Consider the following 44956-nt stretch of genomic DNA (forward strand, 5'->3'; position numbering starts at 1 on the left):
GCCAAAACCTTGGTAATCGCCGCAGTCAACGTCGTCTTGCCGTGGTCAACATGGCCAATCGTGCCAATGTTAACGTGCGGCTTGCTGCGATCAAACTTTTCCTTGCCCATTTTCTTTCTCCGTAATCCTTGTCAGCCACTAACCGGGCCAGCAGAATGTGCTCCCGCGTCTGGGGCATGGGACCGTCGGCCGCCGACACAACCAGTATCGCTCCATCCATCTGAGCCGCACCGGTGATCATGTTCTTCACATAATCGGCGTGACCGGGGCAGTCCACATGAGCGTAGTGACGGTTCGCCGTCTCGTACTCCACGTGAGCCGTCGCGATGGTGATGCCGCGCTCCCGCTCCTCTGGTGCCTTGTCAATCTCGTCAAAGGGAACAAACTCCGCCAGCTGACTGTTGGCCAGACACTTCGTTATCGCTGCCGTCAACGTCGTCTTGCCGTGGTCAACGTGGCCTATGGTTCCTACGTTAATGTGCGGCTTCGTCCTCTCATACTTCGCCTTAGCCATCTTCTCCTCCTTGAGCTAACCGTACCGGATGGAGCGGCACCTGCCTGCCTCTTCCTTATTAAAGGCCCCCCTCGCAAAGAGCCCTCCCAAAAATCCCGTGGAGCCCACGGCCGGGATTGAACCGGCGGCCTCTTCCTTACCAAGGAAGTGCTCCACCACTGAGCTACGTGGGCAAAATGTTCTGGAGCGGGAAACGGGACTCGAACCCGCGACCCTCAGCTTGGAAGGCTGACGCTCTAGCCAACTGAGCTATTCCCGCTTACCTCAAAAACTCCAATTTCCAACCTGTTACGTCCAGAGAGCGAAACACACCGCCTCTTGAAAACCTCCACCTGCAGGCCATCAAAGCTTTCAAGAACTGTTTTATCAAACCAGCGGTCAATCAATGATAGTGTCGTAAAAAGTCCATCAATGACTTTTTGCGAAGTCATCAATCAATCGTGCCGGTGAATATTCCAAATGGTGGGGAGGAGTGGATTCGAACCACTGTAGGCAGCGCCAACGGGTTTACAGCCCGTCCCCTTTAGCCACTCGGGCACCTCCCCTGAAATCCTCCTGAGCCCCCATATAAATCGGCCGGATATTGCCCGGTCCACTATCCTAGTTGGAGCTGGCGATGGGACTCGAACCCGCAACCTGCGCATTACAAATGCGCTGCTCTACCATTGAGCTACGCCAGCGAAACCACGAGTTGCGCGAGTTCCGTTTCTGCCTCGTTCGGGTCGACTCTTTTGCCTCTTCCAGGTAGATACCACCCAATAAAAGAATAACACGCTTATTTAGAAGGTCGGCCCCTGTTTGTCAAGTTTTTTTTCCGTGGATTCTATCAGGGTCCCCCTTCTCCCGCTGCAGCCTGCCTCCTTCCGGCCGTCACATGATAGAGAACAATGCCCGCGGCCACGGACACATTGAGTGACCCTACGGTTCCGGATCCTGGAATCGAGACCACCAGATCGCATCGCTTCTGGACCCCCTTGCCCAAACCGCGATCCTCTCCTCCCAGAACCAGGACGATTTTGCCGGTTACGTTCTTCCATTCACCGAGGGCGACACCCCCGGTTTCTACGCCGACCACCTGGTATCCTGATGATTTCAGGCGTCCGCACGCCCATGCCGCACCGGAAATCACAGCGATCGGCAGACTTTCCATGGCCCCCGCCGATGTTCGGGACGCAGACGCGCTGAGGGGCGACGAGCCTTTTCCCGGAATCATAAGGGCCCTGCCGCCGAGGAAGGACATGCACCGGGCGATAGCGCCCAGGTTTCGCGGATCCTCAATACCGACGCACAGAACAAGCAGATCCTGGCCCCCGGGGGGGTCGAACCTCAATATCTCTTCCAGTGCGAACACAGGGAGAGGACCGCACTCCAGTACAACGCCCTGATGTTTAGCGCTCCCCGCGACCTTGGAGAGCTCGGCGGGTTCTCCCCTGCGGACAGGGATATTCAGACCGCGGGCTATGCGTTCGAACTCCCGGGTCTCTGCCTTTCGCGATATCAAAAGGCGGTACAGGGCCCTGCGGCGATGGCGCAACGCTTCCAAAACGGCCTGACGACCGGTCAGGATCTGGGTCTCTTCGCTATCCATCATCACTTCAGTTCCAGAGTCCAGAGTCCAGAGTCCAGAGTCCAGAGTCCAGAGTCCAGAGAAACAGACCAATGTCCAACGTCCAACGAGCAATGCGCAGCGAGGTCATTCTTACTCCCTTACTTCGAAACTTCGAGACTGTTGTCTTCCGCACCCGCGTCTGCTCTTCCCCTCTGGACTCTGGACTATTTTCCCCCGTCAGGCTTTCCGCCCAATGGGCACCAGAACCGGCCCCTGGGGGGTATCCTGGACGGTGAAACCCAGATCGGCGATCCGGCCCCTCAGTCGGTCGGCTTGGGCCCAGTCCTTCTCTTTTCTCGCCGCATCCCTCCGGACTGCCAGGGCCATAGCCTCTTGAAAATTGCCGTCCCCGGTCCTCCGGCCCGCACCCAGATAGGCCGCCCCCTCATCAAGGCCGGCCTCAAAGAGCCCCAGCGGACCGCCAAGCCGGGTGAAAAACCGGTCCATTTCTCCTTTCCACGCCCCCGATACCGAGTGCCCCTCCGAGTCGGCCCTGTCCAGCACACTGTTGATGACCGGAAGAACCGAAAAGAGGTGTCCCAGCGCTGCCGCGGAGTTGAAGTCGTCGTCCATAGCCCGGATGAAAGCCGGTTCGGCCTCCTCCTCAAGAACCCTGAGAGACTCCGCCTCCGCCCTGTCCGGCTCACGATCATCCGGCACATAGCGACCCGCCCTGGCGAAAAGATTCATGAACCTCTCGTACCTGACCCGGGCCTCGTCCAGGTTCCGGTCTGAAAAATCCAGGGGACTCCGGTAATGGGTCGACAGGAGGAACAGGCGGATGACCGGCGCGGAAAACTTTTCCAGTACCTCCCGGATGGTGAAGAAGTTGCCGAGCGATTTGGACATCTTCTCGCTGTCGACATTGACGAAGCCGTTGTGCATCCAATACCTGACGAACTCCTTGCCGGCTGCGGCCTCGGACTGGGCGATCTCGTTTTCGTGGTGAGGAAAGATGAGGTCTTTCCCGCCCCCGTGGATGTCGAAGGGCTGACCCAGCAGAGCGGATGACATGGCCGAACACTCAATATGCCAGCCGGGACGCCCCCGCCCCCAGGGGCTGTTCCACCAGGGCTCGCCCGGCTTCGATGATTTCCAGAGGGCGAAATCCAGGGGATCTTTCTTTCGCTCATCAACCTCTATCCTGGCCCCTGCCCTCATATCGTCCGGATCTCTCCCGGAAAGCCTGCCGTACGGCTTGAACCTCGCGACCTCGAAGTAGACATCCCCCTCAATCTCGTACCCGTAGCCCTTATCCACGAGGCGTCGGACCAGTTTTATGATATCCCCAATGTGCCCCGTAGCTCTGGGTACGTGGTCCGCCCGCCTTACCCCAAGCGCCTCCATGTCCTCATCGTGGGCACTAATGTAGGTCTCGGCGATCCTCTTCCAGTTCCGACCTTCCTCACTGCTCTTTTTAATGATCTTGTCGTCAATGTCGGTGTAGTTCCTGACGAAGGTCACATCGTAGCCTTTGAACTCCATGTACCTTCGGACCGTGTCAAACGCCACTGCGGCCCTGGCGTGCCCGATGTGACAGTAGTCGTAGACCGTCACACCGCAGGTGTAGATGCCCACCTTGGGAGGATTTATGGGAGCGAACTCCTCTTTCCGTCCTGTCAGGGTGTTGTAAATGCGAAGGGTCATAGAAACTCCTGGGATAAGTGACTATTTCACAGTCCAGAGTCCACAGTCCAGAGTCCAGAGTCCAGAGTCCACAGTCCAGAGGGGAGCCTGGAAACAGGATCCGGGATTTAGGGTCTGGGGTCTAGGATATTTCTATACTTCCATATTCCCACATAGCCCATTGCCTATAGCCCATTGCCTATTGCCCATTGCCTATTGCCTGTTTTTCTTCCTGATCAGGGCGACGGCAATGGCCGCAAGACCCTCCCCCCGCCCCACAAACCCCATCCCCTCACCAGTTGTAGCCTTAATATTAACCGTGCCCGGTCCCAATCCGGCGTCTTCCAGTTTCTCGATCATCCGGGGAATGAACGGGGCCATCTTCGGACTCTCGGCAAGGAGGGTGGCATCCGCGTTGACGGCCTCCCAACCATCCTCCCTCAGCAGGTCCAGGACTTCCTTAAGCAACTCAAGGCTGTCAGCCCCTCTGTACATGTCATCGGTGTCGGGGAAATGCCCCCCCAAATCGCCCATGCCCGCCGCACCCAGGAGGGCATCCATGAGCGCATGGGTAAGAACGTCCGCGTCCGAATGTCCTTCCAGGCCCATCTCATAAGGGATACGCACACCTCCAAGGATAAGATCCCTGCCCTCGACCAGTCTATGAGAGTCAAAGCCGATACCCATGCGGGTCCGGTCACCCATTACCCGGCCCTCCCCCCTGAAGAATCCGCCTTGCCGGCTCCAGGTCGTCCAAAGTCGTAATCTTGATGTTTCTTGGATCTCCCTCCACGAGCCTGACCTCATGACCCGTCTCCTCAATCAGGGACGCGTCGTCGGTGGCGGAAAAACTCCCCTTCATCGCCCTCTTGTGGGCCGCCAGGATTAAATCCCGATGGAAGGCCTGGGGTGTCTGGGCCAGATACACCCTCTCCCTTCTTATGGTGGCGGTTACCGTCTCACCCCCATCATCGGAAATTTTTACGGTATCCGTAGCCGGAATCGCAGCGAGAGCGGCCCCCCACTTGACCGCCCCGGCCAGTACATCGCCGATCAAGCGCTCCGATACAAAAGGCCTGCCTCCATCATGTATCAGAACAATGTCCCGATCCGCCGGGATCCTCAAAAGCAGCTCCCCCACGGTGTGCTGCCTCTTTCCACCCCCGCCGATAACAGAGACCTCATCCTGGAGTGAATATTTCCGGACGATCTCCCTCACGCACAGGTCAACCTCATTCGGACGAACGGCAACGGTAATGGAATCGATGTGGTGGCTTTTGAGGAGTGATCTCAAGGTACGGACGAGGAGGGGCACACCCGAAATGTCCAGGTATGCCTTGCTGTAGCCCAACCCCATTCGGACCGCAGAGCCGGCGGCAGGTACGATGGTGTAAACGCGTCCTCGCATAAAGTCGATTCCAATCTAAAAAAGCTTCCCCTGATCGTCGGCTGCCGGTTTCGCGGCGGGATTCTCCAGGACACCCGGTTTTTCATCCCCGGGGAACAGGAAGAATCTGCCTAGCCCCCTGACATACTCCCCTGGAGAATCTCCCGGTCCATCCCGGGATGACAACCGCGACGCCCTGAGCATGTCCAGTTTCGCGTCCAGGTCATCAGCATAATGGACCACCAGCGCTTCAGGGGTTGAAGGGGCTTTGGGCGAGCCCAGTTCCAGTTTACCGTGATGGCTGAGGATGATGTGGTATAGTTCTATGGCGAGGTCTTCAGGAAAGCCCGGAACCTTTTCAATATAGCCCTTCAGCATGGGGATCCCCAAAGATATATGACCCATGAGTCGACCCTCTGTGGAAACCTGGAAAGTGCGGGCAGCCTCGTACTCCCGAATCTTCCCGATGTCATGCAGAAGCCCTCCTGCAATGAGGATATCCGGTCTCAGCCACGTGTATTTCTCTCCCACCGCACAGGCCATCCCGCATACCCCAAGGCTGTGTTCCGCGAGTCCCCCGATACGGGCGTGATGCATTGTAACTGCCGCCGGGGAACGAAGAAAGGCTTTCATAAAAGCGCCATCTCTTCCAACCGCTGTGAAAAGAGCCTTGAGGCTTTCATTATCAATTCTTTTTACCCATTTTCTCCACATCATCCCCAGTTCTTCCTCCGAAAATGTCGACGACGGATAGAGAGAACGCGGATCAACGCCGGATGTCTCCTTTAAAATCTTCTCCACCTTGAGCTGGATTCGGTCCTGGTAGAGAACGGCGGTGCCCGAGGCGTTTACCGGATCGCCGGGAAGAAGAGACGGAAGAGTTTCCATGTCGGTATCCCAGAGACGTCCCTCAAAATCCTGCTGGGGAGTTCCGAGGGTCAAGGAGACGAAGGGATTCCCGCCCCTCGTTTTCCCGGAAGAGATCGCCTTGAGAAGAAAGGTCCGATTAAACCTTTCGTTTTCCTTAAACAGTGTTGTCATATCGCCTCGTCCTTAACAAAGAAGGTTCATTCCGGAAATGAGTACCTGAAAGTCCATTTACCACAGCGTGACCGTTCAAAGGTCACACCACAGGGTTATTACACAGGGTAAAACCAGTAATTTTTTATTCAGGTTATACTCTTTAAAACCCTCCTTTAAAACCCCGTGGTGCAATCTGCAAGCGGCTGCACTGTGGTGAAACAATGCGCACTGTTACGGTGTAAATACATACAGGGAACGCATTAATCAGATGAGCCCAAAAAGATTCACACAGCGGCCATTATAAAGTGATTAGGGAGGGGTGGCCAGCACCCTACTCCCTGATCATCTGGATGGAAAGGACCATGGCCACGTGGCGCGCGAAAAACTCCAACAGGTTGATGGTCTCGGGCGGGATAGGCCTGTGGGTATACTTCCTGTCCGCGCCGATGACGCCAACTACCTTTTCCTCATGGCTTTTGAGCGGAACGATGACAAAGATTCGGGATCGTACAGCGGGAATTCTGCTGTACGGATCGGCCAGTCGATATTCTGGTGGAACGGGCTTATTGCCGTCAAAATAGATAGTTTTTCCGTCTCGAAAAGCTTTGGATATGGCACCGCCTCTCTCATCCATGGGAACCTTGATCCTGTCCTGGGGATAGTTTTTTATACCGACGGAAGTCTTGCACTCGAGCATTCCCGTCCTCCAATTCGGCATGAAGAGATTGAGGCGATCCAGCTCGAAAAGCTCCTTGGCCATGATCTCCTGGATCCCCTGGATAACCGGTCCTATCTCCCTGTGGGACAGAAAAGCCCGACTAAGTTCGAACTGGAACTCCTGAAGACGCATCAGATTACGATTGCTCTCTGAAAGCCTTTCGTTGGATGTTACAAGCCTTTTCCTCAAGCGGTGAAGCTCCAGTTCACTCTCCACGCTGTGCATGAGGGCGGAAAGAACTCCCGTTTTATCTTTTTCCGGCTTAACCTGTCCTTCCGGAAAGATGAGAATAAGGGTTACGGACGAACGGTTCTCATGGCAATGGGCAAACCCGAGGAGTACGGCCTTCCCGGCAGCCGGCAAATCAACCTGCCTCTCCAGGCCCTCACAGCCGAATTCCGGACAAAGCCCCTTATCCCTTATCAACCTTATGACGGGGGAGGGAGGGTTTCCCCATGACCGGACGACCACCTGGCCTCTTTCGGGATTTCTCCTGTTCAGTAGGAAGATCCAGGGGGCATCACTGATTCGGCGGACATATTTGAATACAATATTATATAACTTCTCATAATCGTCGACTCCACGGACATCGAGAACGAACTCGTGCAGGATGGTGATCTCTGCCAGTCGCTTTTCCCCAACGGCGTTGGCCTTCTCAAGGGCCGCCGTGTAGCGTCGAACCTCGTCGTGGGTCGCGGCGAGTTCCTGGGCCAGTCGCTCCGCCCGTTCTCTTTCCTCAATGGACCTTTGGGCGATGATCCTGAGGAGGAGCGCCAAAAACAGGAACAGGCAGCCCCTCATTACAAGATCAAACCAATAGGCCTGATCCCAGGTTGAGAGAATGGATGTGAGGTAAACCACCGTGCTGACGGCTGAAATGATCAGGATCTGCGACCATTTGACGAAAGGCGCCCTTAAGGCCAGGATGAAATACAGGAACAGGTAGAACTCGCTGTCGGCCCCCCCCGTCAGATAGATCAGGAACCCGACAAAAAGGATATCGAGGTAAACCAGAAATTCCCTCTCCCCGGAGTCGGCCCGGCGTCCAAACTGGTTCCACAGATAGACGCCGGCCGAGAAGACGAGGTACCCCAGCACGATTATCCTTACGCCTGCCACACCCATGGGATGTCTGGTGAAAAGTGTCCACAGGAAAACACCAACCGCAAAAACGGATCGTACCAGGAACCGCTGTGCCCACGGCGGAACCCGATGTTCCATCTTAATCCATCTCCAGGAAGATCCGCCTCAGTGACTCGGTAACCAGTGACATGGTCGGATAATCAACGTTAAAGGCGTTGTCGATAATGGAATGGCGGATGTAATTGGGATAATCGGACAACCAGAGGGATGGAACACCGCGATGGGCGAACGGGGTATGGTTGCTTTTTCCGGTTTTGGAACGTACACGCTCGGCAGTGTAACCGAGGTCCTGCAGCACATCACAGGCCAGGCGGGAAAGCCCATTATCCATCACGGCGTCTCTGTCGCGCGTGATGACGCAGAGGTTGGGCCATCCCACGGCGTCAAGGTTCACCACGCAGGATGTCGCCTTGAGGAGGTTGGCCCTGTATCGCTGGGCCGCAAACTGTTCCGCACCGACACATCCCTCCTCCTCGCAGTCGGCGAAAAGATAACGGACCTTGACCGGAAGATCCCGCCCGTATCCGGCCCGGATAAAAGCGAGCATGACGGCAACGCCGGAGGCATCATCGCTGGCTCCGGGGGTGTGGGGTCTGGTATCGTAATGGGCGGTGAGAAGGGCATGACGCCCGTTGTCCCCCCCGTACCCGGCCTCCAGATTCCGGCACCGGATTCTTCGCCTCTTCGATCTGTTATGGAGCCTGACCCTGCCGCCGCCCGCATCAATCACCCGGCGGGCCACCGACTTGTGTATGGCGAAACCGGGGATGGGGGCAAGGCTGTAGTCGCATGCTCCCGAATACAGTTCATCAAAATAGTCATTGTACCAGATCAGGGCCGGAGCGCCCCTCATGGCCGCCTCCCGGATCTTGGTTGTCTCATGACTTTTCCAGAGCATGGTAAGATGGACCTTGCCCTCGGTATCGTCCAGAGACTCGTAATCCTCCTCACGCGCGTGCCCAACCGGAAGGATCTCGGACTCCATCCTTCGGATTGAAGGGGCTCCAATCCCCGGAAGTGTCTCGACCTTTTCGTACCCCTGTCCGGTATCGATCTCAAGGGACCACTTGTGTGGGATATGGATGTCAACCGTAAACGGTTGAACGTTCACCCACAGCCCCCATGAACGCAGTGTCCGCTGAAGATAGTCAAAAGCCTTACCGTGTCCCTTGCCGCCGATAAACCGATCGGGAAAATCCAGACTGAGCCTGTGTATGTAGGATTTCAGTTGTTCTTCCACGGATTTACCTGCCGTCCTCTCCGCCATTCAACTCACCAAGGAGCTTCTCCAGCGCCTGTCGCATCCGCTTATCGGAAGCTGGTGTGAGGCGCAGAGCCATGGCGGCCCCTTTCCGCGCTTCCTCAACATTCCCCATGGCCTTAAGGATCCGGGCACGCGTATCCAGATAAGGGTAAAGGGGGAAAGGAGCCATTTCAATAGCTTTTTCAATATGATAAAGAGCTGCTCCATTGTAGCCCAGGCCGGATTCCACCCATGCCAGGTTGTTCCAGACGGCCGGGTCATCCTCGCCCTTTTCAATAGATCGGCGGTATTCCTCCGCCGCCATCTCCAGATCACCGCTTGAATGAAACATGTCCCCCAGCATCGCATAGGCCTCAGGACGTTCAGGCCGGTCGGCCACCGCCCCCGAAAGAACCTCTTTGGCACGCTGGTTCTCGGCGGACCGGATGTACCCTGCGGCGAGCGTCAACCGGTTTTCGTAGCTCGTCTCCGCGGCGACCGGGTGCCTGACACCGGCGCATCCATAGAACGCCGCAAGTAAAAGGGACATGAAGATGAGAATGCTCCAGGTCAACAGACGCCGGCCTGATGGATGATGGATGGGGCGGTAATCCGGACCACGGTTGTCCGGAAGCGTGAAAAAGGTCGGACAAGGTTGCAAAGGAGCACCCCGACTATCTAATCAACAGGCGGTAAGACCTCATCCATGCTTCCCGAACGGAAACCCTGCAGATCAAAGGTAATATAGCGAAATCCGATCTCTTTAAAGGCGGAAACTATTCCCTCCCTGGTCTCCTCTCGAACAAGATCCCCGATTCGGTCGACGGGCACCTCCACCCTTGCCACGTCACCATGGACCCTGATCCTTGCAACGTCAAAACCCAACGATTTCAGGTACTTTTCACCCCCGTCCACCTTACCGACAGCCTCCAGGCTGATGGGATTTCCATAGGGGAAGCGGGTCGCAAGGCAAGGCGATGACGGCCGATCCCAGGTTGACATCCCCAACCTCCTGCTTTCCGACCTGATCTGATCCTTGGTCAGTCCGGCTTCGCGAAGGGGGCTCCGGATTCCCAGTTCCTCGAGGGCTCTGATACCCGGTCTGTACTCTCCGCCGTCATCGGCGTTGGTACCGTCCAGGATCCAGGAGATGCGCTTGCGCTTTGCCATCTCGGACAGGTGGGTAAATATGATTTTCTTGCACAGATAGCATCTGTCCGGCATATTGCGGGCGACACCCTGGTCCTCCAGAGGATCCAGTTGGACGGAACTGACCTGGACCCCCCATGAATGGGCAAGTTCCAGCGCCTCTTCCGCTTCCCCCCGTGGGAGCAGAGGACTGTGGACCGTCACCGCGAGTACCGAATCCCTGCCGAGAACATCCACAGCGTAACGAAGCAGGAAGGAGCTGTCTACACCGCCGGAGAAGGCCACCAGCGCCCGACGGACATCCCGGAGGATGGAACAAAGCCGTATCATCCCGGGGCTGGGACGGCCATAAGGATTACCATGAGGGTGTCTATCGTTCATTGTTCCGGTCCTCGAAAGGGGAACATGGAAAGCCACGGACGGGATTATCTGCGGACCGCGTTGTGGTCCCGTCAGATGTTATACGTGTACGGATGGTCGTACTCCCTCTCTACACCCAGATCTTTTGCCTCATTGCAGAGGTTGGCAATGGTAATGGTGTCGAAGAACTTCTCGATCTGCCCGCTGATCTTGGCCCACATGACCGTCGCGACGCAGTCATCTTTACGTGGACACTTCCTGCGAGAGCTATCGCCGACGCAAAAGACCAACTCAAACGGGCCTTCCGTAGCACGGATGATGTCGCCCATGGTAATCTGGGACGGTTCTTTCAGCAGAAAATAGCCGCCGCTCGGCCCCCTCTTGCTCCCCAGGATGCCGGCCTTTTTGAGCTTCTGAAAAATCTGTTCCAGATACCTCGGGCTGATCTGCTGCCTTCTTGAAATATCCTTGATCTGTGACGGAAGCCCGACGGAGTGATATGCAATGTCGAACAGGGCTCTGACGCCATAACGGCTCTTGGTAGAAAGTCTCATGGACAAAATAATCCCCCCTTTTCAGTTATTATCCAACCACGAAGGGTATTTTCTTCCATTTAATTCGTCAAGCACATTTTCAGGCTCCCGAAACCAGGGTCTTGTATCCGGGGGTCCAGGACACTTCGATACATCCATATCTTGATACCTCCACACTCCCATACCACCTTTTCGTCCCCCGCGTCCGCTTCTCCTCTCTGGACACTGGACTCTGGACTACTGGACCCTGGACTCTGGACTAACTATATTCCGCTTCTACTCCCGGGTAAGTTTGTGGGCGAGTCTGGTCGGCTCCGGCAATCGATAGCCTTCCAGACACATCATGGTACCCTTCAGCGCATCCTCCGGATCGAGGAGGTGGCCCGGAGAAATATAAATGGGCCTGCACCCCTTTTTTGATCTCACCACATATCCCACAAGCCTCTCCCTTATTGTCAAAGGTTCATATCCACCAACCCTGTACCCTGGATCACGGTGTTCTCCCACGAGACGGCTCTTGGCACATCCGATGGTGGGAATACCGGTAAGGATTCCGATGTGGGAAGCCAACCCCAGGCCTCTGGGGTGTGCTATTCCCTGTCCATCTACGATGATCGCATCCGGTGGCGGCATCCGGCGCAGAACAGGCAGGAGAGGTGGAACCTCCCTGAAGGATAAAAGGCCCGGGATATAGGGAAACATGGTCTTTCCCTCGTGTCTCAATGATAGGATTTTTTTGAATTCCGGGATTGTCAGGAGGATGCCCGCCGCGATAAACCGGCCGGTGGATCGCTGGTAGGAAACATCGATTCCCAGTACGGTTTTCAACTGTGGAAGTGGTCCACCGGTGACCATTTCCGCCATTTCCAGCTGGATATGACGCGCCTCCCCCGGAGTCAGGTCCCATCTGTGAAGGGATTGAATATCCATAGGGGTCGTTCCCGTTACGGATCGAGAAGGATCGGATGGAAAGGACAAGATGTCCTGTTCCCGGACTGTGAAATCGCTAAAACCTGTAAACGACTTTTACCCCTATGGCATGAGACGCGCCTGCAACAAACATCGGGGCAAAACTCACCGATCCATTATCGTCAGGTGAGGACAGATAGGCGACTGTTCTTCCGATAGCGGTACCCAATATTGCCCCAAGGAACACGTCTGAAGGCCATGCGTCCTCGAAGTAGACCTGGGCGAGCCCCACGCCCGTTGCCACTGCGTAGTACATTATCGAAGAAAAGGTCCCCTGGCCATAAGCAAGCACGCTGACGGTGGAAAAGGTCAGCGCAGTATCCATATTCGGCATGGATCCGAAGCCGGAAAAGGGTTTGAAATTCTGGGGGTCGTCAGCCGATCCGGGGCCGTTTCTCCCAAGTACAAACTCGGCAGCCCCTCCAAAAAGGGCTGTCAAGGCAGCGGCCTCCAGGCTCATGAGGGCGCCCGACTTGATATTCATATCCTCCATAAGGTACCCGACCAAATAAGCGCCTGCGGTAATCTGAACGATATAATTCCCGAGGTCATTAAAGGCATCGTAATAATCACTCTGGAAATTATCCCCCCTGCCGGAGATGTCGCCCAGCACCTCCCCGTCGTTGTCCAGAAGAAAAAAGGAGGTTAGAAGGGTCATCCCAAGGGCGGCAGTCCCTTTGGGGGTAAGGCGAAATGGTGAGGAAGCAACGTAATGAAGGTCATTATCCAGTTTCTCCATTATGAGTTCGAAAGCCGGATTGAGACGGTTCGGTCCCACGGCCGGTTTGATGATCCTCAAGGTACGCCCGGAAGGTTCGCCTCCATCCGCCCGCGACACCAACGGGGATACCAACATGGCGGCCAGGAAAAGAACAATAAAGGATCTCATTGAAGCGGCTCTTCAGCTGAACGGACGGGGCCGGGGCATTGATTCGCCTCGGTGGGTAGAATAACGCCGGCTGAAACCACCATTCGAAAGGCATCCTCAACGCTCCAGCTCAGAGGGATTGTTTCCGTCTCCGGAACAATGTACAGAAACCCTGACGTCGGGTTTGGAGTGGTGGGGATGAAAACGGTCAAGGAGGGGCCGGGGACTTTCCGATCCACCTCTCCTTTCGATTCACCCGTCACAAAGCCGACGCTGTACAGGCCTTTTCTCGGATATTCAATGAGGACAACGCGCCGGAAGCTGTCTCCTTCCTTCGCGAAAACGGCCTCGAGGATCTGTTTGGATGAAAAGTAGAACCACCGGACAATGGGGATCTTTTCCAGAAGCTTCTCCCCTGTGGCGAGAAACTTCCTCCCGATCACATTGGCGACAAACGCCCCAAGGACAAACACGAGCAGAAATGATATCAACATTCCCAAACCGGGAATGTTGAATCCGATCAGGGTCTCAGGGCGATAGGCGCGGGGAATCAAAGCCAGCGCCTTATCGGTAATTCTGAAAAGGGTAATGAGGACCCATCCGGTCAAAAACACCGGGATGAGAACCAGGAACCCGGTCAGAATATATTTCCGGATCAGAGTCTTTAGCAGGGCAATCAAGGAACTCCCCCTTATTATTGAGAATTATTCAGCCATTCTATCGGAATAACCGAAATTTAATCAAGGCCTGATAATTCAGGATTTTTAATCCACCCCCTTGATTTTTAAAAACAGCTGGTTATATTCCCACCGAGCCGGCACTCAAAGGAGAGTGCAAATCCAACGGATGAGAACCGGTGAGCGGGACATCCTGTCTCGGCTAACAGCGCGAAGGAGAAGGAAGGATTCACAGCGACCTTTATTTTGAATTGTAAGGAGGAGAACGCAAGATGAAAATCAGACCATTGCAGGACCGAATTCTTGTCAAAAGACTCGAGGAGACACTCAAGACCAAGGGTGGCATCATCATCCCTGACACGGCCAAGGAAAAACCCATGGAGGGAAAGGTCGTCGCCATCGGTAAGGGGAAAGTCCTGGAGGACGGCAGTCAGCGTACCCTGGACGTGAAGGTAGGAGAGAAGATCCTCTTCGGAAAGTACGCCGGAACCGATGTCAAGATCGACGAGGAGGATTACCTCATTATGCGTGAGGATGACATCCTTGGAGTGATTGAGAAATAACAACACCAATATTCAGTTTAAAGGGAGGTTCAGTCTGATGGCGAAATTAATTTCATTTGATGAGGACACCAGGAAACAGCTCCTCAATGGTGTCAATGCCTTGGCCGACACGGTCAGGGTGACGCTAGGCCCCAAGGGGAGAAATGTTATTATCGAGAAGTCCTTCGGTTCCCCGACGGTAACCAAGGACGGCGTGACCGTGGCCAAGGAGATTGAGGTTGAGGACAAGTTTGAGAATCTGGGCGTTCAGATGGTCAAGGAGGTGGCAAGCAAAACGTCGGACATCGCCGGTGACGGAACTACGACAGCTACCATTCTGGCACAGGCCATGTTCCGTGATGGCGTAAAGAACGTCACGGCCGGCGCCAACCCCATGGACGTCAAAAGGGGTATGGACGCAGCCGTAATATCCATAGTAGGTGAACTCCAAAAGATGAGCAAGCCCACCAAGGAGCAGAAGGAAGTCTCCCAGGTGGGCACCATCTCCGCCAATAATGACCCATCTATCGGCGATATCATCGCCGAGGCGATGAGCAAAGTCGGCAAGGAGGGCGTCATCACTGTGGAGGAAGCAAAAGGGATGGAGACCTCCCTGGAGGTCGTGGACGGAATGCAGTTTGACCGAGGTTATCTGTCGCCGTATTTTGTCACCGATTCCGAGCGGATGGTCGTCGATCTCGAAGATCCCTATATTCTTATTTTCGACAAGAAAATCAGCGCCATGAAAGACCTCATCCCCGTCCTCGAGCAGGTTGCCCGTGCGGGTAAGCCTCTCATGATTATCGCCGAGGATCTCGAGGGGGAGGCTCTCGCGACCCTGGTGGTAAACAAGATTCGCGGAACCCTCATTGCTGCGGCCGTCAAGGCGCCCGGCTTTGGCGACAGGCGAAAGGCCATGCTGGAGGACATCGCCATCCTTACCGGAGGCCGTTTAATCTCAGAGGATATCGGGATCAAACTCGATGCAGTAACACTTGAGGACCTCGGTCAGGCCAAGCGGATCAACATCAACAAGGACAACACCACCATCATAGACGGCGGCGGCGCCAAGAAAGACATCGAAGGCCGTGTCGGCCAGATCCGGACGCAGATCGAGGAGACCACCTCGGACTACGACCGCGAGAAGCTCCAGGAGAGGCTGGCCAAACTGGTCGGCGGCGTGGCCGTCATCAAGGTCGGTGCCGCCACCGAAACCGAAATGAAGGAAAAGAAGGCAAGGGTTGAAGACGCCCTCAACGCCACCAGGGCCGCGGTCGAGGAAGGTATTGTTCCTGGAGGTGGGGTTGCATATCTCCGTGCCATGAAGGTTCTGGACAAACTCGATGTTGCCAACGAGGACCAGAGGGTAGGCGTCTCCATCATCCGGAAGGCGCTTGAAGAGCCCCTCAGGCAGATCGTAGCCAATGCCGGTCTTGAGCCATCCATCATCCTGAATGAGGTCGTTAAGAACAAAAAGGCAAGCTTCGGTTTTGATGCGGCAATCGAGGAGTATGTCGACATGCTGGAGGTCGGGATAATCGATCCGACCAAGGTCACCCGGTCCGCCCTCCAGAACGCGGCTTCCATAGCGGGACTACTTCTAACCACCGAAGCCAGCGTTGTTGAAAAACCCGAGGAAAAAGACGCCATGCCCGGTGGCGGCATGCCTCCCGCGGGTGTACCTGGAATGTATTAACAACCATCCTTTTGAGGTAAACCCCCCGGGGCTGTGCCCCGGGGGGTTTTTTTCGAGATATCCCGGACCCTGGATCCTAGATCCCAGACCCTGATTTTTTCACTACCCGTACCAGGACCCGGCCCTTCGAAAGATCAACGGTCAGCATTTCACCCTCTTTAACCTCATGGGGGGCGATCACCACGCTTCCATCGTCTTTCCTCACAACGGCGTATCCCCTGTCAAGAACCGATCTGGGCCCCAGAGAATCAAGCTTCCCCTCAAGACTCTGCAAACGGGACCGGTGCCTTTCAAACCGGGAGTGGATGGGAACAGTCAGGCGGTAAGTAAGGTCATCGATCCTCATTCTTCCCTGTTCAAGGATATGGCGCGGGTGTACGAGCTTCGCATCAGCCCCCGACAGTCTCCCTTTCGCCCCTTTCAGTATCAGATGCATCCGGGCACCGAGCCTGTAACCCAGATTTGACAGCGTTGCGTCGACTTCTTCCCTGCTTTTAGCCACCATCTCGGCCGCTGCCGAAGGGGTCGGCGCCCGGAAATCCGCGCCAAGGTCCGTCAGTGCCGTATCTATCTCATGCCCCACGGCGGAGATAACCGGAACAGGGCATGACGCCACCGCCCTGACGACCCTCTCGTCCGAAAATGCCAGAAGATCCTCGAAGGAACCGCCGCCTCGCCCTATTATGATGACGTCGACCTCCGGCAAGCCGGTTATGGCCTCCAGGGCAGCCACGATGGACGCCGGAGCCTGCGCTCCCTGAACCAGTGCCGGCGACAGGATAACGTTGACGAAGGCGCCCCTCTCGTAAAACACCCTCAGGATATCCCTGACGGCCGCTCCGGTGGGGGATGTAACCACACCGATGACCTTGGGGTAGGACGGCAGAGGCCGTTTTCTGTCCACGGAGAACAGCCCTTCACTTTCCAGTCGCTTTCGGAGTTGGTCCATGGCTTCACGAAGCGCCCCCAACCCACGTGGTTCGATTTCCATAGCAATGAGCTGGTAGACGCCCCTGCTCTCATACACGCCAAGTGTCCCGAAAACCAGAACCTGCATACCATCTCCTGGAATAAAAGGCAGACGGGATGCTTCTCTTCGAAACATCACGACCCTCAGCTGTGAATGTTTGTCCTTGAGATTAAGATAGAGATGGCCGTTTGGAGATGGACGGAAATCGGCAATTTCCCCCTCAACCCACAGGGGGGGGAAGGCGGCTTCAAGGGTTCCCTTAACGAGCCTGGTCAGCTCGGTTACTGTCAGGGTTCCTGGTCTGCCCACGGTAATTTCATCAAGGGGATACCGACCGGTCAAGTGATTTGGCGACCCGCTGGATGTCCAGGGCACGGCCCGTTTCCGGGTCCAGTGTAATTATGGCCCCATTGAGGGTGGGAATCCCTTTTGCCAGGTTAAAACGTGAGGGCATCTGGGTCATAAAACGATATCTTGCAGCTTCATAGTCGATCCCAATGACCGATCCCTCCTCGTTTCCCGTCATACCGACATCGGTGATGTAGGCAGTCCCGCCCGGAAGGACCCGATCATCAGCCGTGGGGACATGTGTGTGCGTTCCGAACAGCGCACTTACCCGTCCGTCCAGATAGATGGAGAGAGCCCTTTTTTCAGAGGTGGCCTCTGCGTGGAAATCCACCAGGGTACAGGTTACCCCTCCGGCCTCCTTCTCCAGAAACTCATCGGCCCTCCTGAAAGGGCAATCGAGGGCACCCATGAAAACACGGCCGGAGAGGTTTAATACGGCGATTTCAACTCCGCCGGGTGTCCCGGCGACACACCATCCCTTCCCCGGAGCTCCAGGGGGATAGTTGGCCGGACGAAGAACATACTCTGCCCCTTCGAGGAGGTCCAAAGCCTCTTTCTTATCCCAGACATGGTTGCCCGTGGTCATGACATCCACGCCGGCATCGAACAGTTCGGTGATGGAATCATAGGTGATGCCAAAACCTCCGGCGACATTTTCGGCGTTGGCCACGGTGAGATCAATCCGGTAGGTATCGATGAGACCGTCCAGGAGCTCACGTACCGCCATCCGCCCGGGCTTTCCCACCACATCCCCGACAACCAGAATCTTCACCTCGGAATTGATCATGTCGTTAACCGCAGCCCCTGAATCTTCCAATTACTTTGCGTAATCCACCGCACGGGTCTCCCGAATCACCGTCACCTTGATCTGTCCTGGATAGGCAAGTTCCTCCTCAATGCGATCGGCTACATCCCTGGCCAGGATGGAGGACTGATCGTCATCAATCTGGCTTGATTCCACCAGAATCCGGACCTCGCGCCCCGCCTGAATAGCGTAGCTCTTCTCCACACCTTTGAACGATCCTGCTATGTTCTCCAGATCTTCCAGCCTCTTGATGTAGGTTTCCAACATCTCCCTTCTGGCTCCCGGCCGCGCCGCGGAGAGCGCGTCGGCCGCCTGGACCAGGATGGCCTCAATTGACCCCGCCTTCACCTCATCATGATGAGCGGCGATGGCGTTAATAACTTTACGGGATTCCCCGTATTTCTTGCAAAGTTCGGCACCGATAAGTGCGTGGGAACCTTCAACTTCATGGTCTACAGCCTTGCCTACATCGTGCAGAAATCCAACCCTCTTGGCGTCCTTTTCGTTCAACCCCAGTTCACTGGCCATAATGCCGCATAGGAAAGCTACCTCCAGGGAATGGTTAAGCACATTCTGGGCATAGCTGGTCCTGTATTTGAGTTTGCCAACGAGCCGGATGAGCTCAGGATTAATCCCATGAACGCCAATGTCGAATGCGGCTCTTTCCCCCTCCTCCTTGATGGCGGTCTCAATCTCTGCAGAAACCTTCTTGACGACCTCCTCGATTCTGGCCGGATGGATCCGACCATCCGAGATCAATCTCTCAAGAGCGATCCTGGCGATCTCTCTCCTGATGGGATCAAAAACAGAGAGAACAACCGCTTCGGGCGTGTCATCCACGATCAGATCCACGCCAGTGGCGTTTTCGAAGGATCGAATGTTCCTTCCCTCACGTCCGATAATCCGCCCCTTCATGTCATCATTGGGAAGGCTGACCACACTGACGGCCCTTTCAGCGATGTAATCCCCTGCATAGCGCTGAACCGCAAGGCTGATGATCTCTCTGGCCTTTTTATCGGCAGTCTCCTTGGCCTCGGCCTCGATGAGCTTGATGCCTTTCGCTGATTCGAAACGCGCCTCCTCGATCATCATGCTTTTGAGTTCCTCTTTGGCTTTCTCGGCCGTCATTCCGGAAATGGCCTCCAGTCGGGAACACTGTTCCTCAAGCAACCTCGTGTACTCTTTTTCCTTTTCGGACAGCGCCCGTTGTTGTCCTGCAACCGATTTTTCCTTGTTCCCGATATCCTGTTCCTTCTTATCCAGGCTCTCAAATTTCCTGTCCAGGTTTTCCTCGCGCTGCATGAGCCTCTTTTCAATTCGCTGCAGTTCAATCTTTTCCTCTTTTGTCTCCTCCTCGAAACGCGCTTTGGACTGAAACAGAAACTCCTTGGCCTCGATCTCCGCCTCCTTGCGCAGGCTGTCGGCCTGCCGTTTCGCATCCTCGATTATTGCAGCAGCGCGGTTCTTTTTTCCTCTGCCGGTCAGAACCTGGACCAGGATGGCGACAACGTAGCCGAATGTTATCCCAACTGCTAACAGAACTGCGGTAGTGACTAAGCTGTAGTCTGCGTTCATCTGTTCTGTACCTCCTGTATTTTATGAAAACCCCGCCGGCTTTCCACCCGGCAGGGAGTAATGACGTGGTTTACGGGTATATCGTGAACCCCGGTGGGAAGGCTTTCGATCAACTGGAAGTCATGGGCAAGTCCAAGCAAGGTTGACGATGGAGAAGCGAGAGCCAGGAGACGGTCGAAATATCCCCCCCCCATCCCCAATCGGTTGCCTGACAGGTCGAACGCGAGCCCTGGGACGAAAAAAACATCCACCCGCTCAACAGGAATAATGCGGTCCATAAGGATTCGAGGCTGTGGAACAATCCGATTTTCAGTCAACAGGTCATCGATCCCGTTGATCTGAATTATCCTCAGGCCGGAACCCGCCTTCCACCCTTCCCAGTCCGGCACCGCGACTTTTTTACCTTCCTCAATCAGGGAACATATTATTTCATCAGTTCTAATCTCGCCCCCAACCGAAACGTATGCGCAGAGGAAACCGGCCGACCTGACATCATCCCGAAGAAGGACCGACTCGGCCACGGCCTGGCTTCCCTTCCTTAATTTTGAGGGATTGAGCCCCTGCCGGATTTTCTTCATCCGCTCACGGATCTTCTGTTTTGTTTCGATCAGGTATTTTGACAAGACAACCTCACCTGCGCTGCGGATATCGATCCACCTGCCATGCCGGTGAGGTCCGGTTGGGAACCAGTTCAAACTTGAAGGAGGTAAATCACCTCTATTGCGCACCAGGGGGAAGAGACCCCCCGGACAATGCCGCCCTAAAAACCATCCGGCCCAAAAATTTAAAACAAAACACTGTTCAGGGCCGACAGGACCCAGCAAAACAAACCATCTAATGTGGTTGTATTCCTCAAGTATTATTTTGAACTGGACTCAACGGGCCTCCTAAGCCGGTCCAGATATTTGTTAGAACCCCCACCCGACGCAGTGGTCAAGTTCAGCAATTGAACCTGCTCGACCAAGTGGGCCCCCCGCGGGACACTTCAGGCTTTTCGCTCAAGGCGAACTTGCTCACCATGCCCTCGGCAGGAGTCCCTTACTCCGTGTGTTGGCTCAAAAGTAAACAGGTCTCCACTTGCAGGGCAGGGGCTACTGATAATCTAGCAAAATAGGGGACGTCCATCAAGGACAATCGAGAGGACGTTTTTTACGTCCCAGGTGGCCGGTGAGGCTTTTTGGCATCCTGCTCAGGATACTTCCTGGATCTTCCGGGCCAACTGCCGCATCCTGACCTTAAGGTCGTCCGTCTCCTCAATCATGCCGAACAGCTCATCTGCGATGTTCAGTGAAACCAGGATGGCAATACGGGAGGTGGATACGGTTTCAGTGACCTCCGAGATCTCCCGCATTTTTCTATCCACATACTCGGCAACTTTCCGGACGTATTCCGGATCCTTGTCACCTCTGACGGTGTAGACCTTCCCGAAAATCTCGACGTCAACTCGCCCAGACACCTTATGAACTCCTGTCAGATGAATCCGGTAATGGACAGATCACAACGATTTCAGCCTCTGAAGGGCCCTTCTGATAAGCTGAACGGCCTCCTCGTTCATTTCCCCGGTTGGAGGATTCACGGCGATACCCGCGGCACCCGGCAGGCCTCTTTCCCCGGATACGCGACGCTCACCTTTGGTACGCTTCAGCAGAAGGTCGACAGCTTCCTCAAGCTCCCTGAACGTTTTTGTCAGCTCCCCGCCGGCCATAGAAAAAATCCGTTCCCCTTGTTAGATCTCGGTTACCCATGTTCTCCGACATTTATCCGGCACACAGAATGACAACCCCGTAAAAAATTCCTTCAAGGCATTTTACAAGGCGGTCACGCCAGTGGTTCGACAGGCTCACCATCGCACATCCCGCTTGATGGACTCACAAGAGGCCATCAAGGTATGAAGATAATAAAATATAGAAACTTCAATAAGTTCTGTCAAGGAAACTAAAGTAAACCTTTAAACCAGCTCCGGGACTTAAGTCCCGGGTTTCACCAGAAACCCCTTGATGGCCATTTTTCCCCTCAATGTGGCCAGTGCTTTTCGAGCGTCCTTGATTGATCCGTATGGACCAAGTCTGACACGGTACCACACCCCACGCGGCCCCAGATCAGCCCTCACCACGGCACCACGGTACCCCGAATCGATCAGTCCCTTAAGAAATTCCCCGGCCGCCCTCCGGTCCTTATAGGAGCCCACCTGGATTACCGTCCCGCCGGTGTGCTGTTCGGGATTCTCAACCGGAGAGGACACCCGGACAGTCTTGGGGGCAGGCTTATTTCCACTACCCGGTTCGGGGATTTTTCTTTCATTGGCTTCCTTCTTTGTCAGGGCTGAGTAGAAGGTAATGGTGGTTGCATTTTCCGCCTTCGAATGGCTATCGCCCGTTTTCAGACCGCCTTCGCTCTTCCCGGCCTCATGATCATTTCCCAGGGCGGCAGTATCATGGGGGCCTTTTTGGGTGGATTTGACACCTAATATATACCCCGTCAGTAGGGCTGCGCTGACAAGAAGGACAATAAACGCCACGGCAGCGCTGAACTGCTTCGGTGAAAGACGCACTAACTCACGAGGCTGCGCGGATTTTTTTCCTCTTGCCACAATTGCCCTCACATCCTCTCGGGTGCGGATACCCCGAGGATGTAAAGGGCCTTGGCTATGGCGGTCCGGACCCCGACCACGAGTGCAAGCCTGGCGGCGGTCAGATCCGGATCCTCGGTCAGCACCCGGTGGTGGTTGTAGTAACTGTGCAGGGTTGCAGCGATGGCGTTCAGATATATGGTCAACCTGTGGGGCTCCATGGCCAGGGCGGCCCCCTCGATCACGTCAGGAAGCGCCGCGACATGCCGCAGGAGTTCCCTCTCTTCAGGCAACAACAGTAGTGAAAGATCGGCGCCGGCAAACGACGACTCCACAATACCATTATCACAGGCGTTACGGAGGATGCTGCATATCCTCGCATGGGCATACTGTACATAAAAAACCGGATTATCGTTGCTCCGTTCCTTGGCCAGTTCCAGATCGAAATCCAGCTTGCTGTCGGACTTCCTGGTGAGGAAGATGAACCGGGCCGCATCACGACCAACCTCCTCCCGGACCCCGCGGAGGGTGACGAATTCCCCGGCCCGGGTGGACATGGCGACGGGCTTACCCTTTCTTAGCAGGTTCACAAGCTGAACGAGGAGGATCTGAATATCATCACCGCTCCTCCCCAGGGCCTGGACACCCGCCTTCATCCTGGCCACATAACCATGGTGATCAGCGCCCCAGATATTGATGACCCTGTCGAAACCACGGTTGAACTTATTTCGGTGGTAGGCCACGTCCGACGCAAAATAGGTCAGGGAGCCGTCCGCCTTGATTACCACACGATCCTTGTCATCACCCATATCAGTGGACCTGAACCAGAGAGCGCCCTCATGACGATAGAGATAACCCTTATTCTCCAGAAATTTCAGGGTCTGTCTCACCTCGCCCCCGTCAAAAAGCCCCTTCTCTGAAAACCACACCTCAAACCGGACACCGAACTCTTCCAGATCCTCTCTGATATCCTCCAGGATCCTCTCTGCAGCGTAACGGGCGATCTCATCAATGGCCTTTTCCGAATCCATCTGCCGGTATTTTTCTCCCACGGAACTCAGCAGAATCCGGGCAAATTCCTTTATGTAATCACCCAGGTAGCCTCCCTCAGGGAAATTCCCGGGTTCTCCTGACAGCTCGAGATATCTTGCGTAGACCGAACGGCCCAGGGTCCTGATCTGATTGCCGGCATCATTGATATAGTATTCCCTTTGGACTTCAAACCCGGATGACTCAAGCAGATTGGCAAGTGCATCGCCGAGGACCGCGCCACGCCCATGGCCCACATGAAGCGGGCCGGTCGGATTCGCGCTGACAAACTCCACCATGACCTTTTTCCCATTACCGACGGTCCCTTCGGCAAACCCCATGCCCTCCTTAAGGACCGCCCGAAGAGCTTCAGCCCAGTAGGACGCGGTCATGGTAAAGTTGATGAACCCCGGTCCGGCGACTTCCACCTTTTCCAGGTTTTTTCCACCGTCTGCCTCAAAGATTTTTCCGGCCAGATCCGCTGCCAGATCTCTTGGATCGACATTGATACGCGAGGATAAAACCATCGCGGCATTGGTAGAGTAATCCCCAAATCTCCTCTCCCGAGTCAACTCGATTACCGTCGGTGGGAGGGCTGTTCCAGGGGGCAACTTCCCTTCAGCGCAGTCTCTAAGTACACTGGTGATGATCTCCGTCAACGATTCTCTCACCTGCATACCTCCAGTACTTTCACAATAGTAGGGTCGAAAAAGTCCATCCGTGGCTTTTTTATCCATGGAGAGCGAAAAGTGTCATTTTCACTTTCCTCACAAATCAACAACTTGCCCTGCAAGTCATTGATTTGGGCGCCCATCAGTGGGCGCATTGATGGCTTTTTGCGAAGTCATCCTTATATAGTCCCGTAAAAAGTCCATCAATGGCTTTTTACTCTACGGAAAGCGAAAAGTGTCATTTTCACTTTCCTCACAAATCAACAACTTGCCCTGCAAGTCATTGATTTGAGCGCCCATCAGTGGGCGCATTGATGACTTTTTGCGAAGTCATCAAAATCTCCTTGGGGTGGCCCTGCAGGAGGCGATTCATCCCGCCGGACCCCACTATGCGCTCCGCCTCTCGCATCCCCTTTTCCAGAAAACCGACCTGGCGAACTCTATGGATATCGGTCGCCAAGGCCCAGTAGCGTCCTTCCTCAAGATACCTTATCCCGCGCCGGCGAATCTTTTTGCCGTACATTCCGCCCAAGCTCCCGAGGTTGCCGATGAACCTGATCCCGAGGGCTTCGATGGCTTTCATAATGTCCACCTCATCAAGCAGGTCGTCGTTCCTTTCAGGATGTACGATGAGCACCTGAATCCCCGAGACCTGCACCGGTGCGAGCATCTCCACCAGGTTTGGCTGAACACGGTAAAACCCCGGATCCACCAGGATATAACCGGCCTTACCCGGACGATCCGCTATGCGTTCTTCAATACCCTCATCAAGATCGTATTCCATCCCGGGATGGATTTGAACGGAGACCCCACATTTCCGAGCGGAGGCATTCAGACGCCCGGCACCATCCTCCACTACGCCGGAGTCCAGACCTCTCCAGCTATAGAGCTGGTGGTGGGGGGTGGCAAACAGGTGAGTGAATCCCAGCTCCACAAGGGCCTTGACGATGGCCATGGAACCGTCCATTTCGTCCGGACCGTCATCCAGTCCAGGAAGGATATGGGAATGAAGATCGATCATTATGGTCAGGATTTAGTTTATCCCTAAAAAGCCCAGCCGCATCCAAAGACGCGCCTGGGCTAAGAATTATCTTTGGAGCGGGCAACGGGATTCGAACCCGCGACTTCCAGCTTGGGAAGCTGACACTCTACCAGCTGAGTTATGCCCGCCGAGGAAAACGATAGTAATTCAAGACACGGGCTTTGTAAAGAGGAGGCCGGACAATTTCCAGATCTACTAGCCCCCCTCAAATGTCTCTTTGAAGAACTCATCGAACCTGGCCTCAATATCGTCTTCATCAGGGTCCTCCCCAGCGGGGCCGGGAGATATTTCCACCCCATTATATGCCGGATTCTCTTCCGTTGGATTGTGAGGAAGCCCCCCGGCAAGGGACACCGCGGCATCCCCGGTGCCCCGGTCGGACGATAGGTCAACGGATGGCATGGCCGGTTCCAAAACAACCTGTGGAGCGAACCCGAGGTCAAGGGCCATCTCATCCACGATGGCGGCATCCACGGTTCTTCGCCTCATCAGAAATCCCTGAAAAAGTGCATTGTCGCAAAGAATGTTGATCTTTCTTGGAAAACCTCCCGAACAGCTATATATCCTGGCCAGGGCGCTATCCGTAAAAACCTCTTCTCTGTTTCCGGCGATGGCCAATCTGTGGATGATATAGGCTTTCGTCGTCTCCTCTGACAAGGTCGACAGGCGGATCTTCATGGCCACCCTCTGGAGGAGAGGCGGATCCAAAGCAAGATTCTGTTCCAGTTCGGGAAGCCCGAAGAAGATGAAGGTAATCAGCTTGTGGGCGGTTACCTCCAGATTCAGCAATCCACGAAACTCTTCCATCAATTGTCTGGAATTGAACATCTGGGCTTCATCGATCAGAACCACGGCTTTCTTGCCCATCTGGTGCAGATGAAGAAGACGGCGGTAGAGCTGGCCTATGATCTGGATCTTATCCCTTCCGGGCTGTTCAACTCCGAGCTGACCGGCGATTTTACGGAGCAGCCATTCCGGTGATATCTCAGCATGGAGGATAATAAGCAGCGCAGACTCGTATGCCTCATCGGGAAGGCTGTCGAGAACCTTCCTTGCCAGGGTGGTTTTGCCTGTGCCGATATCCCCCACTACAGCCGCCAGCCCCTTCATGGTCTCGGCAACGTACATGATCCGGGTCAGGGCACGGGCGTGTTGGGCGCTGTTGTAGTAGAAACGTTCGTTGGGGGCGTTGCCGAAGGGTTCTGTCTGAAGCCGAAAAAAATCCAGGTAACTCACAGGCGATCTCCCCGCTCTAGGGCGTTCTAAAGGTAGGAAACACGATCTTTTTTGGCCTTGGTAGAAGTCTGCCCATCGCCATCAGGGAGTCCACCTTCGATTTCCTCCTGAGCCATATCCTCAACCTCTCTGATAAGATCGCTCAGAAGGTCGTCGAGACCTCCCTCCGGCGGGGCATCCTCCACGGTTTTTACATCCAAATCACCATCGCACAATTCTCCAACCCGTTCTATGGCTTTGTCGATATCCTCGAAATCCGGGTCCAGGTTCTGAACCTTTTTATAGGCCTCAAGAGCCGGCGCCCACCTCTGCTGCCGTTCCCGGATCTGGCCCATCTGGAAGGTAAGCCCCGGTACATTCTCCTCAGCCGATGATTCGAGGGCTTTACTGATGGTCTTGGCCGCCGAATCGTAGTCCTGTTTCTCCACAAAACACATAGCGATAAGGCTCATGCTGTCTGGTAGCAGCTTTCTGTCGCCGGTGGCGGTTTCAAATTCCCTGATAGCGTCATCAAACAGACCCATGTCCTTATAGGCAATACCCAGATTATAGTGGGTTTCATACTCCTCTGCGCCCAGAGTTTCGGCAATTCCCCTCTTGAACTCAGCAAAAATCTCTTCAAAGGTAATGGGCCTATCATGTTCACTGGAGGCAGAAGCAGGTCCGTCAAATTCATCGGCGAGCTCGGCCCTCAACTCCTCGGCCAGATCCAGAAATCCGCCCGCCTCCGGGACAGAATCCTCTACGGTGAGTTTCCCTCTTATCTTCCTTATCTCCCCTGGATGTGGGCTTACATTCGGATGGGGTTCCAACGCAGCCGGCTCCTGATGTGATCCCGGATATTCGGCTGCAGGGGCAGCAGGAGGTTGATCCAAAGCGCCTTCCTGTCCCTCAAGATTTGAAAGGGCATGGATAGCGCCTTGATGGTCCGGGGACCTCTCCAGAATCGCGGTGTAAACCCTTGCGGCATCCTCCTCCAAACCCTGGGAGATGTAGAAATCCGCCTCCTCCATGTCATCGGCAAACGGGTCCTCTGTAACTTGGACGCCGGGCTCGGCAGAGATATCCAAAGGCTCCGGGGGGGCCTCTTCAATGGGAACCTCCGGGAGCAGGCCGGCCATTGCCTCCAATCCCTCGATTTCAGGCAAAGTCCCGGCAATCGTCCTGTATACACTGATGGCCTTGTCTACCTCGCCCCGGTCCATCAGGGCCTTAATGAGGTTCTTACCTGTGGCAGGCACCCTTTCCGGGGCCGCCTCAATCTGAACATCCAGTGACTTTTCCAGGACATCTATCCTTCCCGGAAATTTCGTCCCAAGATCGTCGAGAATCTCGAGAGCCTTGTCGTGAAGGCCGTATCGAAGATAGACATCCGCCTCGATGAAGGAATCTTCCGGCACAAGGTCTTCGGATTCGGCCGCTGAAGTTGTTAAATCGGGATCCTCCATGACGATCTCGGGCAGTCCCTCCTCAACCTCCCTCCCCGAGTCCTTCAGCCCGTCCAGAGACATGGGCTCAGCCTCGAACTCCGAGCCCTCATCAGGGGAGATTGCGGGAGACACCTCATCGGCAAGGTCCAGGGACTGAATGATATCCTGAAGGTCAGTCTCCTCCTCCAGGTTCCCCAGATTTTCCAAGGCTGTCCTGGCCTCATCCATCTGGGGATCGATATCAAGGATCTGCCTGTAGGCGTCCGCGGCGGCTCGGGGATCTTTCCTCTCCTCAAGGGAATGTCCCAGGTCGAGCAGGGCTTTGATCTGGGAATCCGTGTCCCCTCTGGCACCAGAGATATCCGCAAGACCCCTGGCGGCGATGGTCTGCGCGGGATCAATTTCGATTATCTGCCTGAAAAAAACCTCGGCCTGCTTCAGTTCCCCGTTCCTGAGGTGGGTCTGGGCGACAAAGAGATACTCCCCCATCACCTGCTCCAACTGGCCCATTTCTCTGAACAGCGCCAGTGACTGGGAGATCCTTTCCTCGCCCTCCTTTTCCTCACCCAGTTGAAAGTTTATCCGGCCCAGAAGAAGCATCATCCGCGGGTCGTCAGACCTGATCTCGAGGATGGACTCGATCTCTTTTTTGGCCTTCTGATAATGTCCACTCTCCAGGTAGTGCGAACAAAGCTCTTCCCGCACACCGATGTTATCGGGGTCGAGGGTGACTATCTTCTCAAATAATTCCGAGGCCCGATCGTGAAATCCTCGACGGCTCAGGGTGGTAGCGGCGACGGCAAAGGCCTTCGCGGCTTCCTTTCCATCCCCTGATCTGGCCAGTATCTCCCCCAGACGAACCTGGAACCCGAGGTTTTCAGAATCCATATCCACCATGACTCTGAGTACTTCGATCTGCCTGGGAACGTCGTCCTTCTTCTGATATAGCTCGAAGATATTCTGCAGCTGAGCCAGCGCTTCGGCTTCCAGCCCCTGTTTTTTATAGAGTTCGGCCAACCTCTCATAGGCGGAAAGACGCTCAGGATCAATGCGTACGACGGTTCGGTAGACCGCGATAGCCTTTGGTATGAAATCCTCCTCGACGTGGATCTCCGCGACCTTCTCGTATTGCTCTACCGCCGCGGTTTTTCTGCCGGTTTTGGCGAGGAGGTCCGCAAGCCGAAGGGCGATCCTCTGGTTTTGGGGCTCGATGTTCGCCAGTTGCTGGAAAACCTTTACCGCCTTGTCCAGGTTACCTTTGGAAAGGTGTTTCTGTGCCTGCTGAAGCAGCTTTGCCTTGTTAGCCATTTTTCCCAACCATGAGTAAATTCATTTAGGATGCACGCTCCGCATACATCCTACTTGATGGACCTTCTGCGAGTCCACCAATTAACTCCCAAAACGGTTTGGCAATTTAACACAAATCGCTACAGGTAATAAAGTACAAGATACCAAATGGCATCAGGAAAACATCTTCTCAAGGAAGTCCGTCCCATAGTCGCCCCGGCAAAACTTCGTCTCGTTGAGTATCCTCTGATGAAAGGGAATTGTCGTCTTTACCCCTTCTATGACGAATTCCTCGAGCGCCCTGCGCATCCTTGCCAGAGCCTCGTCCCTGTCCCTTCCATGGGCAATGAGCTTGGCGATCATGGAATCGTAGTATGGGGGAATGTAGTAGGATTCATACGCCGCTGAATCGACACGGATTCCCGGCCCGCCTGGAGCGTAATAGAAACGGATCGTGCCGGGATTCGGCCGAAAATCATCAGGATCCTCTGCATTGATCCGGCATTCAATGGCATGCCCCTGGAACCTGACATCCTTCTGCTCCCAGGCCAGGGGAAACCCGGCGCTAATGCGGATCTGCTCCTTGACGAGGTCAAGGCCGGTGACACATTCCGTAACCGGATGTTCCACCTGAATGCGGGTATTCATCTCCATAAAGTAGAAGTTCATTTCCTTGTCAACGAGGAATTCAACCGTACCGGCGTTGACGTATCCGGCCTCCTTCGTAAGGGCAATGGCTGCTTTTCCCATCCTCTTTCTAAGATCCTCATCCAGCATGGGCGATGGGCATTCCTCGATCAGCTTCTGATAGCGCCTCTGGATACTGCAATCCCTCTCACCAAGGTGGATGACGTTTCCATGGGTATCGGCAAGAATCTGGAATTCGATATGCCGTGGCGATTCAATAAAACGCTCCACGTATACCTCGGGATTGTTGAATGACGCACTGGCTTCGGACTGTGCCATAGAAAAGGAGGCGCGGAATGAGGCCTCGGAATGGACAACCCTGATTCCACGTCCTCCCCCACCGGCGGCCGCCTTGATAATCACCGGGAACCCCAGTTTTCTCGCACCTTCCAGGGCAACCTCAGGATCATCAAGCCCGTCAACCCCACCGTCCGGAATCGGCAGGTTTGCCCGGACCGCCAGGCTCCTTGCCATGATCTTGTTCCCCATGGTTCTGATGTGGGTGGATTCAGGGCCGATAAAGGTAATGCCGCTGGCCTCACATACCTCAGCAAACTCGGGATTTTCAGCCAGGAATCCGTAGCCGGGATGGATGGCCGCGGCATCCGACACCTCCGCCGCACTGATGATGGCCGGAATATTCAGATAGCTTTGCAGGCTGTTGGCCGGCCCGATACAGATACTCTCATCGGCGAATCGCGTATGCAACGCGTCCCTGTCTGCATCGGAGAAAACAGCTACGGTCTTGATACCAAGTTCTCTGCAGGCCCTGATCACCCTTAGGGCAATCTCACCCCGGTTTGCAATCAGTATCTTCGAGAAAAGTCGGGGCATAATCAGGCCAGATCGATTATGAAGAGGGGCTCACCGTATTCGACAGGCTGTGCATTCTCCACCAGGATCGCGGATATCTTGCCGTTGACCTCACACTCGATCTCGTTCATGATCTTCATTGCCTCGACAATGCAGAGTATCGTTCCCTTGTTGGCAACCTGTCCAACCTCGACGTAGGAAGGCCTATCAGGTGATGGCGCCCTGTAGAAGGTTCCCACTATCGGCGAGGTAACCAGGAACTGGTTTTCCCCAACGGTAAGGGATTCCGATGGTTCGGGGGGAACGGGGGGGGGTAGGGAACCCGAAACGGGTTCGGAAGAGGGGGGCGCCTGGTAAAGCGGCGCCATGACCCTGCCGGTCTCAGTCCCCCCCTTACGGATCCTGACCTTGCTGTCTCCCCTTTGCAGGGTAAAATCCTGGATTCCGAACTTCTCGATTAATTTCAGGATCTCCCTGATCTCTTTCAATTCCATGGGATTACCCCTCCTTATCTGACACGCTCGATATATTCACCGGTCCGGGTGTCGATTCTGACAACCTGTCCCTCTTCGACGAAAAGAGGTACCTGAATGACGGCCCCGGTCTCCAGCTCCGCCGGCTTGGTCGCCCCGGATGCCGTGTCGCCCTTTACCCCGGGCTCGGACTTGGCGATTTTGAGCTCGACGAAAATGGGGAGTTCCATCCCAATCGGCCTCCCGTTATATATATGAACGATGACGGGTAACTGCTCTGACAGAAACCCTTTTTTATCCCCCAGGTCCGCGCCGGAAATACAGATCTGATCGTATGTGTTTGTGTCCATAAAATGGAAACCGTTATCATCACCGTACAGATACTGCATTTCTTTCTCTTCAAAGTTGGGCCTTTTCACCTTGTCGCCCGATCGGAAGGTCCGATCCAGGACGTTTCCGGTAACCAGGCTTTTTAGCCTGGTCCTTACAAATGCACCGCCCTTGCCTGGTTTTACATGCTGGAAGTCAGCGATAGTGAAAGGCTCGCCATCCAACTCTATTTTTAATCCCTTTCTGAACTGATTGGTAGCAATCAACAGTCCTCTCCTCCCGTTGGGTGTATTTTATCCAGGATCTGCGCAGCCCCCAAAAGGGCAAGGGTATACCCGAATGGTCCGAAACCGGATACGATACCGGAAGCTCCTTCGGAAACGAGGGACCTTCGTCGAAAATCCTCTCTTGATTGAATATTCGAAATGTGAACCTCAAAATAGGGCAGGCCCACGGCCGTGAGGGCGTCCCGAATAGCGACACTGGTATGTGTATAGGCCGCCGGATTTATGATGATCGCCTCGAAGCCGTTCCCGGGCGCTCCCTGAATGGTATCAACGATGTCGCCCTCGTGGTTGGATTGGAAAGCAACAACCTCCAGGCCTTCCTGTCCGCCTCTCTCCCGGAGCTCGGCGTGGACCTCATCGAGGCTGGCAGATCCATAATATTGCCTCTCACGGTTTCCAAGGAGATTGAGGTTCGGACCCTGGACAATGAGAATTTTTCTCATCGGCAACCTCGAAAAAGGTCTTTTTGCAAGTCCATCCTCATCGGAACTCCTTAACCAGGTCGGGCACAGCCATGCGCAACAGGTATCTGGCCTTTCCGTGATTCCCATCGGGCGTTAGCGCCAGAGCAACGAAATATTCCGGGGTTATCAGCCTGAGTAGAATTATATTGCTGGTGGTGTTGATGATAACCTCGTGAACATCCCCAGCTGAAAGGGACTTGGCGGCCTTCTGAATACTCTTGATGGCGGTGGCATATTCAATCCCCACGGTCTGGATGCTGCAGGACGGGTCAACAATGTGCTCACCAATGGCGATGCCATCCATCCCCATGATAACCACCCCCAGCACGCCCTCCGTACGTTGGACGATCTCATCAAGCACAGTCTGGAAAATCATCGTCTTTTCATCCTTTCCGCATTCTTGAGCCAACCTGCGAGGACATGAACCGGATCCTTGGGGCTCCCGGTTTGATCTTCCAAAGGGGCGATTGCTTCAGGGGGGTCCGGTTTAACCTCCACAGTCGGCTCAGGGGCGGCCTTGCCGAGTTGACGCTCCCCTACGGATCGAAGTTTTTCGTCTATTTCAACGTCGGCAGGATTCTCCTCGCGAAGCTGTTCATAGATGTGAGCAGCCTCATCGGACACCCCCTGCCGCGCATAGAGATCCGCCAGGGTCTCGGTAAAAATGTCATTTCCGGTCCCCGAAGACGAAGGTTGTTCATCAGCGTCATTGATATTCGGAGAAGTGATCGCTTCCGGAATAATGTCGATGTCGGGTATATCCTCTGTTTGGCGTTTGGTCAAGGTGGACAGTTCATCGAGGAATGCAGGGAATTGGATGTCCTCAACCTCGGCGGCGCCTTCGAGAACGGGAGCTTTCATAACAGGTTCCGGAAGAGGCTCAGGAGATATAACCGTTTCAGGATATACCTCGGGAGGTGCCTCTTCCGTCAACTCCACATCCTCCAGGGAAAAATCGTTAAACTCGTTTTCGGGAATCATAACCTCGGGAACCGGGAATGAATCCTCAGCGCCGACCCCTTCGGGCAGGGGCTCGAGGTCCTGTATCTCCGGCTCCGGCGGAAAAGGGGCTGCAACCGGTCCCCGGGCGGCATCCTCGGAGGAGAAATCGATGCCCCCTGGGTGGGCGACCTTGCTCTTCAGACTTTCGATGTCCGACTGGATCTCCACATCCTCGGGACTGAGCAGTAGAGCAGCCTGGAGAGCGCGCAGAGCGCGGGCATTTTCACCCTGGGTCATGGATATTTTAGCCAGGGTCTTTTGCGCAAGATAATTTTCGGGAGCCTCTTCCACCGCCTTTTGAATGGCTTCTCCCGCGGGGCCAAGTTCACCCTTCTCGAACAGTGCCCTTCCCAGGACCACAAACCCGCCGCTGTAATGGGGATTGTATCTCAGCCCTGCCCTGGCTGTCTGAATTGCCTCACTCAGCCTGCCGGCCTTCCGGTAGGCATCGGCCAGTGGGGCAAAAACCCTTGATCCGGGATCATCGGCCAACATCTGCTCGTAACGTTGGATATCCTGGTCGCTCATGGGACCCTCCGCGCTATAAAAACAGCAAACACAAAAAATCATCAACGCGCCCATCGAAGGGCGCCCAAATCAATGACTTGCAACGCAAGTTGTTGATTTGTAAGGAAAGTGAAAATAACACTTTTCGCTTTCCGTGGAGTAAAAAGCCATTAATGGACTTTTTACGACCCTATCAAAGATGCTATGGGAAACATGTTATCAAGTCAATCACCAATGCCCATCCGAATGAGGGTGTCAACCAGCATTCCGACATCTTCCAGGGAAGCTATTTTAGCCTTGCCGATCTCACTGATAAGGACGGCCATGATTTTTCCGCCGACGATTTTTTTGTCCCTCGACATGAAGCCCGCGAGGTCAGACGCATTAACGGTTCCGGGAACCGGGATCCTGTCCACAACAGCCAACGCCCTCCTCATTTCCGGCCTGGAAAGTCCACCTATCTCGCCTGACAGCAGGAGAGCCCCCTTCATCCCAAGCGCGACGGCTTCACCGTGGCGGAAGGTTCCGTACCCGGAGGACGCCTCCAAGGCATGGGCAAGGGTATGACCGAAGTTGAGAACCCTCCTCGGGCCGGATTCCCTCTCATCTTCCTCCACAATCTCAGCCTTTCTAAGGCAGGAAACGGTTACAATCCGCACTGCATCCACACCGCCGCGAGGTCCGAGATCCTCGTATCCCTCAAGGTAAGCGAACAGGCGCCGATCAAGGGCCAGGGCCATTTTCACAACCTCCGCCATTCCGGAGAACCAGTCGCGATCATCCAGTGTTTCAAGAACATCGGTGTCAATAAAAACGGCCTCAGGCTGGTAGAAGGTTCCCACCAGATTCTTGCCCTCCTTGATATTTATTCCGGTTTTACCCCCGACACTGCTGTCAACCATTGCCAGGAGAGAGGTGGGAAGCTGGATCAACCCTATTCCCCTGAGATAAAGGGATGCCGCCAATCCAGCCAGGTCTCCAACCACCCCACCGCCCATGGCAACGACAAGATCTCCTCTTTCCAGGCCCAACAGGGCCATTCTTCTGCACAATCGCTCAACTTCGAAAAACGATTTGCTCCCCTCACCTTCCGGAACAGTGTGGAGATCAATTTCAAAAGAAGTGCCGGCCAGAATCCTGTCAATACGCTTCCCGTATTGGGAACCGACCCGCTCATCGGTTACCACAATGAGCCGGGATCCTGTCTTTCTCGCCCCTAGAAAATCCGGAAGACCATCCCACGCTCCGGACTGGACCATGATCGGGTAGGTCCGGGAACCAAGCTGCACCTCCATGGTCCCGATCATCGCTTGCCAACCTCGCAGAAAATCTCTCCGCGCTGTTTTGCGAGGCGGGGAAGGGCTCCCCCTCCCCCGCCATTTTTTTCACTATCTCGTCTGTAACCTGTGGAGGGGGTGAGGGCATCCGTGTCGATTATCAAATGGGCCTCCTCATAGATTGCGGAACGCTCACGCAGCATTGCGGGAATAAAATCCTCGAGGGCAACCCCTTCAAGGAGAGGCCTTAGGGCCGATTCGATCCGCCGGAAATGGTTCTCCCCGAGCCGGGCGAAGATCCGAACGATGGACATCCCGGATCGGCGGACAATCCCATCATCGAGATCCACGAAAATCTCTCCTGTGCGTTGGGCAAGAAAAACCGCACTCAAAGGCTTTTAACGTAATCCTGGTAACTGTTGAAATTTCGATGCATCTCCTCCAGGGAATCTCCACCGAATTTCCGACACATATGCTGGGCGAGTACAAAGGCGATGACAGCCTCCGCAATGACACAGGCCGCCGGGACCGCCGTAACATCGGATCTCTCAACAGCAGCGGACGTTGGCCTTTTGCTGAGAAAGTGAACTGATGAAAGAGGCGAAGCGAGCGTCGGGATGGGCTTCATGGCTGCTTTTATCACGATGGTCTCGCCGTTGGAAACCCCTCCCTCAATACCCCCCGCCCGGTTGGTTTCGCGGAAAAATCCCTTTTCTCCCTGAAAACTGATGGGGTCGTGGACCTGCGATCCATCCAGGTCAGCTCCGGAAAAACCAAGGCCGATTTCCACCCCCTTGATTGCTGGGATACTCATGACTACCCGGGCCAGTTCGCCATCGAGCCGCCTGTCCCAGTGGACGTAGCTTCCCAGACCGACAGGGACCCCGAATGCCTGGATTTCCATAACTCCTCCGAGGGTTTCCCCCTCAGATTCAGCCTTCTCTATCCTTTTGATCATGGCCGTCTCCGACTTCCGATCAATACATCGCACCGGAGAATTCTCAATCTCGGGCCCCTGCTGCGGCCTGGTCAATTTTATCTTCGAGCCGCCCACACCTCCGATGGAAAGGACATGGCCCAATACTGATATATGGAATTTTTTCAGGAGAATTCTCCCCAGGGCTCCCACGGCCACCCGCGCGGCAGTCTCCCTGGCACTGGCCCTCTCAAGGACGTTTCGAAAATCCTTGTGAGCGTACTTTATCCCCCCGGAAAGATCGGCATGACCGGGCCGGGGCCGGGTAACCGTCCTGGCATCAACCTGCCCGGCATCAACGGCCATAACGGTCTTCCAGTTTTCCCAATCCCTGTTGCGAATTCGCATGGCGATGGGAGTTCCGAGGCTTTTTCCTCCCCTGACACCTGACAGGATCTCTACCCGATCACTCTCTATCTGCATTCTCTGGCCCCTGCCATAACCTTTCTGACGTCGGGCAAGATCCCGATCAACGGACTCGGCCTCTACAGCGACACCGGCCGGAAAACCCTCCACAATGGCCATAAGCGATTCACCGTGCGATTCACCCGCGGTAAGAAAACGCAGCATTTAATATTCCTCCTAAAAAAAGCGCATCCGCTGAAAAATCGGATGCGCTTTTTGCCGGGTATCATCGCCTCCCTGGAAGTGTCGGGGGGTCTCCGACCCCTATTTCTTGACTATGGACGCGTTGATAAAGATGAGCAGCTCTTCCTTGGTCTTTTCTTTGGCGGTACTTTTGAAAAGATTGCCCAGGAGAGGAAGCTTGGATAGAAAAGGAACGCTGCTTTTGCCGTCCTGTTTATTCTCTGTGTACACCCCGCCGATTACGGCGGTCCCATTGTTTTTCACGATGATCTTGGTTTCGAGCTTATGGGAGTTTACGCCGGTGTAGGTGTTGTTCTCAAAGGTGGCCTGCTGCCCCTTGCTATCCTTTTCAACAGCTACATTCATGAAAATATCATCGTTGCTCGTCACCTGCGGTGTAATTTTGAGTTTCGTCCAGATGTCGGAGAAGGATACCGATGTGGTGGTTGTAGCCCCATCGGCGCCCACGCTGGTGGAGGTCCGATTCTCAGGGAATGGGTTGTTGACCTCTATGGACGCTTCCTGGTTCTGAATAACCATAAGGGTCGGGCTTGAAATAATCTTGCCCTTGTTGGCCTGCTCCATGGCGCTGAGCCTCAGGTCGAGATTTGTAAAGCTTCCCACCGAACCGAAGGACACGCCCAGGACAGACGTCGGGTTGGATGCAGGTAGATTGACCGCAAAATCCCCACCGCCGTAGGACGCATCGCTCACTCCCGCGTTACCGAATATTTCGGTTCCCCCGCCGGTAGCGGCATGGCCGCCCCACTTGATACCGAGGTTTCTGGACCATGATTCATCCACGATGACGATCCTCGCCTCGATACGGACCTGTGGGGTAGGTATGTCCAACTCGGCGACAAGGTCCTCAATCTTTTTAACGTTTCCCTTCACGTCCTTGACGATAAGGGAGTTGGTCCTGGAATCCGTATTGATACTGCCCCTGGGACCGAGAAACGGGGTCAGTTGGCCGACAACATCTCCAGCCTTGGCATAACTCAGGGGGACAATCTTCAGGAGCAGTTCTTCCACCTGTTCCTGGGCCTTTTTTGCCGTCAGTGCGGCATTACGTTCTTTTTCGATCTGGACGACAGGGGCGATCCTGATAACGTTGCCCTCGCGGATCTGCCCAAGGCCTTTTGTCTTTAGAATCACGTCAAGCGCCTGGTCCCATGGAACGTTGACCATCCTCATGCTGATTTTGCCGCCGACATTGTCACCGGTTATGATGTTAAGCCCGCTGACCTCAGCGATAAGCCTCAGGACATTGAGAACATCCGCATTCTTGAAATCCAGGGTCATCAAATCCCCCGTATATTTCGGTGCCTCCTTAGCTTCAACTATCTGCTCGGCAGCGCCTGGAGCTTTCTGGGGAGCAACCTGCGCCTCGGCTTTAGCCGGCTTTTCCTCCATCGCCGGCTGAGCCGCCGCCGGGGCGGAAATCTCGACAGGAGCGACCTCAGCCGGCTGCTCCTGGACAGGCGAAGCCAGAATAACCGTCAAAGTAATTCCATTCTGTTCCACCTGAAACTGGGTCCCTTCCTCGTATGTCAGGCTGACCCTCGCCCCATCTGCTCCCTTTGGATTAAAGGAACTGAGCGCCAGCAGGGGACCTCCGATATCCCTCGTATCCTGGCTCCTGACGAGCCGGGTGGGAAGATCGGCTTTGTCCAGATCCACGATCAGATGGCGGGAATCCGGCTGGGAAACCGAATATTTAACCGGAGAGTCGGCAATAATCAGGACGGCGCCGCCACCCTCTTCGGTCCGGTAGCGGATATCAGATATGGCAGGACCGGGTTCGGCCTGTTTAACGTTCGTCGTCGAGGGAACAGGTTCGGGCTCAGGTGCGGCCTGCTGCGCCACAACGGCCTCTGGGGCCTGTTCCACAGCGAGTGCAGGAGCAGCCTCCGGGGCCTGTTCCACAACGGGTGGTGCAGGAGCAGCTTCCGGGGTCTGTACCGGGACGGCCTCTGCGGCCTGTTCCACAGCGAGTGCCGAGGCAGCCTCTGCGGCCTGTTCCACAGCGGGCGCCGGAGCGGCCTCTGGAGCCTGTTGCACAGGTTCAGGAACCCCCTTCACCGCAATCTCACTGGGCCCTTCTACGCCAAGTGTGACAATCAGCCGATCATCTCGGACCTCAAACACGTAGGGAGGCACCGTCTCGGCCTCAAGGTCAAGCACGAAGCGCAGTTTTCCCTCTTTTGCGTGTTCACCCACCCGGATCCTGGCTACTCCGGACATCTCCACGGGGATAACCCGCGGCTTGAATCCCTTGCTGACTCCCCAGACGTCCACAACAAGCCGTGCAGGACCTGTGAGGTTCAAGGCATCATATTTTTTCAGGGAGCCATTCCCGACAAGTTCCATACTGAAATGGCCATCCTCCTCATAGAAAAGAACCTTATTGACGACAGTCGCCGGTTCCAGGGCTGGCTGCTCGGGCACTGGAGCTACAGCCGTTGTCTCTACTGGGGTCGTCTCCTCGGGCACGGTCAGTTCCACCACCTCCGGCGCGCCCGACTGGGGCATCCCGGTCGAGGGGGATTCGACCGGTTCCTCCGGAGTCACTGCCACAGCGGCTTGGGCCGGGGCGATCTCCGGCTCGGACACGGTAACAGGTTTCATGAAATCGATGATGATCTGGTTATCGACACGCGACGTCTCATAATCCCACAGTTCGGAGAGTCCGATTTCAAGGCGACCGATGCGTCCGGCTTTCTCATCAAACTGTTCGGGAACAACGCTGGTCACGTTGCCCAGGGAAACGTCTATTTTATCACCCAGTTGGGTAACGTCGGTATCGGCAAGATCGACGATAAGTCTGAGCGGTTCGGAAAGCCTGAATACCGTGTATGTCAGGGGAGCCGAACCGTCAATGGTCAAACGGACCCTGTCCGGAAGATCCTCCCCGGTCACGGAGAGAATCCTGGCCACCGCCGCCTTTTCCACGGACTTCTTCATCTGGCCGGCCTGGCCGGCGCAGCCTGCGATCACCAGCGTTAAGGCCAGCATGGCCCACGGAAGCTTTTTGATCACACTTTTCATCACAAACTCTCCCCTTTTTTCTCGTGGAGACGGAGGACCGTTTCCTGAGTAATCTTACGGCCCAGATAATCCTCAAATTCTTCCTGAACAACAATATTCTCGGATGTGATCCTTGTAACCTTTCCCCTGTTTTGTCCAATAGGGGTTCCAACGGTTACGATATATGGCTTTCCGTCCGGGGCAATAATCTGAGCCATGACCTTCTTGCCCATAATGACAATTCCGTCGACCTTCAGGTCGGAAAGGGAAACCCGCTGAAGTGGGGTCAGCTGCTCTTCCGGGACGGAATTTTTCAACTTACGCACCTTGACAAGGGAAACGAACGGGTCCCTGAGACCGGCGGGGTTGTAAACAAACACACCCGCTCCTTCCGTTTTTCCCTCCTTTGCCACCGGCACCGCGGCGGTTTTCTTATGCGGCTTAACGGTCACCGGAACCTTGGTGCTCGGCGGAGGAGTGGACTTCTGACACGCCACGGTTCCGAAGGCCATTAGAACCACAAGTGACAACACTGCGAAGCAGGCGCGAGTACCATGCCGAACGGATCGCATGGATCAACCCCCCTTCTCAATGTATCGGTAGGTGGTAGCAAGGGCACTGATATCCAGAATCATCGAGCCCGTTTCTTCGTCCTCCATCGGATGCCCCATGGTGATATTTCCAACGTTGATAATCCTGGGGAGTTTACTCACGGCGTCGAGAAACATCCCCAACTCGTGATAGCCTCCCTTGACCTTGATCTGGATGGGAACCTCAGCGAAAAAGTCCCTGTTCACATCGCTCATGGGTTTTACATAGACGACCTGCAGCCCATTGATGGATCCGAGATTGCTGAGCGTCTCAAGCAGGTTGGGAATCTCCCGCTTGTTAGGCAGTTCCTGGACAACCCTGGTCAATTGAAGGTTGAGCTTCTCCACCTCCTCCTTGAACCTCGGCAAATTCCTGGCGATGGCCTGATTCTCGTTGAGCTTCGCCTGTTTGTTGCTGTATTCAGTCTTAAGCCTGTTATACACCTCAGCCTTGCCCCGGTAAAAAGAGTACCAATAGAGGCCCACAATAACCCCGGCGACCACCAGAATCAGCAGTGCCTTTCTCGCCGGCGATAGGTTGGCGACGGTTTCGGCATCTATAGCCATTTCCTTCTCCTTCCTGCCCCAGGCTTACCTATGCCTGATTCTGCCCATTGGCGATCTTGCAGCGGATGGAAAAATCGTTGACCCTGATCTTCCGGTCCCCGAGTTTCATATCCTGTTGGGTGGTTACGTCCAACTCCACATCACTGAAGTACTCCGATTTGTCCAGGTTTCTCATGAAATTCGCTATATCATCGGGAGTCATGGATTTTCCCCGGATCGTCAGATTGTCTCCCCGTTCCTGTACGAAGAGAAGCCAGACCTGCGGAGGCAGCGCCCTGTTGAGCTCATCCATAACGTGAACCTGAAGCTGTCTGTTCATCCTGAGCTGACCGATCACCCTTATCTTTTCCTGAAGGACCTTTTTGTCGGCCTTGAACTTCTCAACCTGTTTAACCACCTTGGAAAGCCGGGCGATCTCTGAATCCACACGGGAAAGATCAGCACGGGTATTGCTGATCTTCCTGTTGGTGGACGAATTCCAGTAATAGATCCCGATGAAAACCAGGATAAGCAGCAGAAAGAAAAAAAGCTGCTGCTGCCGGGCGCTCAGTGCCCGACGCTCCTCTCTAACCGGAAGAAGATTTATCTTAATCATCGGTCATGCGCCTTTCTGATGGCCAGCCCGAGTCCGATACTGAGCATGGGACCGACCTCCTCAATATACGCCGGGTCGAACTTCTTCTTCTGGAAGGTAATGCTCTCAACAGGGTTAATCATCTCAACCTGCACCCCAAGCCTCTGCTCAATAGACTGGACGATGCCCGAAACCTTGGCCCCTCCCCCGCAGAGGGAAACCCGGCCGATCTTGATCTCCGGGTTGGACGAGTTGAAGAAGTCCAAGGACCGCTGGACCTCCTGCCCCAGGTTGTCCGAGATAACCCCCAGGATAGGCTTGACCTCAGCGGGACCTTTTTCACCGACGGTCTCCCCCCTTTTTAACTGGTCGGCCTCATCAAAGCTGACCTGCAGCTGCTTCTGGATTGCCTCGGTAAACTGGTTCCCCCCAACGGAGATATCCCGCGTGAAGATGGACACCCCATCCTTTATGATGTTGATGTTGGTTGTAGATGCGCCCACGTTCACGAGGGCGACTACTTCCTCCGGCGGAAGCACATAATTCGTCTCGTACATATTCTCCAGGGCAAAGGCGTCCACGTCCGCTACCACCGGGTTGAGGCCGGCATCCCTGACAACATTGACGAGGTCGTTGATGACGTCCTTCTTAACCACCACCAGGAGAACGTCCATCTTACCTTCATCCCGGGAGGGGCCGAGGATGACGAAATCCATATTTACCTCGGAGGCGTCGAAAGGAACGTACTGTTCGGCCTCAAACTGGATGTTTCTTTCCAGTTCCTCCTCCGTCATATCCTGGACCTTGATCTTCTTGATGATCACCGAGTGCCCTGATACGGATACGGCCACGTCCTTAACCTTCAGCTTGATGTCGCGCACCATCTCCCTGATGGTATCGCTGATGACGCCGGCGTCCATGATGGCCCCGTCAACGATGGCCTCCTGGGGGAGGGCCCGGACCCCTAGATTGACAAGGCGGTACCCCTTCCCCGTTTCCTTGAGCTGGACAACCTTTATGGAACTGGAACCGATATCCAGTCCGGCCAGATTTTTGGAACCCCCAAACAGCGCCATACAAACCTCCCCTAATCGAGGAAAACCTTGGTTCTCTCATCAAGGCTCATCCCAAGAGCGATGATAATCTTCCTCTTTGTATCCATGCGGCAGGGCAGTCCCTTTTCAATCCGGTCCACCGTCGGGATCGACACCTCCGCACGCCGGGCAAGTTCCGCCCTGGAGATCATCATAGCCTCTCTCAGCTTCCGGACGTTATTGTCCCTGCTGTCCCTCTGTCGACCTTTCTTCGCCTGTTCCATATCTTTCCTCGATCATAACTATTGACAACCTCTACCCCAGCCCGGGGCTAAACCGTCCACGGTTAGCTGATGGACTTTTTCCCGACCCATCACAGATGGAAAACAGTTTCAAAAACCGACAAATTCTTTTAAATATATGCAAACTTACTAAAATTTGTATAAACTATGAAAAACAAAATATGGTTTGTCAAGTATTTTTTTTAAAAAAATCTTCTTTTATGGTAAGTTACGGCTATCCCTTCAACGAAAACCACAATATTTTGTACTTAACCCATCCTTTTAACACAACTAATTGTATAAAACACCAAAACACCTCACACTGTTGGCAAGTGTAAATCGGTACGTTTTTTCGTATCGTCCGACAGATCCTCATATATACTCTCACGAAAAATTCCCCGGGATCTCTCCCGGGGAATTTTTCGTTTCAGGTTTCATCTCTGGCTTATATGTTTGTTACCCATATCCTGACTGCTCCTTCCACCCTCTGGACTCTGGACCCTACCTCTAATACACCCTCTTCCAATCCCTGTCTGTAAAGGAGAGGACATTGTGTCCGCCGGGAATGCCCGGGGGGAGGTAATTCTTCAGCGCGGGGACCTGAAACATGTCCGGGACCTGGGCGAAGTTAACCACCCCGCCGATGACCGTGCCGCCGAATTTGGCTTGCTTATTGAAATTGATCTGGGTCGCGGCGTAGTAAAACCCCGTGTAGGCATCACCGGAACGGCCGGTGAAGGTGATGTCGGCCGGAGTCACCACGCCCAGGCTGTTCGTATTGGTTCCCCCTTTCAGGTATCCTCCCAGGGCCTTGAAGTCTCTGCTTATAGTCGTCGAGTCACGCACGAAGAGGGTGGCTCCCGCCTCCGGGTCGCTGCCGGTGGTGGAGGACGCCGGGCCCACTGCGATGTATTCCATCCCTCCACCTCCTCCCATCATCCCTCCACCGTGTCCGCACCCTCCGCCGCTGCCCAGTGACAGTGCCCCGTTTATGACCACGTTGCCCTGGATGGTCAGGATCTTTGAGGGTTCATCCCAGGAGAGTCCATTGCCGTATGCGTCCACGTTGGAGAAGGAGGCCGTGGATCTTGATATGGTCACGTCGGAGTTTATGACTACCCCGACGGAATCCGAGGTTGAAAAGCAGCCGGTACCCGTTGCCCAGTCCTCGTAAATCTCCCGGGCGATGTTGGAGTCGCTGCCTCCGTAACCCTCTGAAGCGATGCAGTTGCTGATGAAGGCACTGCCGAACTCCCCGGTCAGCCCATCCAGGATGGTGGGCATGGGAACGTCGGGCACTTCGGACGAAAACTCGTCGTAGTAGCTGGTCTGCGATCCCCAGGTCATGGTTCCGTCCACGTTGATGTTCGAGTAGGCCCCGTTGGCGCTGGATGTACCGACCGAAGCGGACCCGCCCAAGGTGAAGTCACCACCCTTGACCCGGATCTTCGCGTCCAGGTCGGTCACCGGAGGAAGGAGACCGCTCAAGCCGCCCAGCCCATTATGAGCGTCGGCATAGTTGTTGTAGAAACCGAGGGATCCGGACGCGTTCATGTTTCCCCTTGAATAGATGCTGCCCGCCAGGTCCACGGACCCCCGGAAATGTCCCGTGATCCCCGCGCCGGTGAAGATGGCGTTGTTGTAGGGGGACAGGTCCTCCACCTTGAGATGATACTCTACTGCCGCCACTCCGCCAAGGCCGGTGGCGTAGGACATGAGGTAGACCTCCGTGGGGCTGACCTTGTAGAGGTAAAGCTGGTACGAGCCCTTTCCAACACTGGTGCCTCCGGTGAAGTTGAGGCGCTTGACGGCCGGGCTGTTCAGGTACATGTCCATGGAGCGGACGTTTACATCGAAGGCCGTGGACCCGTTGTTGGCGGTCTCGGTGACGGTTCCGGCCACAGCGTAGGTGCTGTTGCCCCAGGGACTGCCGGCGCCGCTGTCGTTTTCGAAATCCTGGATGAGGTTCGAAAGGCCCCTCTCGAGACCCGCGTCGGCCGCGTAGAAAGCCTGGCTGGAGATCTTCTGGTTGGCGGCCATCTTGACCTCCACGATGGAGGTGTTGAGTGTGAGTAGGCCCAGGACGGTCAGGACCGTGATGATGAAGAGCGCGATCACCAGGGCCGCACCCCTCTCGTCTCTTGTCTTTTCCGTTTGCCGCGTGTATTTTTCCATGATATTGACCTCTCTTTCTACTTTACAATCCATCTACCTTCAATCCTTCTATCTTCAATCTCTCCGCTTTCATGGCCGACCCGTACGCTACTGCACTGTGTAGGAGTAGGCCGGCTTGTCGATGGTAAATGCCGCCGCGCAGCCCGAGGCGGTATCGGTGAGCTGGACGTCCACCTTCTCGCCCAAAGAGAACTTGCTGCTCTGTGGCGTAGTGAGGGAGAAGGCGCCGCCGGTGGTGGTACTACCTGAAAGATTAAAGGTACCTGTGGTGGCCGAATGGACCTC

44 protein-coding genes, 5 tRNA genes, 1 other RNA gene and 1 pseudogene are annotated in these 44956 nt (G+C 55.0%); 2 read left to right on the top strand and 49 right to left on the bottom strand.

Annotated elements, in window-relative coordinates; all coding sequences use genetic code 11:
• The 19 genes and pseudogenes from GXP52_07265 to GXP52_07355 all read right to left on the bottom strand — a co-directional run.
• On the bottom strand, positions 1–110 hold a 110-nt coding region (locus GXP52_07265), incomplete at its 3' end, for a hypothetical protein (GenBank protein ID NOY87086.1).
• A 32-nt stretch (positions 111–142) separates the two neighbouring features.
• Positions 143–514: pseudogene (locus GXP52_07270) on the bottom strand (GTP-binding protein).
• A 98-nt stretch (positions 515–612) separates the two neighbouring features.
• Positions 613–687: transfer RNA gene (locus GXP52_07275), tRNA-Thr, on the bottom strand.
• Positions 688–696: 9 nt separating this feature from the next.
• Positions 697–773: transfer RNA gene (locus GXP52_07280), tRNA-Gly, on the bottom strand.
• Positions 774–974: 201 nt separating this feature from the next.
• A tRNA-Tyr gene (locus GXP52_07285) sits at positions 975–1059 on the bottom strand.
• 60 nt (positions 1060–1119) lie between these two features.
• Positions 1120–1194, bottom strand: a tRNA-Thr gene (locus tag GXP52_07290).
• Between the two features lie 146 nt (positions 1195–1340).
• Positions 1341–2105, bottom strand: a complete 765-nt coding sequence (gene rlmB / locus GXP52_07295) for a 23S rRNA (guanosine(2251)-2'-O)-methyltransferase RlmB (protein NOY87087.1) — start codon at positions 2103–2105, stop codon at positions 1341–1343.
• Between the two features lie 195 nt (positions 2106–2300).
• On the bottom strand, positions 2301–3770 hold the full coding sequence (locus tag GXP52_07300) for a cysteine--tRNA ligase (GenBank protein ID NOY87088.1): 1470 nt from the start codon (positions 3768–3770) through the stop codon (positions 2301–2303).
• A 192-nt stretch (positions 3771–3962) separates the two neighbouring features.
• Positions 3963–4454, bottom strand: coding sequence for a 2-C-methyl-D-erythritol 2,4-cyclodiphosphate synthase (locus GXP52_07305; protein NOY87089.1), 492 nt, complete (start codon positions 4452–4454; stop codon positions 3963–3965).
• The gene (gene ispD, locus GXP52_07310; GenBank protein NOY87090.1) at positions 4447–5157 is read right to left on the bottom strand and encodes a 2-C-methyl-D-erythritol 4-phosphate cytidylyltransferase; all 711 of its coding nucleotides are present in this window, start codon (positions 5155–5157) and stop codon (positions 4447–4449) included. The genes GXP52_07305 and ispD overlap by 8 nt, the downstream gene beginning before the upstream one ends.
• A gap of 15 nt (positions 5158–5172) precedes the next feature.
• Positions 5173–6177, bottom strand: coding sequence for an HD domain-containing protein (locus GXP52_07315; GenBank protein ID NOY87091.1), 1005 nt, complete (start codon positions 6175–6177; stop codon positions 5173–5175).
• A gap of 313 nt (positions 6178–6490) precedes the next feature.
• A complete protein-coding gene (locus GXP52_07320; protein NOY87092.1) occupies positions 6491–8098 on the bottom strand; it encodes a GAF domain-containing protein in 1608 nt (535 codons plus the stop codon).
• A 1-nt stretch (position 8099) separates the two neighbouring features.
• Positions 8100–9287, bottom strand: coding sequence for a M28 family peptidase (locus GXP52_07325; GenBank protein NOY87093.1), 1188 nt, complete (start codon positions 9285–9287; stop codon positions 8100–8102).
• A complete protein-coding gene (locus tag GXP52_07330; protein ID NOY87094.1) occupies positions 9265–9813 on the bottom strand; it encodes a tetratricopeptide repeat protein in 549 nt (182 codons plus the stop codon). Before GXP52_07330 ends, GXP52_07325 begins: the two co-directional genes overlap by 23 nt.
• Before the next feature lie 128 nt (positions 9814–9941).
• The gene (larE, locus tag GXP52_07335; protein ID NOY87095.1) at positions 9942–10742 is read right to left on the bottom strand and encodes an ATP-dependent sacrificial sulfur transferase LarE; all 801 of its coding nucleotides are present in this window, start codon (positions 10740–10742) and stop codon (positions 9942–9944) included.
• 122 nt (positions 10743–10864) lie between these two features.
• Complete coding sequence (locus tag GXP52_07340; protein ID NOY87096.1) at positions 10865–11326, bottom strand: Rrf2 family transcriptional regulator; 462 nt, start codon at positions 11324–11326, stop codon at positions 10865–10867.
• Positions 11327–11581: 255 nt separating this feature from the next.
• Positions 11582–12235: an endonuclease V gene (locus tag GXP52_07345; GenBank protein NOY87097.1), complete on the bottom strand. Its 654-nt coding sequence runs from the start codon at positions 12233–12235 to the stop codon at positions 11582–11584.
• 76 nt (positions 12236–12311) lie between these two features.
• On the bottom strand, positions 12312–13163 hold the full coding sequence (locus GXP52_07350) for a phosphatase PAP2 family protein (GenBank protein ID NOY87098.1): 852 nt from the start codon (positions 13161–13163) through the stop codon (positions 12312–12314).
• Entirely contained in the window at positions 13160–13822 is a 663-nt protein-coding gene (locus GXP52_07355) for a DUF502 domain-containing protein (GenBank protein NOY87099.1), read from the bottom strand. Before GXP52_07355 ends, GXP52_07350 begins: the two co-directional genes overlap by 4 nt.
• Positions 13823–14091: 269 nt before the next feature.
• Here GXP52_07355 and GXP52_07360 point away from each other — a divergent pair, with 269 nt between their 5' ends.
• On the top strand, positions 14092–14382 hold the full coding sequence (locus GXP52_07360; GenBank protein ID NOY87100.1) for a co-chaperone GroES: 291 nt from the start codon (positions 14092–14094) through the stop codon (positions 14380–14382).
• Positions 14383–14419: 37 nt separating this feature from the next.
• Complete coding sequence (gene groL / locus GXP52_07365; GenBank protein ID NOY87101.1) at positions 14420–16057, top strand: chaperonin GroEL; 1638 nt, start codon at positions 14420–14422, stop codon at positions 16055–16057.
• A gap of 76 nt (positions 16058–16133) precedes the next feature.
• Here groL and xseA read toward each other — a convergent pair whose 3' ends face one another.
• The 30 genes from xseA to GXP52_07515 form a co-directional block, all read right to left on the bottom strand.
• A complete protein-coding gene (gene xseA, locus GXP52_07370; protein NOY87102.1) occupies positions 16134–17336 on the bottom strand; it encodes an exodeoxyribonuclease VII large subunit in 1203 nt (400 codons plus the stop codon).
• Between the two features lie 10 nt (positions 17337–17346).
• A complete protein-coding gene (locus GXP52_07375; protein NOY87103.1) occupies positions 17347–18162 on the bottom strand; it encodes a TIGR00282 family metallophosphoesterase in 816 nt (271 codons plus the stop codon).
• Positions 18163–18192: 30 nt separating this feature from the next.
• A complete protein-coding gene (gene rny, locus GXP52_07380) occupies positions 18193–19755 on the bottom strand; it encodes a ribonuclease Y (GenBank protein ID NOY87104.1) in 1563 nt (520 codons plus the stop codon).
• Positions 19752–20378 carry a 5-formyltetrahydrofolate cyclo-ligase gene (locus tag GXP52_07385; protein NOY87105.1) on the bottom strand — a complete coding sequence of 209 codons (627 nt, stop codon included), beginning with the start codon at positions 20376–20378 and terminating at the stop codon, positions 19752–19754. The genes rny and GXP52_07385 overlap by 4 nt, the downstream gene beginning before the upstream one ends.
• A gap of 287 nt (positions 20379–20665) precedes the next feature.
• A non-coding RNA gene (ssrS, locus tag GXP52_07390) (6S RNA) lies at positions 20666–20849 on the bottom strand.
• Positions 20850–20944: 95 nt separating this feature from the next.
• Positions 20945–21211 (bottom strand): cell division protein ZapA, encoded by a 267-nt coding sequence (locus tag GXP52_07395; GenBank protein NOY87106.1) that lies wholly within the window; start codon positions 21209–21211, stop codon positions 20945–20947.
• 39 nt (positions 21212–21250) lie between these two features.
• Positions 21251–21460 carry a hypothetical protein gene (locus GXP52_07400; GenBank protein NOY87107.1) on the bottom strand — a complete coding sequence of 70 codons (210 nt, stop codon included), beginning with the start codon at positions 21458–21460 and terminating at the stop codon, positions 21251–21253.
• A 261-nt stretch (positions 21461–21721) separates the two neighbouring features.
• Entirely contained in the window at positions 21722–22345 is a 624-nt protein-coding gene (locus tag GXP52_07405; protein ID NOY87108.1) for an SPOR domain-containing protein, read from the bottom strand.
• Between the two features lie 8 nt (positions 22346–22353).
• On the bottom strand, positions 22354–24030 hold the full coding sequence (locus GXP52_07410) for an arginine--tRNA ligase (protein ID NOY87109.1): 1677 nt from the start codon (positions 24028–24030) through the stop codon (positions 22354–22356).
• Between the two features lie 274 nt (positions 24031–24304).
• Complete coding sequence (locus tag GXP52_07415; GenBank protein ID NOY87110.1) at positions 24305–25045, bottom strand: hypothetical protein; 741 nt, start codon at positions 25043–25045, stop codon at positions 24305–24307.
• A gap of 73 nt (positions 25046–25118) precedes the next feature.
• Positions 25119–25194, bottom strand: a tRNA-Gly gene (locus GXP52_07420).
• A gap of 67 nt (positions 25195–25261) precedes the next feature.
• Positions 25262–26302, bottom strand: coding sequence for an AAA family ATPase (locus GXP52_07425; protein ID NOY87111.1), 1041 nt, complete (start codon positions 26300–26302; stop codon positions 25262–25264).
• 26 nt (positions 26303–26328) lie between these two features.
• The gene (locus GXP52_07430; protein ID NOY87112.1) at positions 26329–29040 is read right to left on the bottom strand and encodes a tetratricopeptide repeat protein; all 2712 of its coding nucleotides are present in this window, start codon (positions 29038–29040) and stop codon (positions 26329–26331) included.
• A 153-nt stretch (positions 29041–29193) separates the two neighbouring features.
• Positions 29194–30540 carry an acetyl-CoA carboxylase biotin carboxylase subunit gene (gene accC, locus GXP52_07435; GenBank protein NOY87113.1) on the bottom strand — a complete coding sequence of 449 codons (1347 nt, stop codon included), beginning with the start codon at positions 30538–30540 and terminating at the stop codon, positions 29194–29196.
• Between the two features lie 2 nt (positions 30541–30542).
• On the bottom strand, positions 30543–31013 hold the full coding sequence (gene accB, locus GXP52_07440; GenBank protein ID NOY87114.1) for an acetyl-CoA carboxylase biotin carboxyl carrier protein: 471 nt from the start codon (positions 31011–31013) through the stop codon (positions 30543–30545).
• Between the two features lie 14 nt (positions 31014–31027).
• A complete protein-coding gene (gene efp / locus GXP52_07445) occupies positions 31028–31588 on the bottom strand; it encodes an elongation factor P (GenBank protein ID NOY87115.1) in 561 nt (186 codons plus the stop codon).
• The gene (gene aroQ / locus GXP52_07450; protein ID NOY87116.1) at positions 31585–32052 is read right to left on the bottom strand and encodes a type II 3-dehydroquinate dehydratase; all 468 of its coding nucleotides are present in this window, start codon (positions 32050–32052) and stop codon (positions 31585–31587) included. Before aroQ ends, efp begins: the two co-directional genes overlap by 4 nt.
• 37 nt (positions 32053–32089) lie before the next feature.
• The gene (locus tag GXP52_07455) at positions 32090–32449 is read right to left on the bottom strand and encodes a roadblock/LC7 domain-containing protein (protein ID NOY87117.1); all 360 of its coding nucleotides are present in this window, start codon (positions 32447–32449) and stop codon (positions 32090–32092) included.
• Positions 32446–33603 (bottom strand): tetratricopeptide repeat protein, encoded by a 1158-nt coding sequence (locus tag GXP52_07460; GenBank protein ID NOY87118.1) that lies wholly within the window; start codon positions 33601–33603, stop codon positions 32446–32448. The genes GXP52_07455 and GXP52_07460 overlap by 4 nt, the downstream gene beginning before the upstream one ends.
• A gap of 203 nt (positions 33604–33806) precedes the next feature.
• Positions 33807–34889: a 3-dehydroquinate synthase gene (gene aroB, locus GXP52_07465; GenBank protein NOY87119.1), complete on the bottom strand. Its 1083-nt coding sequence runs from the start codon at positions 34887–34889 to the stop codon at positions 33807–33809.
• Entirely contained in the window at positions 34886–35209 is a 324-nt protein-coding gene (locus GXP52_07470; GenBank protein NOY87120.1) for a hypothetical protein, read from the bottom strand. The genes aroB and GXP52_07470 overlap by 4 nt, the downstream gene beginning before the upstream one ends.
• 38 nt (positions 35210–35247) lie before the next feature.
• Positions 35248–36405, bottom strand: coding sequence for a chorismate synthase (gene aroC, locus GXP52_07475; GenBank protein NOY87121.1), 1158 nt, complete (start codon positions 36403–36405; stop codon positions 35248–35250).
• Positions 36406–36504: 99 nt separating this feature from the next.
• Positions 36505–39471: a type IV pilus secretin PilQ gene (gene pilQ / locus GXP52_07480; GenBank protein NOY87122.1), complete on the bottom strand. Its 2967-nt coding sequence runs from the start codon at positions 39469–39471 to the stop codon at positions 36505–36507.
• Entirely contained in the window at positions 39471–40022 is a 552-nt protein-coding gene (locus tag GXP52_07485) for a pilus assembly protein PilP (GenBank protein NOY87123.1), read from the bottom strand. The genes pilQ and GXP52_07485 overlap by 1 nt, the downstream gene beginning before the upstream one ends.
• A gap of 3 nt (positions 40023–40025) precedes the next feature.
• Entirely contained in the window at positions 40026–40607 is a 582-nt protein-coding gene (pilO, locus tag GXP52_07490) for a type 4a pilus biogenesis protein PilO (protein NOY87124.1), read from the bottom strand.
• A 28-nt stretch (positions 40608–40635) separates the two neighbouring features.
• Entirely contained in the window at positions 40636–41202 is a 567-nt protein-coding gene (locus GXP52_07495; GenBank protein ID NOY87125.1) for a hypothetical protein, read from the bottom strand.
• Positions 41199–42257 carry a type IV pilus assembly protein PilM gene (pilM, locus tag GXP52_07500; GenBank protein NOY87126.1) on the bottom strand — a complete coding sequence of 353 codons (1059 nt, stop codon included), beginning with the start codon at positions 42255–42257 and terminating at the stop codon, positions 41199–41201. The genes GXP52_07495 and pilM overlap by 4 nt, the downstream gene beginning before the upstream one ends.
• Positions 42258–42268: 11 nt before the next feature.
• Entirely contained in the window at positions 42269–42499 is a 231-nt protein-coding gene (locus GXP52_07505; GenBank protein NOY87127.1) for a helix-turn-helix transcriptional regulator, read from the bottom strand.
• A 504-nt stretch (positions 42500–43003) separates the two neighbouring features.
• Positions 43004–44704 (bottom strand): hypothetical protein, encoded by a 1701-nt coding sequence (locus GXP52_07510; GenBank protein NOY87128.1) that lies wholly within the window; start codon positions 44702–44704, stop codon positions 43004–43006.
• Between the two features lie 54 nt (positions 44705–44758).
• Positions 44759–44956, bottom strand: a 198-nt coding sequence (locus tag GXP52_07515) for a hypothetical protein (GenBank protein NOY87129.1), incomplete at its 5' end; no start/stop codon positions are given.

It is taken from the genome of Deltaproteobacteria bacterium (assembly GCA_013151915.1).
Classification (GTDB): domain Bacteria; phylum BMS3Abin14; class BMS3Abin14; order BMS3Abin14; family BMS3Abin14; genus BMS3ABIN14.

Bases quoted from the DNA above. Each gene is read 5' to 3' on its own strand.
- rlmB (NOY87087.1), bottom strand. From the start codon at position 2,105: ATGATGGATAGCGAAGAGACCCAGATCCTGACCGGTCGTCAGGCCGTT.
- GXP52_07300 (NOY87088.1), bottom strand. From the start codon at position 3,770: ATGACCCTTCGCATTTACAACACCCTGACAGGACGGAAAGAGGAGTTC.
- GXP52_07305 (NOY87089.1), bottom strand. From the start codon at position 4,454: ATGGGTGACCGGACCCGCATGGGTATCGGCTTTGACTCTCATAGACTG.
- ispD (NOY87090.1), bottom strand. From the start codon at position 5,157: ATGCGAGGACGCGTTTACACCATCGTACCTGCCGCCGGCTCTGCGGTC.
- GXP52_07315 (NOY87091.1), bottom strand. From the start codon at position 6,177: ATGACAACACTGTTTAAGGAAAACGAAAGGTTTAATCGGACCTTTCTT.
- GXP52_07320 (NOY87092.1), bottom strand. From the start codon at position 8,098: ATGGAACATCGGGTTCCGCCGTGGGCACAGCGGTTCCTGGTACGATCC.
- GXP52_07325 (NOY87093.1), bottom strand. From the start codon at position 9,287: ATGGCGGAGAGGACGGCAGGTAAATCCGTGGAAGAACAACTGAAATCC.
- GXP52_07330 (NOY87094.1), bottom strand. From the start codon at position 9,813: ATGTCCCTTTTACTTGCGGCGTTCTATGGATGCGCCGGTGTCAGGCAC.
- larE (NOY87095.1), bottom strand. From the start codon at position 10,742: ATGATACGGCTTTGTTCCATCCTCCGGGATGTCCGTCGGGCGCTGGTG.
- GXP52_07340 (NOY87096.1), bottom strand. From the start codon at position 11,326: ATGAGACTTTCTACCAAGAGCCGTTATGGCGTCAGAGCCCTGTTCGAC.
- GXP52_07345 (NOY87097.1), bottom strand. From the start codon at position 12,235: ATGGATATTCAATCCCTTCACAGATGGGACCTGACTCCGGGGGAGGCG.
- GXP52_07350 (NOY87098.1), bottom strand. From the start codon at position 13,163: ATGAGATCCTTTATTGTTCTTTTCCTGGCCGCCATGTTGGTATCCCCG.
- GXP52_07360 (NOY87100.1), top strand. From the start codon at position 14,092: ATGAAAATCAGACCATTGCAGGACCGAATTCTTGTCAAAAGACTCGAG.
- groL (NOY87101.1), top strand. From the start codon at position 14,420: ATGGCGAAATTAATTTCATTTGATGAGGACACCAGGAAACAGCTCCTC.
- GXP52_07375 (NOY87103.1), bottom strand. From the start codon at position 18,162: ATGATCAATTCCGAGGTGAAGATTCTGGTTGTCGGGGATGTGGTGGGA.
- rny (NOY87104.1), bottom strand. From the start codon at position 19,755: ATGAACGCAGACTACAGCTTAGTCACTACCGCAGTTCTGTTAGCAGTT.
- GXP52_07400 (NOY87107.1), bottom strand. From the start codon at position 21,460: ATGGCCGGCGGGGAGCTGACAAAAACGTTCAGGGAGCTTGAGGAAGCT.
- GXP52_07410 (NOY87109.1), bottom strand. From the start codon at position 24,030: ATGCAGGTGAGAGAATCGTTGACGGAGATCATCACCAGTGTACTTAGA.
- GXP52_07415 (NOY87110.1), bottom strand. From the start codon at position 25,045: ATGATCGATCTTCATTCCCATATCCTTCCTGGACTGGATGACGGTCCG.
- GXP52_07430 (NOY87112.1), bottom strand. From the start codon at position 29,040: ATGGCTAACAAGGCAAAGCTGCTTCAGCAGGCACAGAAACACCTTTCC.
- accC (NOY87113.1), bottom strand. From the start codon at position 30,540: ATGCCCCGACTTTTCTCGAAGATACTGATTGCAAACCGGGGTGAGATT.
- accB (NOY87114.1), bottom strand. From the start codon at position 31,013: ATGGAATTGAAAGAGATCAGGGAGATCCTGAAATTAATCGAGAAGTTC.
- aroQ (NOY87116.1), bottom strand. From the start codon at position 32,052: ATGAGAAAAATTCTCATTGTCCAGGGTCCGAACCTCAATCTCCTTGGA.
- GXP52_07455 (NOY87117.1), bottom strand. From the start codon at position 32,449: ATGATTTTCCAGACTGTGCTTGATGAGATCGTCCAACGTACGGAGGGC.
- GXP52_07460 (NOY87118.1), bottom strand. From the start codon at position 33,603: ATGAGCGACCAGGATATCCAACGTTACGAGCAGATGTTGGCCGATGAT.
- aroB (NOY87119.1), bottom strand. From the start codon at position 34,889: ATGATCGGGACCATGGAGGTGCAGCTTGGTTCCCGGACCTACCCGATC.
- aroC (NOY87121.1), bottom strand. From the start codon at position 36,405: ATGCTGCGTTTTCTTACCGCGGGTGAATCGCACGGTGAATCGCTTATG.
- pilQ (NOY87122.1), bottom strand. From the start codon at position 39,471: ATGAAAAGTGTGATCAAAAAGCTTCCGTGGGCCATGCTGGCCTTAACG.
- GXP52_07485 (NOY87123.1), bottom strand. From the start codon at position 40,022: ATGCGATCCGTTCGGCATGGTACTCGCGCCTGCTTCGCAGTGTTGTCA.
- pilO (NOY87124.1), bottom strand. From the start codon at position 40,607: ATGGCTATAGATGCCGAAACCGTCGCCAACCTATCGCCGGCGAGAAAG.
- GXP52_07495 (NOY87125.1), bottom strand. From the start codon at position 41,202: ATGATTAAGATAAATCTTCTTCCGGTTAGAGAGGAGCGTCGGGCACTG.
- pilM (NOY87126.1), bottom strand. From the start codon at position 42,257: ATGGCGCTGTTTGGGGGTTCCAAAAATCTGGCCGGACTGGATATCGGT.
- GXP52_07505 (NOY87127.1), bottom strand. From the start codon at position 42,499: ATGGAACAGGCGAAGAAAGGTCGACAGAGGGACAGCAGGGACAATAAC.
- GXP52_07510 (NOY87128.1), bottom strand. From the start codon at position 44,704: ATGGATTGTAAAGTAGAAAGAGAGGTCAATATCATGGAAAAATACACG.